The sequence below is a fragment of the Providencia sp. PROV189 genome, assembly GCF_028480065.1.
In the GTDB taxonomy this organism is placed as follows: Bacteria; Pseudomonadota; Gammaproteobacteria; order Enterobacterales; family Enterobacteriaceae; genus Providencia; species Providencia stuartii.
Genome location: NZ_JAMPOG010000019.1, coordinates 1 through 57,671, shown reverse-complemented (window position 1 = coordinate 57,671; position 57,671 = coordinate 1). Strand labels below are relative to the sequence as shown.

General features: G+C 40.2%; 46 protein-coding genes and 4 tRNA genes (1 of these 50 running past the window's edge). 26 read left to right on the top strand and 24 right to left on the bottom strand.

From position 1 onward, the window contains the following. Window positions 1-1,485, top strand: partial view of a phage tail tip fiber protein gene (locus PR833_RS12430; protein ID WP_150376641.1) — the end only. The gene continues 2,898 nt to the left of window position 1, outside the view; 1,485 of the gene's 4,383 nt are visible here — the last part of the coding sequence; the start codon falls outside the window, past its left edge; it ends in the stop codon at window positions 1,483-1,485. 69 nt (window positions 1,486-1,554) lie between these two features. Beyond that, on the top strand, window positions 1,555-2,955 hold the full coding sequence (locus tag PR833_RS12425; protein ID WP_150376643.1) for a phage tail fiber protein: 1,401 nt from the start codon (window positions 1,555-1,557) through the stop codon (window positions 2,953-2,955). A gap of 78 nt (window positions 2,956-3,033) precedes the next feature. Here the strand turns inward: PR833_RS12425 and PR833_RS12420 are convergent, their stop codons facing one another. The 8 genes from PR833_RS12420 to ttrS form a co-directional block, all read right to left on the bottom strand. Further along, window positions 3,034-3,315 carry a DinI-like family protein gene (locus tag PR833_RS12420; protein ID WP_060561364.1) on the bottom strand — a complete coding sequence of 94 codons (282 nt, stop codon included), beginning with the start codon at window positions 3,313-3,315 and terminating at the stop codon, window positions 3,034-3,036. Between the two features lie 267 nt (window positions 3,316-3,582). Then, entirely contained in the window at window positions 3,583-3,987 is a 405-nt protein-coding gene (locus tag PR833_RS12415) for an acyl-CoA thioesterase (protein WP_004918488.1), read from the bottom strand. Between the two features lie 212 nt (window positions 3,988-4,199). Beyond that, window positions 4,200-4,991, bottom strand: coding sequence for a PhzF family phenazine biosynthesis protein (locus PR833_RS12410; RefSeq protein WP_272526186.1), 792 nt, complete (start codon window positions 4,989-4,991; stop codon window positions 4,200-4,202). 142 nt (window positions 4,992-5,133) lie between these two features. Further along, entirely contained in the window at window positions 5,134-6,666 is a 1,533-nt protein-coding gene (locus PR833_RS12405; RefSeq protein WP_004918490.1) for a peptide MFS transporter, read from the bottom strand. 443 nt (window positions 6,667-7,109) lie between these two features. Continuing rightward, window positions 7,110-8,330 (bottom strand): multidrug efflux MFS transporter MdtG, encoded by a 1,221-nt coding sequence (gene mdtG, locus PR833_RS12400; protein WP_004918491.1) that lies wholly within the window; start codon window positions 8,328-8,330, stop codon window positions 7,110-7,112. 71 nt (window positions 8,331-8,401) lie between these two features. Then, a complete protein-coding gene (locus tag PR833_RS12395) occupies window positions 8,402-9,346 on the bottom strand; it encodes a Kdo(2)-lipid IV(A) acyltransferase (RefSeq protein WP_004918492.1) in 945 nt (314 codons plus the stop codon). A 268-nt stretch (window positions 9,347-9,614) separates the two neighbouring features. Continuing rightward, a complete protein-coding gene (ttrR, locus tag PR833_RS12390) occupies window positions 9,615-10,211 on the bottom strand; it encodes a tetrathionate respiration response regulator TtrR (RefSeq protein ID WP_004918493.1) in 597 nt (198 codons plus the stop codon). A gap of 128 nt (window positions 10,212-10,339) precedes the next feature. Further along, window positions 10,340-12,085, bottom strand: a complete 1,746-nt coding sequence (gene ttrS, locus PR833_RS12385) for a tetrathionate respiration histidine kinase TtrS (protein ID WP_272526185.1) — start codon at window positions 12,083-12,085, stop codon at window positions 10,340-10,342. A gap of 264 nt (window positions 12,086-12,349) precedes the next feature. Between ttrS and ttrB the strand changes: the two genes are divergently transcribed. The 3 genes from ttrB to ttrA are packed head-to-tail and all read left to right on the top strand — an operon-like array spanning window position 12,350 to window position 17,194. Further along, the gene (gene ttrB / locus PR833_RS12380; RefSeq protein ID WP_004918495.1) at window positions 12,350-13,087 is read left to right on the top strand and encodes a tetrathionate reductase subunit TtrB; all 738 of its coding nucleotides are present in this window, start codon (window positions 12,350-12,352) and stop codon (window positions 13,085-13,087) included. Then, entirely contained in the window at window positions 13,087-14,115 is a 1,029-nt protein-coding gene (ttrC, locus tag PR833_RS12375) for a tetrathionate reductase subunit TtrC (protein ID WP_014658010.1), read from the top strand. The genes ttrB and ttrC overlap by 1 nt, the downstream gene beginning before the upstream one ends. Continuing rightward, the gene (gene ttrA / locus PR833_RS12370) at window positions 14,108-17,194 is read left to right on the top strand and encodes a tetrathionate reductase subunit TtrA (RefSeq protein WP_014658011.1); all 3,087 of its coding nucleotides are present in this window, start codon (window positions 14,108-14,110) and stop codon (window positions 17,192-17,194) included. Before ttrC ends, ttrA begins: the two co-directional genes overlap by 8 nt. Window positions 17,195-17,332: 138 nt before the next feature. Here ttrA and PR833_RS12365 read toward each other — a convergent pair whose 3' ends face one another. After that, entirely contained in the window at window positions 17,333-18,358 is a 1,026-nt protein-coding gene (locus tag PR833_RS12365; RefSeq protein WP_272526184.1) for a nickel/cobalt transporter, read from the bottom strand. Then, window positions 18,349-18,981, bottom strand: coding sequence for a DUF1007 family protein (locus PR833_RS12360; RefSeq protein ID WP_040132990.1), 633 nt, complete (start codon window positions 18,979-18,981; stop codon window positions 18,349-18,351). Before PR833_RS12360 ends, PR833_RS12365 begins: the two co-directional genes overlap by 10 nt. A gap of 259 nt (window positions 18,982-19,240) precedes the next feature. On the opposite strand from PR833_RS12360, the gene trhO reads away from it, so the two are divergent. Then, complete coding sequence (trhO, locus tag PR833_RS12355) at window positions 19,241-20,287, top strand: oxygen-dependent tRNA uridine(34) hydroxylase TrhO (protein ID WP_014658015.1); 1,047 nt, start codon at window positions 19,241-19,243, stop codon at window positions 20,285-20,287. Between the two features lie 34 nt (window positions 20,288-20,321). Here the strand turns inward: trhO and PR833_RS12350 are convergent, their stop codons facing one another. The 4 genes from PR833_RS12350 to PR833_RS12335 all read right to left on the bottom strand — a co-directional run bounded on the left by PR833_RS12350 (window position 20,322) and on the right by PR833_RS12335 (window position 22,942). Continuing rightward, the gene (locus PR833_RS12350; RefSeq protein WP_272526183.1) at window positions 20,322-20,915 is read right to left on the bottom strand and encodes a LuxR C-terminal-related transcriptional regulator; all 594 of its coding nucleotides are present in this window, start codon (window positions 20,913-20,915) and stop codon (window positions 20,322-20,324) included. A 241-nt stretch (window positions 20,916-21,156) separates the two neighbouring features. Next, window positions 21,157-21,411, bottom strand: coding sequence for a biofilm formation regulator BssS (gene bssS, locus PR833_RS12345; protein WP_004918503.1), 255 nt, complete (start codon window positions 21,409-21,411; stop codon window positions 21,157-21,159). A gap of 210 nt (window positions 21,412-21,621) precedes the next feature. After that, entirely contained in the window at window positions 21,622-22,671 is a 1,050-nt protein-coding gene (pyrC, locus tag PR833_RS12340; protein WP_004918504.1) for a dihydroorotase, read from the bottom strand. Window positions 22,672-22,866: 195 nt separating this feature from the next. After that, a tRNA-Asn gene (locus PR833_RS12335) sits at window positions 22,867-22,942 on the bottom strand. 297 nt (window positions 22,943-23,239) lie between these two features. Between PR833_RS12335 and PR833_RS12330 the strand changes: the two genes are divergently transcribed. Beyond that, on the top strand, window positions 23,240-24,493 hold the full coding sequence (locus PR833_RS12330) for a hypothetical protein (RefSeq protein ID WP_230494575.1): 1,254 nt from the start codon (window positions 23,240-23,242) through the stop codon (window positions 24,491-24,493). Between the two features lie 125 nt (window positions 24,494-24,618). Here PR833_RS12330 and PR833_RS12325 read toward each other — a convergent pair. After that, window positions 24,619-24,694, bottom strand: a tRNA-Asn gene (locus PR833_RS12325). Between the two features lie 218 nt (window positions 24,695-24,912). Here PR833_RS12325 and PR833_RS12320 point away from each other — a divergent pair. Together PR833_RS12320 and PR833_RS12315 are read left to right on the top strand one after the other, a co-directional pair. Then, window positions 24,913-26,628: an arylsulfatase gene (locus tag PR833_RS12320; protein ID WP_004918507.1), complete on the top strand. Its 1,716-nt coding sequence runs from the start codon at window positions 24,913-24,915 to the stop codon at window positions 26,626-26,628. 12 nt (window positions 26,629-26,640) lie between these two features. Continuing rightward, a complete protein-coding gene (locus PR833_RS12315) occupies window positions 26,641-27,828 on the top strand; it encodes an anaerobic sulfatase maturase (RefSeq protein ID WP_004918509.1) in 1,188 nt (395 codons plus the stop codon). 37 nt (window positions 27,829-27,865) lie between these two features. Here the strand turns inward: PR833_RS12315 and PR833_RS12310 are convergent. Together PR833_RS12310 and PR833_RS12305 are read right to left on the bottom strand one after the other, a co-directional pair. Then, window positions 27,866-27,941: transfer RNA gene (locus tag PR833_RS12310), tRNA-Asn, on the bottom strand. 122 nt (window positions 27,942-28,063) lie between these two features. Next, window positions 28,064-28,582 (bottom strand): YlaC family protein, encoded by a 519-nt coding sequence (locus tag PR833_RS12305; protein ID WP_004918510.1) that lies wholly within the window; start codon window positions 28,580-28,582, stop codon window positions 28,064-28,066. A 471-nt stretch (window positions 28,583-29,053) separates the two neighbouring features. Here PR833_RS12305 and cspE point away from each other — a divergent pair, with 471 nt between their 5' ends. The 4 genes from cspE to mgtA all read left to right on the top strand — a co-directional run bounded on the left by cspE (window position 29,054) and on the right by mgtA (window position 33,650). Beyond that, entirely contained in the window at window positions 29,054-29,266 is a 213-nt protein-coding gene (gene cspE, locus PR833_RS12300; RefSeq protein WP_008911725.1) for a transcription antiterminator/RNA stability regulator CspE, read from the top strand. Between the two features lie 108 nt (window positions 29,267-29,374). Beyond that, window positions 29,375-29,566 carry a protein DsrB gene (dsrB, locus tag PR833_RS12295; protein WP_004918512.1) on the top strand — a complete coding sequence of 64 codons (192 nt, stop codon included), beginning with the start codon at window positions 29,375-29,377 and terminating at the stop codon, window positions 29,564-29,566. 520 nt (window positions 29,567-30,086) lie between these two features. Beyond that, window positions 30,087-30,785, top strand: a complete 699-nt coding sequence (locus tag PR833_RS12290; protein WP_004918513.1) for an MgtC family protein — start codon at window positions 30,087-30,089, stop codon at window positions 30,783-30,785. A 153-nt stretch (window positions 30,786-30,938) separates the two neighbouring features. Further along, a complete protein-coding gene (gene mgtA / locus PR833_RS12285; RefSeq protein WP_053110766.1) occupies window positions 30,939-33,650 on the top strand; it encodes a magnesium-translocating P-type ATPase in 2,712 nt (903 codons plus the stop codon). Between the two features lie 59 nt (window positions 33,651-33,709). Here mgtA and PR833_RS12280 read toward each other — a convergent pair whose 3' ends face one another. Both PR833_RS12280 and PR833_RS12275 read right to left on the bottom strand, forming a co-directional pair. Then, window positions 33,710-34,504, bottom strand: a complete 795-nt coding sequence (locus tag PR833_RS12280; RefSeq protein WP_272526182.1) for a hypothetical protein — start codon at window positions 34,502-34,504, stop codon at window positions 33,710-33,712. 298 nt (window positions 34,505-34,802) lie between these two features. Next, on the bottom strand, window positions 34,803-35,117 hold the full coding sequence (locus tag PR833_RS12275) for a DUF5339 domain-containing protein (protein WP_004918520.1): 315 nt from the start codon (window positions 35,115-35,117) through the stop codon (window positions 34,803-34,805). Window positions 35,118-36,305: 1,188 nt separating this feature from the next. Between PR833_RS12275 and fliZ the strand changes: the two genes are divergently transcribed. Further along, complete coding sequence (gene fliZ, locus PR833_RS12270; protein WP_004918523.1) at window positions 36,306-36,818, top strand: flagella biosynthesis regulatory protein FliZ; 513 nt, start codon at window positions 36,306-36,308, stop codon at window positions 36,816-36,818. A gap of 407 nt (window positions 36,819-37,225) precedes the next feature. On the opposite strand, the gene putA is transcribed toward fliZ, so the two are convergent. After that, window positions 37,226-41,191, bottom strand: coding sequence for a trifunctional transcriptional regulator/proline dehydrogenase/L-glutamate gamma-semialdehyde dehydrogenase (gene putA / locus PR833_RS12265; RefSeq protein ID WP_442959666.1), 3,966 nt, complete (start codon window positions 41,189-41,191; stop codon window positions 37,226-37,228). 472 nt (window positions 41,192-41,663) lie between these two features. Here putA and putP point away from each other — a divergent pair, with 472 nt between their 5' ends. Then, a complete protein-coding gene (gene putP, locus PR833_RS12260) occupies window positions 41,664-43,148 on the top strand; it encodes a sodium/proline symporter PutP (protein WP_014658023.1) in 1,485 nt (494 codons plus the stop codon). A 269-nt stretch (window positions 43,149-43,417) separates the two neighbouring features. Here putP and PR833_RS12255 read toward each other — a convergent pair whose 3' ends face one another. Continuing rightward, window positions 43,418-44,164, bottom strand: a complete 747-nt coding sequence (locus tag PR833_RS12255) for a glutathione S-transferase family protein (RefSeq protein WP_272526180.1) — start codon at window positions 44,162-44,164, stop codon at window positions 43,418-43,420. A 419-nt stretch (window positions 44,165-44,583) separates the two neighbouring features. Further along, complete coding sequence (gene cycA, locus PR833_RS12250) at window positions 44,584-45,987, bottom strand: D-serine/D-alanine/glycine transporter (protein ID WP_076914412.1); 1,404 nt, start codon at window positions 45,985-45,987, stop codon at window positions 44,584-44,586. A 250-nt stretch (window positions 45,988-46,237) separates the two neighbouring features. On the opposite strand from cycA, the gene PR833_RS12245 reads away from it, so the two are divergent. The 11 genes from PR833_RS12245 (at window position 46,238) to PR833_RS12195 (ending at window position 56,105) form a co-directional block, all read left to right on the top strand. Then, window positions 46,238-46,310: transfer RNA gene (locus PR833_RS12245), tRNA-Lys, on the top strand. Between the two features lie 395 nt (window positions 46,311-46,705). Next, on the top strand, window positions 46,706-47,080 hold the full coding sequence (locus PR833_RS12240; RefSeq protein WP_272526179.1) for a hypothetical protein: 375 nt from the start codon (window positions 46,706-46,708) through the stop codon (window positions 47,078-47,080). Window positions 47,081-48,346: 1,266 nt separating this feature from the next. Further along, the gene (locus PR833_RS12235) at window positions 48,347-49,468 is read left to right on the top strand and encodes a M42 family metallopeptidase (protein ID WP_004918530.1); all 1,122 of its coding nucleotides are present in this window, start codon (window positions 48,347-48,349) and stop codon (window positions 49,466-49,468) included. Then, the gene (gene sgcB, locus PR833_RS12230) at window positions 49,465-49,743 is read left to right on the top strand and encodes a PTS sugar transporter subunit IIB SgcB (protein WP_004918532.1); all 279 of its coding nucleotides are present in this window, start codon (window positions 49,465-49,467) and stop codon (window positions 49,741-49,743) included. The genes PR833_RS12235 and sgcB overlap by 4 nt, the downstream gene beginning before the upstream one ends. A 17-nt stretch (window positions 49,744-49,760) precedes the next feature. Then, complete coding sequence (sgcC, locus tag PR833_RS12225; RefSeq protein WP_004918533.1) at window positions 49,761-51,074, top strand: PTS sugar transporter subunit IIC SgcC; 1,314 nt, start codon at window positions 49,761-49,763, stop codon at window positions 51,072-51,074. A gap of 11 nt (window positions 51,075-51,085) precedes the next feature. Beyond that, window positions 51,086-51,892, top strand: a complete 807-nt coding sequence (locus PR833_RS12220) for a BtpA/SgcQ family protein (RefSeq protein ID WP_004918534.1) — start codon at window positions 51,086-51,088, stop codon at window positions 51,890-51,892. A 123-nt stretch (window positions 51,893-52,015) separates the two neighbouring features. Then, window positions 52,016-52,450 (top strand): PTS sugar transporter subunit IIA, encoded by a 435-nt coding sequence (locus tag PR833_RS12215; protein WP_004918535.1) that lies wholly within the window; start codon window positions 52,016-52,018, stop codon window positions 52,448-52,450. A 21-nt stretch (window positions 52,451-52,471) separates the two neighbouring features. Next, window positions 52,472-53,101: an epimerase gene (locus PR833_RS12210; protein WP_272526187.1), complete on the top strand. Its 630-nt coding sequence runs from the start codon at window positions 52,472-52,474 to the stop codon at window positions 53,099-53,101. A gap of 19 nt (window positions 53,102-53,120) precedes the next feature. Further along, window positions 53,121-53,894 (top strand): DeoR/GlpR family DNA-binding transcription regulator, encoded by a 774-nt coding sequence (locus PR833_RS12205; protein ID WP_004918537.1) that lies wholly within the window; start codon window positions 53,121-53,123, stop codon window positions 53,892-53,894. 970 nt (window positions 53,895-54,864) lie between these two features. Then, window positions 54,865-55,197, top strand: a complete 333-nt coding sequence (locus tag PR833_RS12200; RefSeq protein ID WP_004918538.1) for a helix-turn-helix domain-containing protein — start codon at window positions 54,865-54,867, stop codon at window positions 55,195-55,197. A gap of 719 nt (window positions 55,198-55,916) precedes the next feature. Continuing rightward, entirely contained in the window at window positions 55,917-56,105 is a 189-nt protein-coding gene (locus PR833_RS12195) for a SymE family type I addiction module toxin (protein WP_318558090.1), read from the top strand. A 160-nt stretch (window positions 56,106-56,265) separates the two neighbouring features. Here the strand turns inward: PR833_RS12195 and PR833_RS12190 are convergent, their stop codons facing one another. Continuing rightward, on the bottom strand, window positions 56,266-56,760 hold the full coding sequence (locus tag PR833_RS12190) for a hypothetical protein (RefSeq protein ID WP_272526178.1): 495 nt from the start codon (window positions 56,758-56,760) through the stop codon (window positions 56,266-56,268). Beyond that, window positions 56,760-57,515 (bottom strand): RHS repeat-associated core domain-containing protein, encoded by a 756-nt coding sequence (locus PR833_RS20450; RefSeq protein ID WP_318558086.1) that lies wholly within the window; start codon window positions 57,513-57,515, stop codon window positions 56,760-56,762. The genes PR833_RS12190 and PR833_RS20450 overlap by 1 nt, the downstream gene beginning before the upstream one ends. Window positions 57,516-57,671 lie beyond the last annotated feature (156 nt).

The window sequence follows — 57,671 nt, the reverse complement described above, 5'->3', positions numbered from 1 at the left end:
ACAGAGCTTGAGCAAGTGTCTTCTTCACGCTTTGATAGCAATGAAGCGACGATAGCGAACATTCAAAACACTCAAGCAAACGCTGAGTCATCGCAAGCTGAAACGACGTTACAACTCGCAGCGCAGCAAAATGAGCAAGGGTCTGAGATTTTGCGTGCTAAAGCTTCTATCCGTGAAACCAACAAAATTATTGTTGATAACGATAAAGCTTATGCGCAGAAGTTCACGCAAATTGATGCCCAGCTCGGTGAGAACGGCGCTCGTTTTACGCGAGTAGAAGAAGCGCTGGCAGATACTCAGCAGTCAGTTGCAAAAAGCCATGAACAGCTCAACGCGAAGTTTGATAGCAGGATTGACACCGTTCAAGCCCAAATTGACACGCAGAAAGAAGCGATTGCGAAGCAAGACCAGGCGATTGCTAAAGTTAACACAGATTTATCTACTCGAATCGGTCAAGCAGAGTCGTCAATCAGTGATAACAAGCAGTCAATCAGCGACAACGAGCAAGCTTTGGCGGATTTCAGTCAGTTGACGAGAGCTGAGTTTGACAATCAGCAGGCAGCGATTGAGCAACGTGGTCAAACCATTTTTGACCATAACGGCAATGGCTCGGCAATTTACACTATCAAAGCAGGGATTTGGTGGAATGGTCAGTATTATGATTCCAAGTTCATGATGGGAGCGGAGGTAAAAAACGGCCAAGTCGTCACGCAAATTGGTTTCAGTGCTGATACGTTTGGTATCTTTAACCCTGTAAGTGGCAAGCTAGAGCCTGCATTTATGGTTGTTAACGGGCAAGTATTCATCGGCTCAGGACTTATTCAAGATGGCTCGATTACTAACGCCAAAATTGGAAATGTTATTCAATCAAATAGCTACAGTGCAGGTAGCTCAGGGTGGCACATCAATAAAAATGGTTTTGCTGAATTTCAAAACATCAAAGCAAGAGGGGAAATTAATGCGACAAGTGGAACATTTAATAATGTCGTTATTGCTAAAAACTGTGATGTGCACGGAACTATTTATGCTGAGAACATAAAAGGAAACATTGTTTCAGTTACAAAAGATATCTATATAAATAAAAGTTGGTTTGGCTCACACGTTGTTGAGCTTTTTAAAGTTAAAAAGCGATCTCAAAAATGTCATGTATGGGTACAGGGAGCATTAACACCGATTGATGTGGTGCCTGGTCATACTGGCTTTAAAACACCAAACCGAGCAGCGATGACATACAGAGCTCCATCACTCGGGCAGAATATGGGGTTGTGTGATATTTATGTAGATGGCATCAAGCAGAATAGGCCAAACGCGTATTTACTTGAGAGTGATTTCTATGCACTGAATGAGTTTGTTGTCGACGTGCCCTCCGGTGATGGCGAATCATCAATCGGAATAAGCATCCCTCAATTCAGAAATGAGACGACTCGATTCATTATGCGCGCTAGAGTTATTGTCTTCCCATCAACAGATGAAGTTATTTATTAAATAAAAAATCCCCACAAAAACAAAAGCCGCCTAGTGCGGTTTTTTTGTATCTAAATTTCGGAGAATATTATGTACAACGTAGGAACAGTAACAACGACAGCAAACAGCACTAAGTTAATCGGAGTAGGTACTAAGTGGAAAGATAACAACTCGCGAGTGTCCGCAGAGCAGGTTATTTTAATTCAAAATGGCGCAACGATTTGCATTAACAGCATTGCGTCTATTCAGAGCAACACAGAGATAACACTGAGTTTTCCTGTGCCTGCATCGGTGAGCAATGCACCGTATCAAATATTGACAACGATGGTGAATTCAGTCTCTGATGCAGCAAACAAGATTGTAGCAATGAACGTTGCGAACGTGCAGTTCAGCGATATCTTAAATCGGTGGGCGACAGAAAGCGGTACAATTACAGTGACGTTACCCGATGGCACAACACAGCAGCTGAGAACGGCGAAAGAAATGGATAAGCAGCTAGATGGGAAAGCCTCTTTAGCCTCTTCTGGAAACCAAACATTTAAAAAAGAAGTCAGAAACGAAGAAGCTATCGGTGTCTGGTCTAATGATGATAAGCAAGCCATGATGCTCTCACTAGCGAGAGAAACGCCTGATATTTATTATCGAATCAATGGTGCCACTTATTATATTAAACTGCCGTCAGGTAATGGCACGCTAATGAAGGCGGGTGATTTTGGCTTCGGCGGTTCGGGTGATTCAATCTCGCTAGATGCGCAAGGAATGATTGATTACTATAAAAACAAGGACAGAGTTTCACATGTTTTTAGAAATGCAGCGCAGGAGTCACCTTATCACTTCGCGTATGGGGTAACCGCTTTTTTCAAGGCAGGTGATACCTATACAACAATTAGCGCGGATTATACTGGAAAAGGCGTTAGGGCCATTGGTGGGAATAATAATAAATTTTTCGATTACAATTTATGGACAGATAGAAACACAACAAAAGACTCCAACGGCAACTTAAAAGCGGCATCCCCGATTGTTAAAGTATTTGCTGAGCATATTGAAACCAATGACGAAGCCGAGGGGGTGACTATGCAGAAACTTGGCATCGGTCATTACCTCATTAAAGGTGTTGTAGGCTTCAATGCAGATGGTGCATGGGGTATCAATAACGGCTTTGTTATTCCTCAAGACCATAACGGTAAAAACATGGTGCTTATTGATTACAAGGTGAGACCTGATGGGGATATTGAAGTTTTTGTTTTCCATCAACAGAACGTAGATATGCCAGAACGCTTCCAGAACAAGCGCATTAAGTACATAGATAAAGACGGCAACCCTGTTTACTACGAAAACTATGAGCCGTGTGACGTTCCCGAGTCTCGCTGGATAGATATGCGTGTCGAAATGCCGGTGAATTCCATCTACAACCTCAAGCAAGCAGAAGCCGAGCGATTGGCGAAAGAGGAGGCGGATAGGCAAGCGGAGGAGGAGGCTGTAGAGCGCTAAATAAGCAAAAGCCCCTATGGTATTTAGGGGCTTATTCTCAGCGCTGACTTAGTTTGCTATCGCTACCTGTCGCGCTGGCTACTTGTCAAAATATTCTATATCTTCCGTTTGTTTTCCTTCGGGGAGCCAGCTATCATCTTCCCAAATCTCTTGCAGCACTTCTTCGATGTAGTCTTTTTTTTCATTCTTTTTTAGCCCATCAATATTTAGGCTAGTATGAGCTCCCCAGCCAATATCCACATTTAATTCAGGGTATTTATTTTTTAATCTCTTCTCAACTTGAGCTTGAAGTGCTTGAAAGGTGCCGATAGGGAGCTTCCCTTTCATGTTGAGGTCAAGTCTTATTTTGATATTAACCATAAATGCTCCTTCATAGGTGTAAGGTGATAAACATCTTGCGTACAAAACACTGTTGTTTTATACAGTAAAATGCAATGTAATTTCAATAGGAGCAGAAAAATAGAACACACGATTGAGTTGGGCTTTTAATATCTTTTATGTTAGGCAACTGATATATGTAGAATGCAGTTTATAGTGAATAAGCCCTTGTTTATAGGGATTGGTTTTGTGTCCATGAGTGTGTCCATTGGTATATTTATTGCTATTTTAACTAATTAAAACTTTATATTAATCAATGATTGGTGTTGGTTTTCCGTTATCATCAACGGCAACAAAATTAAATTGACCATGGATCACTTCTTCGCGTCCTTCACGATACATATCTTCTAAGAATATCGACACATTGACAGTCAAACTTGTTCGACCAACGCGGCTAACTTTACCGACTAATTCGACGATAGTGCCAGAAGGAATCGGGTGAGTGAAATTGATTTTTTCGGTTGAGACTGTCACTAAGCGTTTACGGCAAAAACGTGTTGCGGTAATAAAAGAGACCTCATCCATCCAAGCGAGAGCGGTACCACCAAATAAGGTGTCGTGGTGGTTAGTGGTGGTTGGAAAAATAACCTTTGAAACACTTGTGATAGAACCTTCAATTTTTTGCGTGATTATCTCATCAACGTCAGAACGCATAATATGGCCTTACAATAATTGCTGTGGAGACGATATTCGTCATACTTCAAATGGCAGCATTGCTGACGGCATTGATGCAATAATGGCATACATTTGTATGTATTTAGTGGCATATGCGTCGTCGCCTAGCTGCCTTTCATCTATCAACTCAGTGTAATATGCTTTTAAAATAAATTACACCGATGATATTTCAAGGGTAAATATATTAGTGATCATAGATGTATATGACCCGTTAAAAACAGTGTTGCCTCACCCGTTAATTTTACCCGCTGATCTTCAACCGCACATAGTACGACACCACCACGAGCCGATATTTGATGGCCGACTAACTGATTTTTATTTAAGCGAGCCGCCCATAATGGGGCAATGGCACAATGCGAGGTACCTGTGACGGGATCTTCATCCACGCCTTTAGCTGGGGCAAAATAGCGTGAAACAAAGTCGATATGTGGTTCATGACTTGCTGCTGTAATTGTTAGGCCAGGTAGAGGCAGTGCAGCTAAAGCAGACATATTTGGAGTGCAGTGTGCCACTTGGTCAGGGCTACTTAAGAAACAGACATAGCGATCTTTAGCTAGCCACAATGCTTCAATTTCAACCCCCAAAATATCGGCTAGCTGTGGGTAATCTGCAATTGAAGCGGGTTGTGTGTTGAGAATAGGGAAATCGAGAGTAAACCCACTGCCATTTTTATAAAGCGTCAGCTCTCCTGAGAGGGATTTAAAAATAAAAGGGTTAATGGGGTGTTGCCTAAACTGATTAAGGACAAATGCAGCCGCTAATGTGGCATGCCCACAGAGATTGACCTCTACCGCCGGTGTGAACCAGCGAATATGATCCCCAACTAAAAATGCGGTTTCTGATAAATTAATTTCAGCCGCAATCGCAATCAATTGGTTATCTGGTAACCATTCATCAAGTAATACGACCGCGGCAGGGTTGCCTTGAAACTGGGTATTGGTAAAAGCATCAACATAGAAAACAGGCAGTGTTGAAAGACTCATAACGGTTTCCAAAAGCAGGTTAAATAGGGGAAAAGTATAGCGTTAATTAATCACTAACATAATAGTTTTAAGGATGAAATAAAAACGCCCGATAGGCAATTCTGCATATCGGGCGTGGGGATGATTGATAACTAACGGAAAATTATTTTGCGTTTACTTCGTTATCATCTGCATTTTTTAACATTTTTCTAACTGGAATGATTAATGCAGCTAGCACGATTGCACAGATAACTAATGCGATTGAAACATGTGAGAACAACTCAGGCATTGAATTTAGTTGTTCTTTATTGATGTTTCCGCCCATGATACCAGCAGCAAGGTTACCTAATGCGCTTGCACAGAACCAGAGCCCCATCACTTGGCCACGCATCTTTTGTGGTGCCAGCAGAGTCATGGTTGCTAAGCCAATAGGGCTTAGGCATAGCTCACCGAGAGTGAGTAAAAGAATACTCGAAACTAACCAGAACGGCGAAACCCCTGTTTGTGTGGCAAGAACTTGGTTGGCTGCCATCATCATGACCGCAAAGCCTGCCGCAGCAAATAAGATACCGATGACAAATTTAGTCATGCTGCTTGGGTTGATATTGCGTTTGGCAAGAGAAGGCCAGAACCAGCTAAAGACAGGTGCCAACAGGATAATAAACAATGCGTTGATAGACTGGAACCAAATGGTTGGGATCTCAAATGAGCCCATTTGGCGATCGGTATAGTCACGCGCAAAGATATTAAATGAGGTTGGTTTTTGTTCAAACGCTGACCAGAAGAAAGCTGCTGCAATGAGCAGTATCAAACAAGCGAGGAGACGTGAACGCTCACTGCTATTAAGGCCGGCAAAGAAGAACATGAAAAAGAAGTAGATACCCACACACGTGGAGATGATGTAGGCTGAGCTTTTTGCGATTGTCGCTGCATTAAATGGGATAACGCCATTGTCGATAAGGATCACCAACACCGCGAGGATTGCCATAGCGAGCGTTACCCATTTACCGACATTTTTACGCTCGACAGTTGGGCGGTTCCACGTTGAATCTAACCCGACTTCTTTGTCGTAGCGGCGCATTTGTGGGATGGCATAGAAACGGAAAATCAAGAGTGCAATCAGCATACCGATACCGCCAAGACCAAAGCCAAGATGCCAGCCGTATTTTTCATGCAAAGGGCCGATGATCAGTGGAGCGATAAACGACCCCATGTTAATCCCCATATAGAACAAGGAGAAACCACCGTCACGACGAGTATCTTCTTTTTTATAGAGTGTTCCCACCATGACCGTGATACAGGTTTTAAACAAACCAGTTCCTAACACGATTAATAGGAGACCAACAAAGAAGAAGGTATTGCTTAAAAACGCTGACATTGCGATCGATAAGTGGCCGAATGCAATGATTAACGAGCCGTACCAAACCGCTCTGCGCTGCCCTAGCCAGTTATCTGCTAGCCAGCCACCAGGAAGTGATGTGATATAAACCCCACCAGCAAAGATCCCGACGATAGCGGAAGCTTGCTCAATAGGTAACTCCATTCCCCCTTGTAGCAGTGCGGCACTCATAAACAAGATGAGCAGTGGGCGCACGCCATAGAAAGAGAACCTTTCCCACATTTCGGTGAGGAAGAGTGAACTCAGTGGGTATGGATGCCCAAAAAAGGTTTTTGTTTTAGTCGCAGAATGACTCATCTGTGAACTCCGATAAATTATATTTTGATTAGTTGTGCTTGAAAAAACACCTGACAAAGTGGTAGGTGCCAAAATTTAGAGATATGTTAACTTCATTTTGTAAACATATTTTTAACATACATTATTATAAAAACACTGAAAAACAGAATATATTTATTGTGAAAAGTGTTTTTTTAAGGTGAAAAGTCGATATCACTCGCATTTTTCACGATAAGGTAGGCGACAATACAGGAATTTTGTTGACAAGAAAAGAGGTGATTATAAAAGAAACATAGCCTTATAAAACATAAATTTATGTTATGTTTTCTGTGTTTTTTGCATAAAATGCTGTTATACCTACAATAAATGAGGGAAATGAATAAATAACTCTACCGATTATTCACAGTGAACGTGATGGGATGTTTTGTTCTACAACGAGAGAAGGCTTAGCCCTCTCTTTTCTATTAGGCCGATGGTGATTTACAATCCTGAGATTGACGTTTAATGATGTACCATGAATAAAGTAAGTTAAATAAAACTAAGGCAGCGGTAAAGAAAAAGACGGCTCTAAAGCCATAGCTTGCGGCCACAAACGAGCCCATTAGCGGGCCAGTCACGTTCCCAACATCCCGCAAGGCTTGGTTGTAGCTGAAAATGCGCCCTGTCACTTGATGTGAGATGTTATAGATAATTAATGTTTGTACTGCGGGCAATAAAGCGGCGTTTAATGCACCGAGCAAGAAACGCAGCGCCCCCAACTCCCAGTAATTACTCACCAATCCCATAGGGAATAAAACAAAAATAGAGGCCGCTAATACTGCAAGTAGCACTTTTTCTGGCCCGATACGATCACTTAGTTTCCCCAATCTAGGCGCACTGAGTAGCGCTGCAACCCCTGGAATTGAGGCAATTACCCCGCTAATAAAGGCTAAATTCTCAGTCGTGCCTGCAAGATCACGAACATAGAGTGTAATGACAGGGTTGATGGAACCAATCGCAGCTTGAATAATCATGGTGGTAAAAAATAAGCTAATCACCAAATTCTTATTTTTGAGGGAGGCAAATACTTGTTTGTTATTCAGCGCGTCTTTACGTGAAACAGGGGTAAAACGTTCACGAACATAGAATAAGGTCACAATAAAACAAATAAAGAGGACCGTTGCAGTAATAAAGAAAACGGGGCGTAAGCCATATTGGTCAGCAAGTAACCCGCCAATCAATGGACCGATCAGGGCACCACTAACGGCACCCGTCGCTAATACGCCCATTGCCCAACCACTTTTTTTCACGGGAACTTGTGTGGCGATGAGGGCATTTGCATTGGGCACAAATCCACCGAGTAGTCCTAATAAGGCCCTTAGTATCAATAATTGCCAAATGTTTTGAGCGAAACCAATGAGCACCATCACTATTGCCATACCGAGTGCTGAGCGTAGTAGCATCAACTTTCTGCCTTTGCGGTCAGATAAACGCCCCCAAAATGGAGCGGCAATAGCGGAAAACAAAAACGTAATACTGAAAACGGCCCCTGTCCATAGGTTTAATGAGCTGTGATCGGTAACCCCTAACTCCTCAATATAAAGCGGAAGAAAAGGCATGATCAGGCTAAATGCCGCACCGGTTAAAAAACAACCGAACCAAACGACATAAAGATTACGTTTCCAATAACTGTTTCTGTTTAACATAGACTCCTTGCTCAACTGTTTATGCTTAAAACACAACGGCTGCCAGATAACTGACAGCCGTTGTGTTTTATCTAATGATGGATTTTGTCTAAATCACCGTACAAAGAAGTTTCTCCTTTGGGGCGCGTTTTAAAACGTCGGTGTAGCCACATATATTGTTCGGGGGCTAATAATATCGCTTGCTCAATAAGTTGATTCATTTTGGTTGCAACCGCGACTTCATCATCGATAGGGAAATCATCGACAGCAGGTTGAATAACCAACTCATAACCTTTTCCTGCGGGTAAGCGACGTGGAATAAAAGGAACAATAAGCGGATTCGCTAAGCGCAATAAGATCGCTGAGCCATTGGTGGTTGCTGCATTTTTTACTGCAAATAGTGGGGCAAACGAGCTATTTCGAGGACCATAATCATGGTCGGGGGCATACCACAATATTTCCCCTTGTTTGAGACTGCGTACCATCCCTTTGACGTCTTTGCGGTCCAACATATATTTGTTAGAGCGTAGGCGTCCTCGGGTCTGAAGCCAGTCCATTAATTTATTATCATTTGGGCGGTAAACGCCAATGCCGGGGTTAAGCATACCGAAAGCTCTTGCACCAAGCTCTAATGTCAGAAAATGGATCCCTAATACAATAATGCCACGACCTGTCGATTGAGCCGCAATCATATGTTCACGCCCTTCGATTTTGAACCAGCGGCGTATGCGCCATTCAGGCCAAAACCATGCCATGCCTGTTTCAAAAACCCCCATACCCACGGACTCAAAATTTTTATCAATGTAGTGTTGGCGTTTTTCTAAGCTCATTTCAGGAAAACAGAGCGCTAGGTTGCGATCGGCAATTTGGGCGCGTTTTTTTAGCAAATGTTTGGACAATAAGCCTAAACGGGTTCCCATCCAATAAATCATGGGATAGGGCAAAAGAACCAGTACGTAAAGCAGACCGATACCAAACCAAGTGAGCCAGTAACGTGGGTGTAATAAACTTTTATCAAACTTTGGAGCTTGTATCATTGGTTTCCAAAAAATTAGGTTAGTGACTGAAGGCTGTTGTGAGTTGTTTAAATTTTTATGACAACAGCGATTAACAGATTGATTTTAGCGACTAGAAGGCCATGAGATGAGCAAGCAAGCCAGTGCTAAAAGCAATCAAATTATCAATAGTATCTATTATATACTCTAAATAATTTGAGGGGCAGGTCAGTAGAGACCTAAGGCTGTAATTTGAGTAAATTCACTTAATTAACAGCGTTGCCACCTAAAGTATGGTGAGTATAACAAATTATTCATTTAATAAATTGGCCGTCTGTAGGGTACTCATCAGTTCGGCCAAATTCCGTACTGCCATTTTTTCCATCATGCGAGAACGATGCACTTCGACGGTCCGAACAGAAACACAGGCCACATCGGCGATTTCCCGGTTAATTAAGCCTTGCAAAACGTATTTGCAAATCTCTTTTTCTCTTGGTGTCAGTGTTTGGTAACGCTGCTGAATAAGATAACTTGCCGTGGCTTGTTGGGTTTTTTCTTGTGCTTGCTCAAGTGTTTTTGCTAATAGCTGGCTATCAATTGGTTTTTGTAGAAAATCGACAGCGCCTAGTTTGACTTGTTCGACGGCCATAGGAATATCGCCATGACCAGAGAGAAAGATCACCGCTAATGTGCTTTGTTGGGCTTTGAGCAGTTGGTGAACTTGGCGACCATCCAGTTTTGGCATACGCATGTCGAGGAGTACCACGCCCTCTTGGTGAAGGTCGGCTTGCTGAACAAATTGTTCACTGTCATTCCAAACAACGACGGTATAACCGAGCGTTTCAAGGAGAAATTGGCAAGCATCGGTAACTGCCGGATCGTCGTCCACCAGATGGATAACAGGCATGAATAGAACCTCACTTCATCAAATTGGGATATCAATGTTTAAATTCATGATGAATGTATTTTTACATATTAACATAGTTAATGTTATCAATAGTATGCGAAAGTCCTATTTATCGTTACTGAATAAGGCTATGTTTCGCTCGATTTTCCATGGTGGTACGGGAAAATGAGGGTTACTCTTAGCCCATTTAAGCCAGCCTCACTCACATTATTTTCAATGCGAATGTCGCCCCCTTGGCTTTGGATCAATCGCTGGCAGATCACTAAACCTAGCCCTAATCCCTCTTTTTTAGTGGTTGCAAAAGGCGTGATCCCTTGAGTCAGTTGTTCAGGCTGCATGCCGCCTGCATCATCTTGTAGTACGAGTAAAAACCGTTCTGGGGCAAAGTGAAAGCTAAAACATAATGTTGTCGCGCCGGCTTGCAAGCTATTACTAATGAGGTTTGATAGCAGTTGATCCAGCAGTGTTTCAGGTAGCTTCAATGAAACGTCACGGCTATCCGGTAACATGAGTTTGACCTGTGGATAATGTTGCGATACCCGTAGTAATTGCCAAATATGTTGTATCGTCGGTATAACATGCTGCTCACTCAGTTGCAGTGCGACCTCTTGGTGAGGTTTCCCAGCCCATAGGCGAAGATTACGAATAATATCGGCCCCGCGTTGCGCTTGATTATCAATTTTTGTTAAGGCATTAATCAGGGGATGATCATCTGACTCTTTTTTGAGACGTAAAATACAACCTTGTGCGTAGTGGCGGATCGCGGAAAGTGGCTGGTTAAGCTCATGGGCAAACCCTGAGGCCATTTCACCTAATATATTTAATCGCTGAGCTTTTTCTAAATTCGCTTCCTGTTGGCGTAAGCGATTGTGAGCCTCTTCTAATTGGCGGCTACGGCGGCGAACTAAGAAGGCTATCCAAACATGATTGACCCCAAGTAAGATAAAAAAGAGTAAGACGAGGCCTAGCGACAGTTGATGCTGGATCAACCAACTCATAATGTCTTGCCAAATTTGTCGTTGCTGTGGATGTTGGTTTACATCACGTAACAAGGTTTCGACTTGGTTCACTGATGCTGGGGCTCCCCAACGCATGCCAGATTTATCGGATGAAAGTAATGTTTTGGTCACCTTATCAACTAAATTATCGGGGATATCATTCAAGGCAGCAAATGACCAGTTAGGGTAAAGCTCAGTGCTGGTCTTACAAGGTAGAGTGCTCGCATGCTCAATTAAAGGCCGAAACTGGTTTTTATCAATTAATCCTTCACTGTCCATATTTTCCAATAAGCAAACAGGGATGATAGCAGCCGAAAGTGAGCTATCGCGTAAGGCATATAAGAGCGCATCGGCGGGGAAACCGAGAAACTGCATACGAAAATCTTTTTCTGCGTCATACCCCATATCTCTGAGTACCTTATAACCTAAAAGGTAGCCGCCGAAAGCGTCTGGAGAAATTGCCCCCACTTTTTTACCAATTAGGTTTTTTACCTCGTTAATATCACTGTCTGCCCGCACTAAAATAAGGCTTCCGATAACGTTACGAGTGGCGCTATCAGGCTCTACGGATGAACGCAATGAAAGTAACCAGCGTAAATGATAGCGACTATCGAGTTGGATAAATTGAGCAGGGTTTGTCAGCAGAAAGTCTATCTTACGCTCTGCAATTGCGTCACGCATCTCATCCAAGTTAAGTGGCTGTAACGTGAAATGTTCACCCGGTAGAGACTCATTTAATGTGTCGGCTAATATTTGCCAGTGGGATTGTGTTGAGTTTGCACCGCGTAGTGCAAGTACCCCGATTTTCCATTCAGCCGCCATAGCAGGAAAACTGCCAGCAAGAAGCAAGATGAACAGTAGGCGATACAAAGACATAGATGATTTCTTTAACATATTTGGGTTATTCGTTGCGTTAGATCAATTTAGTTACGGGTATGTGGTAAACCACAATAGGGTCGTTACGCAGCCCCTCATACAATAAAGCTAATTAAAGATAACACACCGTTTTTAAAGAGAAATAAGAATTACCGTGGTTATCAAAAATAGGTTGAGGTAACGGTAAATAAAGCCTGTAAAACCAAAAGCATACTAATATTTACCATCTGTTTTTGCATTAGCAATGTCCTACTGGAGCCAATTATGGATCTGAGTAAACGAAAATTTCTACAACAATTAGGGGCAGTCACCGCGGGGGCATCGTTAATACCGATTGCCGAAGCTGGACTCAATTTCTCCCCAACTCGCCGCGAAGGTAACCCTGAAAAACGTTATGGCATGCTGATTGACTTACGCCGTTGTATCGGCTGTCAATCCTGTACCGTTAGTTGTTCTGTTGAAAATCAGACACCGCAAGGTCAGTTTCGTACGACGGTTAACCAATATCAAGTTTCTTTAAAAGGGCAGGAGGGCGTGGCAAACGTCCTATTACCACGTTTGTGTAACCACTGTGATAACCCGCCTTGTGTGCCCGTTTGCCCAGTACAAGCCACGTTTCAACGGGAAGACGGAATTGTGGTTATTGATAATGAGCGCTGTGTTGGTTGTGCTTATTGTGTACAAGCTTGCCCATATGATGCGCGTTTTATCAACCATACGACCCAAACCGCAGATAAATGTACATTTTGTGCGCATCGTCTTGAAGTCGGCTTACTACCAGCCTGCGTTGAGTCCTGTGTTGGTGGCGCGCGAATTATTGGTGATTTAAGAGATCCAAACAGTACGATCCGGAAAATGCTCGAAGAACATAAAGCCGAAATTAAAGTGCTGAAACCGGAAAGTGGCACATTACCTCAAGTGTTTTATTTAGGCTTGGATGATGCTTTTGTTGAACCGCTAGCCGGTAAAGGGCAACCCGCATTATGGCAGGAGGTATTCTGATGAGCGAACAAGTGACCTATATTTCGGAAATTATGGCACAGCCACAAGAGTTTTTCTGGTTGCCTTGGGCCGTTCAATACTTCTTTTTTATCGGTATCGCGGCTTGCGCGACACTTTATGCTTGTTACTTGCACTGGCAAGGTAAGAGTGAAAATAGCCGATTAGAGATGATTGCCGTCTTTATCACGATAACGATGGGGATCACGGCTCCATTAGCGCTGACCGCCGACTTACACCAAACGGCGCGTGTTTGGCACTTCTATGCTCATCCAACTATTTGGTCATGGATGTGGTGGGGCTCAGTTTTACTGCCATTGTTTACCACTTTTAGCGGCCTCTACTTTGTTGCATTGTTGGTGAAATTAATTTGGAAAAAAGAATTTAAAGCAACACGTTGGGTGGCCTTACTGTCAGCGCTGTCTGCGGTAGGTTTATTGTTATATACCGGTCGTGAAGCCTCGGTGCTGATCGCACGACCTATTTGGTTTAGCTGGTGGATCCCTGTACTGCTGTTCTTTAGTGCAATGCAAGCGGTTCCTGCGTTAATTAGCTTGGGGGCTCGTCGTGAACCTCAATATCAGCAGCGCTTAGCACGTCTTCAGGCAATTAGCTTGCTTCTGTTAGCTGTCTGCTTTGCATTGTGGTTATCGGGTGACACTGTTTCGGGTATTGCTGTTCGTCATCAACTAGAGGTCGCAAGCCCTGGCTGGTGGATGCTCATGGGGATATGCGCACTGTGGGTTGTGGCATTGGCAATGTCAATCATGACATTAAAGGCTACACGCTCAATGGTTTATATCACAGTAGCGGCATTAGTGGCGATGGGGCTAACGTGGAGCTTGCGCTGGGTTTTCCTAATGGAAGTTCAAGCGGTGCCAAAATATAACGTGTTAGTTAATCCATATCACTTCCCGATGGGAACGGACGGACTGTTAGCTCTACTTGGTACGTTTGGTTTGTGGATCGCTCTGATTATTATTATTCGTGAAGGTGTTCGTTGGTTTGCTAGGAGAGTGCAACATGGCTAAATTCTCAAGACGTCAGTGGCTCAAAGGTGGTTTAGTTGTCGGTGGTTTAGCACTATTTGGTGCAGGTTACCGTGATGTGGCTAAGCGTGCAGTTGATGGCCTCGCCAATGGCACTTCCGGTAAAGTCACATTAGATCGTATTCATGGCAACTCATTGCGCCCAGAGGGGCAAGCTAACGGTGGTTGGAAAGAGGATCCTAGCCAAGTTATTGCGATGACCCAATGTTTTGGATGCTGGACTCAATGTGGGATCCGTGCTCGTGTCGATACGGCAAAAAACGAAGTGCTACGTATTGCGGGGAATCCATATCACCCTCTGTCTCACGAAAAACATTTCCCGTATGGTATGCCACTGAAAACGGCGTTTAATAAAATGGGCGGCGAAAGTGGGTTAGAACATCGCTCCACGGCGTGTGCTCGCGGTGCAACCTTAATGGAAGGGTTAACTAGCCCATTGCGTATCCTAGAGCCGATGAAACGTGTTGGTAAACGTGGTGAAGGTAAATGGGAACGTATCAGTTTTGAACAATTAATCAAAGAAGTGGTTGAAGGGGGCGATTTATTTGGTGAAGGGCATGTTGATGGCTTACGGGCGATTCGTGACCTTGAAACGCCTCTCGATCCATCACAACCTAAATTAGGCCCCAAAGCCAACCAACTGCTGGTGACTAACGCGGGGGATGATGGTCGTGATGGTTTTATACGCCGCTTTGCCCAAAATGCTTTTGGCAGTAAAAACTTTGGTGCCCATGGCTCCTATTGTGGTCTGGCATACCGTGCTGGCTCTGGTGCACTAATGGATGATCTGGATAAAAATGCGCACGTCAAACCGGATTGGGATAATGTTCGTTTTGCGCTATTTATTGGAACATCGCCAGCACAGTCGGGTAACCCATTTAAACGCCAAGGTCGCCAACTGGCATCTGCACGTTTACGTGACAATTTTAACTATGTTGTGGTTGCCCCTGCATTGCCACTTACAACGACTCTGGCGAATGATCATGGGCATTGGGTTCCTGTGCAGCCGGGAACGGATGCGGCATTAGTCATGGGAATGATCCGTTGGATCATCGAAAATGAGCGTTACAATGCCGCATATTTGCGCGTACCAAGCGAAAAATCGATGAAAGCAGTTGGCGAAAAGAGCTGGACCAACTCAACTCATTTAGTGATCACTGATGACGAGCATCCATTAGCAGGGCAATTGTTGATCGCTTCACATCTTAATGGTCAGATGGCGGAAGATGATGACAGCAAAAAAGCATATTTGGTTCAGGATGCGTCAGGTGAGCTAAAACCCGCAGATGATGTGACGCAGGCAGAGCTGTTTGTCACGCGTCAGGTGACATTGCACGATGGTAGCGAAGTCACGGTTAAATCTAGTTTCCAATGTTTGAAAGAAGCGGCTGAGCGCATGACGTTGGAAGAGTATAGTGAACGCTGCCAAGTCCCAGTTAAAACCATTGAGTCACTGGGGCGTGCATTAACCTCTTATGATCGTAAAGCTGCGGTGATCTCGCATGGCGGTATGATGGGGGGTAATGGATTCTATACCGCGTGGTCGGTCATTATGCTGAATGCGCTTATTGGTAACCTGAATTTGAAAGGTGGGGTATCAGTAGGTGGTGGTAAATTCAACGGTGAAAGCGATGGTCCTCGTTACAAGATAACGAGCTACGCTGGCAAAGTGAAACCAAAAGGTGTTGTGTTATCCCGTAGTAACGAATCCTATGAAAAATCAGATGAATTCAAGGCTCGCGTTGCTGCTGGTGAAAATCCTTATCCTGCAAAAGCACCATGGTATCCGTTTGCCAAAGGTCAGTTAACTGAACAATTAGCGTCAGCGTTGATGGGTTATCCGTATCCACTTAAGGCATGGATCACCAACATGACTAACCCTGTTTACGGTATTGCAGGCATTCGTCAGGTGATGGAAGAAAAGCTGAAAGACCCAAAACATCTTCCACTTATCATTGGTATTGACGCCTTTATGAATGAGACAACAGCGCTGGCGGATTATATTGTGCCGGATACCCATAACTTTGAAAGTTGGGGCTTTAGTGGGGCTTGGTCGGGGGTTCAAGTGAAAGCCAGTACTGCTCGCTGGCCAATTGTTGGAGCACGTACCGCGAAAACGGCCGACGGTCAGCCTATTTCAATGGAAGCATTTTGTATCGCAGTGGCGAAAGCGCTCGACCTTCCTGGGTTTGGTGACAACGTGATTGAAGATATGGATGGAAATAAATATCCACTTAATTGTGCTGAAGATTATTACCTACGTGTCGCTGCAAATATGGCATGGTTAGGTGAAAAACCAGTGCCAGAAGCAGCAAATGAAGACATCCAAATCAGTGGTGTGGAACGGATTTTGCCTGCAATGGAAAAAACACTCAAACCGGAAGAGATCCGTCGTGTTGCCTATATCTATACTCGCGGTGGTCGTTTTGCGCCTTATGAAAAAGCGTGGGATGGTGATGCAACAGGGCCTCAGTGGAAGAAAGGGTTGCAGATTTGGAACCCAACGGTGGCGGTGAACCGTCATGCGATTACGGGGGAGCGCTATAGTGGTTGTCCAACTTACTATCCGCCTCGTTTAGCGAATGGGGAAGATGTGAATAAGGTTTTCCCACCAACAGAATGGCCGTTAAAGCTTATGTCATTTAAATCCCATGTCATGAGTAGCTCAACGACAATGATTGAACGTTTACGCCATGTGAAACCTACCAATCTTGTGGCTATTCACCCTGATGATGCCCAAAAAATGGGGGTTAAGCATGGAGATTGGGTCAAGATAACTACGCCAGGTGGTCATGTTGAAGCACAAATCAGTGTGTTAGACGGTGTTATGCCAGGGGTTTTAGCCATCGAACATGGTTATGGTCATAAAGAAATGGGGGCTAAACAGCATTACCTTGATGGTGAGCCAATGCCAATGAACGCTGCGAATGGTTCAGGCATTAACCTAAATGATTTAGGTTTTGCCGACCCGACGCGTGAAGTGGCGAATACTTGGTTAGATTGGGTATCCGGTGCCTCAGTGAGACAAGGCTTACCGGCTCGAATTGAATTAATCGGTTAAAAGTAATAACAGACCAGCGCACTTTGCGCTGGTCACCATAAGTTTAGACAGTTGACATTGCGCTTTACGATGTGGCTACCTCATCGTAACTTCGGCAGATGCCTAGGAGGGGGAGCCCTCCTTTTTTTCGTCTTTTGATCAGCGTATTCGTGGCGATAGCAAAGGTGACGCTGTTTCAGTGAGCATCACACTTTGATACATCAAGACACCTAACAGAATAAAAATTAACCCTGTACACAAATAAAGGAGCGCGCGCCAGTAAGGCGAAAAAGAGATCCCCTGAGTTTTGGTCAGCCGCATTGCGTGATGACGCATAAAATAGACAAACAAAGCAATAAGGCTGATGGTGAATGCGGTTCCCATTGCCATGGCTAGTGCAGCGAAGATCCCCCACGTATACACCCCAATCACATAAGAAAAAAGCAATACCAATAATGCACCGGAGCAAGGTCGCAGCCCCATAGATAGCACCAAAATGGCTTGGGTGCGTAAAGAGGCTTGTAACTGCTGACTTGAGACAACATGTTGGTGACCACACTGGCAAAGAGGAGCCATTTTAGGCGGTGGCTTGATAGCGGATATTGAGGTTGAATTTAACGGCAAAAGGCGCTGGATATGTAAGACTGATGCTGTCCGTTTATTTCTGGCTTTTCGCCATTGATGAAATGCTTTGTAGCAACATAAGGCACCCAGCAAAACAACGAAACCATAACTGAGTTTTTCGCTGTATAAGCTAACCATATTCAAGTGGCGAGTAGAGAGCTGGAAAACCACTAATACAGCTGAAACTAACACAATCGCCACGGCACCTTGTAATAAAGAAGCGAGTAGACTAAGGATAACACTTTGTTTTAAACGTGTTGGGTGGGTGGCGATATAGGTGCTAATGATCAGCTTACCATGACCTGGGCCTAGTGCATGAAGGAGCCCATATAAAAAGCTGACAGCGACTAGCAAGCTACCTGCTTGTAATGGGTCGCGCTGAGTCGATTGTAGTAGTTCCGAGAGTAAAAGATTGAGCTGGCGCTGCCAAGCAACACTGGTTTGTAACCAAACTGACCAATTTTGGTAGAGATAAGTGCCGGCGGCGCAGAGAGCGATGAAAACTACGCCAACGATGATTAAGTTTAGGTGCTTGGGTTTATTACGTTGAATTATTGGCATGCAATCTTCACCTTTTGAGCAAATTGCAGCCCTAATGTGGTGTCATCTTCAGGTGTTTGATTGATATCGAGCGAGTAGGCATAAAAGCGTAACTCATCAGTGACATTAGGCTCGTTGAGCGTCATTTTACATTGGGAGTCTAGCGTGTTAGATAGAATAACCGCCTGTTGATTGGGATAGGTCATGCTGACAAAAAATGTCGGGTCATAAGTCATAAACTCGATATCCAATCCTTTTATCGGCACGGGTTGTTTTAATCGCGCAGTAAATGAAAAAATAAGCTGTAGCCCTTCACGTTGTAAGCGGTAATGGCTTGGTATCGCTTGAAAAGCTATTTTTTTACCTTGTGAATAAAAGTCGGTGAAATAGTCCTGAGCAAGAATATTTGCCATTAATGTTGCCGCTTGCGTTTTCCATTGAATGTCATCTTCTTGGCTATTTTTTAACTCATAAGCAATATCCGCAGAGGTCATTGGATCCATCTTCCACGTGAATGTCAGGCCGATAACTTGCTGTTGCTTGATTTCGGGTATGACCTGCATATCGATAAAGCTATGGGGGTGAGCAAAACTTTTGAAAGAAAAGACTAAACACAAACTGAGGAATAACACATTGAATTTCATAAGCGGTACATTTCAACGAGTAAGTCAAATAGGCGAAAAATGTTATAACATAACTTAATTTCAATGTGAAATAAATTTATGGTGCAACTTACTATCGAGAGGGCATTGTAATATTCAATATAAAACCTTTTAACATTCAGGGTTTTTTATTCACAAAATAACAGCGATAATAGTCATAATGGCTAGTGTGGACACTATGTGGACACTGGTACATTTTATTAAATTAATCTCAATGAGTTATAAGGGTTTAAAGAACACCATGCCAGTGTTACATAATCAAATTTCAAATAAAATTCTTAAAGAGCGTATGTTGGCGGAGACTGAGCCACGTACCACAATTTCGTTTTATAAATATTTCAACATCCACGACCCAGTAGAATTTCGCAACGAGTGGTATGTGAAGTTCAAAGCACTTAATGTGTTTGGTCGTGTGTATATCGCTAAAGAGGGTATCAACGCTCAAATCAGCGTGCCTTCATCAAATGTCGAAGCGTTGCGCGAACTGATTTATAGCACTAGCCCTGAACTGAATAATTTACGTCTTAACATCGCTATTGATGATGATGGTAAATCTTTCTGGGTCTTACGCATGAAAGTCCGTGATCGTGTGGTTGCGGATGGGATTACTGACGATTCATTTGATGCCTCAAAGACAGGGCAATATCTTAAAGCACATGAAGTGAATGAGATGATTGATGACCCGAATACCGTATTTGTAGATATGCGTAACCACTATGAATACGAGGTTGGTCATTTTGAAAATGCGATTGAAGTGCCTTCTGATACTTTCAGAGATCAGCTGCCAATGGCTGTAGATATGCTACAGGAACAAAAAGATAAAAATATAGTCATGTATTGTACAGGTGGGATCCGCTGCGAAAAAGCGAGTGCTTACATGCTGCATAATGGCTTTAAGAACGTATACCACGTTGAAGGCGGTATTATTGAATATGCGCGTAAAGCCAAAGAGCAAGGTTTACCGTTACGTTTTAAAGGGAAAAATTTTGTGTTTGATAACCGCATGGGGGAGCGCATTACTGATGAAGTATTGGCTCACTGCCATCAATGTGGTGAACCTTGTGACACGCATACGAACTGCCGTAATGATGGCTGTCATTTATTATTTATTCAGTGCCCTTCATGCGCAGAAAAATATGAAGGCTGCTGTAGTGTTGCCTGTACTGAGGAGATGAAACTGCCAGAAGAAGTGCAACGCGCACGTCGAGCAGGGCGTGAAGTCAGCAATAAAATATTTAATAAATCACGTCATCGCTTAAGTGATGGCCTATTAAATAACGATAATTAGTCACTCATAAAAAAAGCCCGATTAAGGGCTTTTTTTAATAGAGATATTTAAAAATATTATAAATAAAAAATAGCTCAATACGGTTTTTAACATAGACTTTGGTGACAATATGTCTTTTTTGTGAATAAACGGTGCTATTACTGATCCCCAGTTTTTTTGAAATAATATGATTCGGTGTTTCATTCATCCAACTATTAATAATGCATTGTTCTTTTAGTGTAAATATTGATGAGTTTGAATTATTAGTTAGCCTTATTGTTTTTTCTATTTGTTCCGCATCATTGATCACTTTATCTAACGTAGGGATAATGATTTTCTTAGACATAATAAAATAATTATCTTTAAGTAATAGTGGCTTATCAGATATTGGATAAGGGGCATTAATGTAGATATAGAATCTAATCTCATTTGATGTGCTTAATAGCTTTTTTAAAGTTAAACAGTAATTGGAATGGTGACAATAATAAGTTAAATTCACGAGTATGATATTGGGTTTACTATTGTTAATACAATGAATAGCTTCATCAATATATCCTACACTAATAAACTCAAGTTTTTTATTTGAAGATAAGTATTCAGTAATACCAATTCGAGTATAATAACATTCATCAATAATGAGTATTCTCATAAGGAACATCCTTGTTCGAAAGAGGATTACAATAAATTGGAATGGATATTAAAGTCAATAAACTAGTGATAAAAAATAATTAATTTAGTTTGTTTTTGCAATTAATATAAAAATAACTATTATTATTTTTATATTATGAATATTAATTATTAGAAGTATAAAAATTTAATATACTAAAAAGATATGAATTATTGATGGTGTTAATGGATATTTGGTTATTACCAAATATCCATTATTTTCACTAGTGCGTTTTAAAGTCAGGCTCTACATAATCACCGGACTCTATTTTATCAATACCGGCTTGTAGAATATCAATAAGTTGTCTGGCTACATCGGTTGTTAACCACATTGTTTTATCAACAATGGCGTTCTCACTGTTTTCACTTTTTTCTGGGAGATAATGCAAACGCAACATCATTGCATCATAGGCATCAACAGTACTGATGTCCCAGCCAACAACAGGGTGAGTCTGAATCACTTCATTTTTTCTATTCATAAACACCTCCTAATCATACTGCGTGATAAATATATATCGATAACTGACTAAGAGCGAAAAACTCATAACGAGTATCAATCAGTATAAGGGGATTTTGCCAATTGAAAAGAAAAATACGCTTTTTTTTGCATCCAAATGACAGATTATGCAAAAAAGTGACAAAAAAGGGAAAAGGACTAACGGGAAGTGATGAGCTTCCCGTCGATATGACTAGTCAACAACGCGTACAGACCAGCGAGCATCCTCACCTGCAAGGAAAGGGATCAGTGCATCATGGCCGCACTCAATGGATGAGGTGGTTATATTTTCTTCTTTAGTTAACTGAATAAAGCCATCATTAACAGGTAAATTATAGAACTTAGGGCCATTTAATGAACAGAAGGCTTCAAAATGAGCAAGTGCGCCGAGTTCTTCAAAAACTGTTGCATAAGCTGCAAGTGCTGTTGGAGCATTAAAAACCCCAGCGCAGCCACAGGAGGACTCTTTACGATGTTGAACATGAGGTGCTGTATCCGTTCCTAAGAAGAAACGATCACTGCCTGAAGCAACGGCTGCACGCAATGCTTCTTGGTGAACATTGCGTTTTAGAATAGGCAGGCAGTACAAATGTGGGCGCACACCGCCAACTAACATGTGATTGCGATTAAACATTAAATGTTGTGGTGTTAATGTAGCTGCTAGATAGTCATCGCCCCCTAGTACATATTGGGCAGCTTCTTTAGTGGTGATGTGCTCAAAAACCACCTTTAATTTAGGGAATGTTTTTCTAAGAGGTTCCATGACTTGCTCAATAAAACGAGCTTCGCGATCAAAGATATCAATCTGACTGGATGTGACTTCTCCATGGATCAATAATGGCATTCCTGCTTGCTCCATTGCCTCAAGTACAGAGTAGATATTTTTTATATCAGAGACTCCGTGGCTTGAATTGGTTGTTGCATTGGCAGGGTACAGTTTACAAGCAGTAAATACCCCTTCATGAAAGCCGCGTATTAGTTCATCAGCATTCGTGGTGTCAGTTAAATAACACGTCATTAATGGCGTAAAGCGATCACCTTCAGGAACTGCTTGAATAATACGTTCACGATATGCTTTAGCCATCTCTATTGTCGTGACAGGAGGAACGAGATTTGGCATGACAATGGCGCGACCGAAGAATTGACTGGTATAAGGCACAACAGTTTTTAGCATATCACCATCGCGAAAATGAACATGCCAATCATCTGGGCGGCGGATCGTTAAAGTTGTTGCAGTTGTCATGAAACCGGCTCCGTAAAGGGTAAATAGAGTAATGAGCGAAATGCTCAAGCCGGAGCAGAATGATAAAACGAAAACGATAAAATAGCTATGTTAATTCACAATTATCTTGAAAAAGAATGGTTTTATGATAGGACAGAACAAATATAAATTTAAGATAAGGTTGGGTGAATTAAGATGAATTAAATAAGAAGAGATTGGCTCCTCCAGCTGGACTCGAACCAGCGACATACGGATTAACAGTCCGCCGTTCTACCGACTGAACTATGGAGGAACGCCTTAAAGCGAGAGGAATATTAGCGTTACTGATTCTAAAAGTCAAAGAAGAAACAGCAATAAAAGTTCGATTGCTTGTTATGTGATCGAATTGCTGTAACTTTCATCGAATAAGGGATCTGACAGGTGCTAAAAATAAACTGATCGCTATAATTGTGGTATTTGCGATGAATGGTCATTGCTATTTTTGTGGCTTGGTTTGCATATTTTAGTATGGATAACTGATTTAATAATAGTAGGCACGTTATCTTAACGTACGATAAAACTAAAAATGGAATAGAACAAGGAGGAGCATGTGCCAAAGGATACTACGGTCATTGAGGTACAGTTTGACCGATATGATATTCAACAAATTTGTGGTGATGACATTATAAGGATCATAGCATCAAATAAGGTTTTATATTGTTATAGCTCTCAATTTCCCCAAATACTTCCCAAATTAGACAGTATCAAAAAAAATGAAAAATTAAAGGTTTGTGTTAGTCAACTCGATAGTGGTGATTATTGGTTATATTGGTTAATCGCTGAAAATGGATGTGAATTGACGACTGATTACGAGCGAGGAGAGGGAGATTTTGTATTTATCTTTAATTTTTTTGTGCTAATTATCATGGCGATCCTGATAATGATTATAAAAGCAGATATATTCCTATCAGGAATAGCATTTATTCTGATGGCAATTGTTTACATAGGTTTGATTTATGGGGTAAAAGGATTGTGGATAATGTTATGTTCTCCTTTTAATTCGGCGATTCTAAATTTACAAAAAGAAAAGGGACAAAGTGAAACTGGAATATTCAATAAAAAAGCCTATTTCTATATGTTTTTTCTGTTAAGAAAGATAATTAATAAATTGAGTTTCACTGAGCATTATTATATAGAAAGTAATCCTGATATAAATATTAATCGTATAAAAAAATTAGGTTTGCATGTTAGTCATTTTGAAGTTGAGGAAAAGGAAACTACTAATAAGAATGTACATATAAGTAACTATGTTGCTGATAAAAGGGTAGAAATTGATGTATCCAATAATTACCATTATATTCACAGTAAGGGCAATATTTACTATTGTGGTACTCATGAACGAAGAAAGGAAAATAGTATCTTTATGAGGAGCCAAGCGCCATTTATTGTTGCAAAAGGGGATGATGTTGAGATTATCCATGATGAGAAAAAAGCGGTGATTGGTCTCATTAATAATACGAGTCAATCAGCTTACCTATTTACTTCAATATATTTTTTTTTCTTCAAAAGATATAGCGTAATGTTTTCATTAAAATTCGCCATTCTCTTTGGTTTCACTATGACATTCTCACTAATGCCTTTTTCTTTTTCCCTTGCTCCTGAACTTATAGCTAATCTACATATGCTGCTGTTATTCTTAGGACTCAACTTGGCACTTTTTGTGCTCTATTTTTTACTAAGAATGGTTTATGTGAAATATGCTAACAATGACCGTTATGAAATCACTCAGCAATATTTACAAAATCGAGTGTTAGAAATGAATAAAAAGCACTTGACCATTATTGATTTCTTAGATCTCTCATAACGTTTTAGGCAAACCATAGAGAAGGGAAATAAAGAGTTATTAGCTAACGAACGCGATTTATTCAAATAATGTTAGAACAAGTCTGCATAACGAAAAAGCCCGCTAAAAAGCGGGCTTTCAAAATTTGGCTCCTCCAGCTGGACTTGAACCAGCGACATACGGATTAACAGTCCGCCGTTCTACCGACTGAACTATGGAGGAATTGCTGTGTTCCTGAGAACGAGGCGCATATTACCCATCCTGTTCATGCTTGTAAAGTATAAATATGAAAAAAAATGCCAAGTGATTGCTAAGTGAGCAATGCGGTGGTTATGTCGGCGAAAAACATTACCTGTAGATATCATACCTAAGAACGATAGTCATAAAGCAAAACTATATTTAACGTTAATGATACAATAAATTAACAATATGGTGATGTGATGAAAAAAACACTGCTAGCAATTGCATTAAGTTCCGTGATGTCGGGTGTGGCATTGGGGGAAGTCGATGATAGGCCTAATGTTCTGATCATCATTGCCGACGATATGGGGTATTCGGACATTAGCCCTTTTGGAGGGGAAATCCCAACACCAAATTTGCAAAAAATGGCTGAGCAAGGTGTCAGGATGAGCCAGTATTACACTTCGCCGATGTCTGCTCCTGCACGCTCAATGTTAATGACTGGAGCCACAAACCAACAAGCGGGAATGGGAGGGATGTGGTGGTATGAAAATACGGTCGGCAAGCCAGGTTATGAATTACGCTTAACGGATAGAGTGGTAACCATGGCTGAACGCTTCCAAGATGCGGGTTATAACACGTTGATGTCAGGCAAATGGCATTTAGGTTATACCAAAGGTGCGAGGCCAACAGACCGAGGTTTTAATCAAGCATTTGCTTTTATGGGAGGAGGAACCAGTCATTTTGATGATGCTAAACCGCTTGGAACGGTTGAAAGTTTCCATACGTATTATACGTTAAATGGCGAGAAAGTTTCGTTGCCGAGCGATTTTTATTCAAGTAAAAACTATGCGCAGCAATTGGAACAGTGGATTAAACAGACTCCGAGTGATCAACCAATATTTGCTTACCTCGCTTTCACCGCACCTCATGATCCTATCCAAGCGCCTGATGACTGGATCCGTAAATTTGACGGAAAATATGACGAAGGATTTGGCAAAATTTATCGGCAAAGAATAAATCGCTTGAAAGAATTAGGGATTATTAACGATAAAACACCGATGCCGAAATTAAATTTGGATAAGGAATGGGAACAATTAACCCCTGAAGAAAAGCGCTATGCAGCTAAAACGATGCAAGTATATGCTGCAATGATTGCCTATATGGACGATCAAATTGGTGGCGTTATTAATACGCTAAAAGAGACGGGGAGAGATAAAAATACGATTATTATTTTTGCGACAGATAATGGTGCAAACCCTGCATCCGGTTTTTATTATGAGTCAGACCCTGAATATTGGAAACAGTTTGATAATAGCTATGAAAATCTTGGGCGTAAGAATTCGTTTGTCTCTGTGGGGCCTCAATGGGCGAATGTCAGTAATGCACCTTATGCCAATTACCATAAAACGACCAGTGCTCAAGGGGGGATCAATACCGATTTAATTATCACTGGGCCGGGTATTGGTAAGGCGGGGAGTATAGATAAAACACCGATGGCGGTTTACGATATTGCCCCAACGCTATATGAATTTGCTGGTATTGATGCTAATAAGCAGATTAAAAATATCCATCCATTACCGATGTTAGGTACGAGCTTTAAATCCCATTTCCTTGGCAAATCGACTGTTAATCCACGGCAGCTATTTGGTGTCGAATTACATAATCAAGCGGCGTTAGTCGAAGGCGATTGGAAATTAAGGCGTTTAGTGAAAGCCTCTCCAAAAGCAGAAATGGCTCCTTGGCAACTTTTCAATTTAAAAGAAGATCCACTTGAAACCCGTGATTTAGCGGCAAAACACCCTGAAATTGTGCAAAAGCTGCAAAAGAAATACGAACAATTTGCCAAGACCGGCATGATTATTGAAGCGAAAGGAGAGGCTATCGATTACATCGGTGTCGATGAGTCTACAGGGAACTATATCGGCATAGATCCGAAGACAAATAAGCGTATTGAGCCTGCAAAGGTGAAATGATGGGAGGTTAATATGAAAATTTCTTTTTATGACCCTCCCAGATTGCAGGGGAAATCATTAAAATCAGCAATTCCTTTTCATATTTTATTAAAGCCTGTTGGTTCGGGATGTAATTTAAAGTGTGATTATTGTTATTACCCCCAGCATAATGAGCAGAAAGCGGCGCCAATGCTCAAAGCCATGTTGGAGCCATTTATTAAAAATTATATAGCTGCCCAGCCGGCTTACACCAAAGAGATCAATTTTGTCTGGCAAGGTGGAGAGCCGTTATTAGCGGGGTTAGATTTTTATAAGCGCGCGATTGCTTTACAGCAAAAATATGCGCCTCACGGAGTGCGTATTATTAACACGTTGCAAACGAATGCGACGTTATTAACGCCTTCTTGGTGCCGTTTTTTGAAACAACATGATTTTGTTATTGGCGTGAGCCTTGATGGCCCCGAATCTATCCATGATCAATACCGTCATGATAGAAGGGGAAATAGTGGTAGCTATGCCTCCGTAATAAAAGGGATCGCACTACTGCAACAGTTTGACATTGAATTCAATATATTGACGGTGGTACACGATGGTGTCGCTCATTTAGGCAAAGAGATTTACCTTCATTTTGTACAACTTGGTATTCGCTATATTCAATTTCAACCCCTTATGCTGGAGGGGGATGCTATCCATCAAGGATTCACGCTCAGTGCGAATAATTGGGGGCTATTTTTAAGCTCAGTGTATCAACAGTGGCAAGCGTCAGGGCATATCGGGCGTGTTTTTGTGATGAACATTGAACAGGTATATAGCCAATACTTTACTCAGGTGAGCAGTACTTGTGTTCATTCAGAACGCTGTGGCACGAATATGATGATGGAAACTCAAGGCGAGATTTACGCTTGCGATCATCAAGCAAATCAAAGTCACTATCTTGGTCAATTTAATGGGCAGCAAGGATTTAGTGATTTTGTTGAGGCATCTATCTCGTTGCCTTTTGGGCAAAATAAGAGTCGACGCAAAGAGTGCCAACAATGCTCGGTTAAAATGGTTTGCCAAGGCGGTTGCCCGGCTCATTTGAATCAATTTGGACGTAACCAATTGTGTGAAGGCTACTTTGCCTTTTTTAGTTTGGTGCTAGCGCCGATAAGGCAATATCAGCGAAATGCGCAGGGGGTTCAGCATTGGCGTAATGCATTCTTAAAAAATGCGGTTGCTTAAATAGCAAAAGCCCGCTATAAAGCGGGCTTTCAAAATTTGGCTCCTCCAGCTGGACTTGAACCAGCGACATACGGATTAACAGTCCGCCGTTCTACCGACTGAACTATGGAGGAATTGTTGTGTTCCTGAGAACGAGGCGAATATTAACGGTATCGCCTCAGACTGTCAACGATAAAAACACAAAAATAATCTGTTTGATTACTGACTGTGCATTATGGTTGATTTTCATACTAGCTTATTGATATTGCGCTTTATTCTGAGTCATTAAAGGGGCCTTTGCCTGTGATGGGATCTCAGGATAGGCAATATGATAAATATCATAAAATGAAAGCATCCCTTTAAGTTCTAGCAAACGGGTTATTTCTTGCTTAATTGCATGATTGACTTCATTTGAATCAAGTATCTTTTGAATTGATGCATCAGAAACTTGCTCGGTAACAAACCACTCGCCATTATAACAAACACGCAGGTCGAGCACGCCAATATCTTCAAAACGGTAAACAGGTTTAATATCAAATAATAAGACAGCCGCTAATATAACAAATAGTGCGGTAAAACCTAGCATCCAATACAGACCAAAATAAGGGGCATATAAAACCAAAATTGCTAATGGAATATAGGCCGCGACCATACCGATACACAGGTAAGGATGATTTGCGATGAATTGACTGTTGAAGTAAGGTTTGCCATCGCGTTTTTCTTTTTTATTGATGGTGTCTAAATCTTCAATAAGTATTTTTTTGATGATATCCATAATGTGATAGCTCTCTGTAAAGGCATCTATACCTTGAAGAGTATCATGCGTAAGTTGAATTGTTATATATCAGTTGTAAAAAATTTTGAGTGTAATTGTCACTGTATAAGAATAATCTCACTGACAAATGGGATATTTGTTCAATAAATCTTTTAATCTATCAACAAAATGCGAAAAAATTTGTTCGGTTAACCGCGTGAAAAGTGACGTAACTTAAAAAACAGCATTTTTTTAGGGGTAATCTATATAAAATAGTTGCTATTATCCTTAACTCATGAGTTAATGAGTCTCGGCCTGTTTAGCAGTCCTATTTGATGTACGATTACTGAGTTTGTGTTCTAAAGAAGAAAGTTATCCCAGATAGCCTTTGACCGTGACGCTTCATCTTGGTTTTTTCCTGATTAAATAGTTGACTCTGGCCCATATATGCCGAAAAGGCAAGTTTTTTTGATGTTATATAGGAAAAGTCAAATGTCCGACAAAATGAAAGGTCAAGTTAAGTGGTTCAACGAGTCTAAAGGCTTCGGTTTCATCACTCCTGCTGATGGTAGCAAAGACGTTTTCGTTCACTTCTCTGCCATTCAGGGCGCTGGTTTCAAAACTCTGGCAGAAGGCCAGCAAGTTGAATTCACCATTGAAAATGGTGCGAAAGGCCCAGCAGCTGCTAACGTAACTGCAATCTAAGCTTAATTGCTTAACTGATTTTCTAAAGCCCGTCATTTTTAATGACGGGCTTTTTCATACCCGCTAAACTAGGCTTCAGAGGATTTTTTTTACTGGAGACCGCCATCAATGAAAATTCATGATCGTGTTTATGTTAAAACAGACGGACAGAGTCGTCGTGAAGGGAAGATATTGTTAATTGAGCCTTTTAATGAAGGTACAATGTATTTAGTTTCCTTGCCAGAGTACCCGGGCGGTATTTGGTTTTTTAACGAAAAAGAGGGTGGTGAAGGCGTATTTGTCAGCCCTATTGAAAGTTAAATTTGTTAAATATTTTTTTAAAGCTTTACTTCATAAATGACGCAATCTATACTTCTTGCAAATTTTCTTAGGAGATAATTACTTGGACAGTCAGAGTTGTAATACAAACACTAAATTTATTGGCAAGTAATTAATTACCTTTCTATTTAACTGCTTGCCACCATGGCGGGCAGTATCGAGCGTAAATGCACGCGATACTCCTTAATATAAAGTGATGAGCTATCAATAGCTTATTGTTATTTTGTGAGTAAAAATCATGAAGCTCTATTTCTATTCATTATTTCCTCCGGGTATATGCCTATAACGTCTGAATAATTATTTTATTATTCACTTTAAGGCTATATGGAATTTATTTTCCATATTTTCATCTACCCAAAATAATTTGAGATGCAGTGAAGCAGCAAGAGAATACATTGCCAGAGGTATAGCTAATGATGCCTCTGCGGTGAATAAATATTGTTAAAAACACTGCGGCTTGAAATATGACTGATATATCCAAATTATTTTTGGAGGAACAATCATGTTATTTACTCCTGATATTTTCAATTTAGTTTCTGCAATGTGCCTAGGAGCATTAATCGGCGCTGAGCGTCAATGGCGTCAACGTATGGCAGGGCTACGCACTAATGCCTTAGTTGCAACTGGGGCGGCTGTATTTATTTTAAGCTCAGTGACAACTTCACCTGATAGCCCCGGACGAATTGCGGCACAAGTCGTGTCAGGGATCGGTTTTCTTGGCGCTGGTGTCATTATGCGTGAAGGAATGAATATCCGTGGTTTGAATACGGCGGCAACCCTTTGGTGCTCAGCGGGGATTGGTGTGTTATGTGGACTTGGCCAATATTCTTTAGCGACCATGGCAACCATGCTTATCTTGTGCGCCAATATCTTACTGCGAGAGGCAGCACAACGTATTAACAAACAGCCACAGCAGCAGGCGATTGATATAGCGCAGCGTTATAAGATCCGCGTGATGTGCCATCAAGAAGACGAAATCTTAGTGAGAACTTTAATTTTACAGGCCATCAATGGGTTAAATATTCGTCTACAGTCATTAAGCAGTGCCGATACATTGAAACCTGAACAGTTAGAGGTGCTCGCGGAGTTTTTAGCGACGCCAGCGGAACAGAAAGAAATTGAAGCGCTAGTGTGTCGGATCAGTCTTGAACAGAGTGTTAGCGCAATCAATTGGAAAGTCGCATCAGAGCTGCCAGCCTGAATGCCAGATCATCATTAACAAAAGGAGCCGCAATGGACGATCACCCTCCGTCATGGAGCCAATACAGGAGCTATCTAACTATGAATAAATAATTTATTTTCAGTTAGATAGCGTTTTAAGCCGCACGCAAAGTGCCTAGTAGAGATAAACGTTATGACTGAAATCAGGCATCAACACAGAACTGGCAAAAATGCCAAAGTGACTGGACGCCAAAAATTTATTGTTGGCGAACAAGCAAACAAAACAGTAGAGCAAGTACTGAATGCGTATCAAACTCATTTACTTGGTTTATCCGAGAATGAAGCACTCGACCGATTAGTCTCTGTGGGGGAAAATGAAGTCGCTCATGAAAAGGCCCCTCCAGCATGGAAACAGCTACTCTCTTCATTTAAGAACCCCTTTATTTTTGTTTTAATGACGTTGGCTGTAGTGAGTTTTTTCACCGATTACCTGATCCCAGAACGACACGGTGAAGAGACTGATTTAACGGGCGTGATTATTATTGTCACGATGGTTTTGCTAAGCGGATTATTGCGATTTTGGCAGGAGTATCGAACTAATAAGGCCGCGGAGGCGTTAAAGTCACTTGTTCGTACGACAGCAACCGTATTTCGTCGTGATAACCAAACAGGGCGCTCAGTCCGTAAAGAAATTCCAATAAAGTGTTTAGTGCCGGGAGATATTGTACTGTTATCGGCAGGGGATATGGTTCCAGCAGATCTCAAACTCGTTGAGTCTCGCGACCTCTTTATCAGTCAGGCCATATTAACAGGGGAATCAATTCCTGTAGAGAAATATGACACTTTGGGGGATGTTAGTGCTAAAAGTCTTGAAACGGTTTCACCAACGGAAAATGAATTATTGGAGATTTCCAATATTTGTTTAATGGGAACCAATGTTACCAGTGGGGCAGCAAGAGGTATTGTGGTTGCCACAGGGGCAAAAACTTACCTTGGCTCATTAGCAAAATCAATCGTAGGAACCCGTGCACAAACTGCATTTGATCGTGGAGTCAGTAGTGTGAGTTGGTTACTTATTCGCTTTATGTTGGTGATGGTTCCGATTGTTTTGTTGATTAACGGTTTTACAAAAGGCGATTGGTTTGAAGCGACACTATTCTCTCTTGCTGTTGCAGTCGGCCTCACACCTGAAATGCTGCCTATGATTGTTAGCTCTAATTTAGCCAAAGGGGCGATCGCCATGTCTAAACACAAGGTGATTGTTAAAAGGCTTAATGCGATTCAAAATTTTGGGGCAATGGATGTCCTTTGTACAGATAAAACAGGCACGTTAACGCAAGATAAGATCATATTAGAGCATTATTTAGATAGTGCAGGGCAGAAAGATAACCAAATCCTTCAGCTCGCGTGGTTAAATAGTTTTAATCAAAGCGGCACGAAAAATATGATGGATCAGGCAATTATTCGCCGAGGAAGAGGGAAACAGGAGATTGAACAGTTACGTGCTTATCAAAAAATCGATGAGTTACCGTTTGATTTTATTCGTCGTAAACTTTCTGTCACGGTAAAAACAGCGGAAGGTGAGGCTCTGTTGATATGCAAAGGTGCGGCGGAAGAGATGCTAGCGGTATGCACAAGCTATCAGCAAAATGGTCAATCGCTCTTATTAGATTCACAAGCTAGGAAGCAAATCAGTGAGTTAGTGAGTGACTATAATCGTCAAGGTTTTCGCGTTTTATTACTTGCAACTCGTCACTTAAATGAAGATGAGGCTTGTTTACCTCTTTCAGCCCAAGCTGAGCAGCAGCTTGAATTACGTGGTCTTTTGACATTCCTCGACCCTGCAAAAGAAAGTGCAATTTCAGCAATTGCCGCATTGCGAGACAATGGGGTAACCGTAAAAGTATTAACAGGTGACAATGCCATCATTACGGAAAAAATTTGCCGTGACGTTGGGATAAGTATTAGTGAAATTATGACTGGCCTTGAAGTCGAGGCAATGACCGATGAGGCGTTAAAACAAAAAGTAGAGCAGGTATCGGTATTCTGTAAATTAACACCTTTACAAAAATCCAAAATTTTAAAATTACTACAGGCGAATGGCCATACAGTAGGTTTTTTAGGTGATGGCATTAACGATGCGCCCGCACTTCGTGATGCGGATGTCGGAATTTCTGTTGATACAGGTAGCGATATTGCGAAAGAATCCGCTGATATTATTCTGCTAGAAAAGGATTTAATGGTTCTTGAGCAGGGCGTAATTAAAGGAAGGGAAACGTTCGGCAATATCATTAAATATTTGAATATGACTGCGAGTTCCAATTTTGGAAATGTCTTCTCAGTATTGATTGCAAGTGCATTTATTCCTTTTTTGCCGATGCTAGCCATCCACCTGTTAGTGCAAAATTTATTGTATGATATTTCCCAGTTGGCTTTACCTTGGGACAAAATGGATAAAGAGTTTTTAAAACGTCCCCGTAAATGGGATGCAAAAAACATTGGCCGTTTTATGGTTTGGATTGGGCCAACATCATCCATATTTGATATCACTACATTTGCACTGATGTGGTATGTATTTCAGGCCAATACGGTTGCTCATGAAGCATTATTCCAATCAGGCTGGTTTGTCGAGGGATTATTATCACAAACATTAGTCGTTCATATGTTACGGACTCAAAAGATCCCATTTATCCAAAGTACAGCAGCATTACCTGTATTATTAACCACAGGGTTTATTATGGTACTAGGGTTATATATTCCATTCTCACCATTTGGTGAAATGATTGGATTACAGCCATTACCAATTGAATATTTCCCTTGGCTGGTGTTAACTCTAGTCAGTTATTGTATTGTCGCTCAGTTAATGAAACAGTTTTATATTAAACGGTTTGGTAATTGGCTGTAATATAAGGGGCATAATAAAGCAGTAAAGTGATATAAGATTACTTTACTGCTTTTTATTTATCAAACAAAAATTAATAGTTGTTGCTTGGACTTCTCGATAACAATATTATTGATGAGGGTTGCCGTATCTTCTCTGATCTTGCTTAATGAGATATTCGGGTAATAGTGTGAGAAAATATAATCACTAATTGTGTTTAAACATAGTTCTTTAATTTGGCCTCTCACTAGGCTATTTCCGTCCGAGAACTCTTTTGCGAGAATGTGTAGCTTGCTTTCTAGCTCTTTGACAGAGATAACGGCCCCCTTAATTGAGGGTTGAGCTAGCGTATCAAAGTCGACACCAAGGTATATGCCATGAGACTGCTCTATCTGTGAAAATATTTTGGCTTTATCCGCTTTAGTAATAATATTTTCTTTTTTATCGTTAGCTTGGTTTTTTGTTAAAATTTGACTGTTTATTTTATCTATTTCTTTGTTAATAATTGAGCAAACATAGGTTTTTTGTTCTTGCAAGATAAATTCATCAACAATCTTTTCATAGATCTTCGATTTTTCTTTTTGATTAAAAAACGGAAGCTTCCCTCGTGTCAAACTCGATAGGGTATCTTGGAAAGATGCTGAGATGGAATGATTCACGCTATCATGAATATGATTAATATCAAATTCTAATGTTTTCTTTAATTCAAAAGGGGTGTTTTTAATATAGTTTATTTTAGGTGCTATTTGAGGGGTAACTTTTAATTCATTATTATCGGACTCTACAGTGACAATAAACTTATCTTTACTGTTAATTTTTCTTAAAAAGGTATCACTTTCGTAGGCTTTAGTGGGTGTGGATGTTAGATAAAATTTCATATTTTCCCCTTTTGAATAATCTCTATTTAAAAGAACCTTAAATCTAATCATTACGTGGTTATTTAGATTACGATTAAAATGAATCTTAATAGGTTAGTTTCGTATTATCTAAAATAGCGTCTAATAGCCACACAATGACTGTTTTTTCCGTATAATTTATAGTAGGTAAATAGAGATGAAATTACTTTCAAAAAACAATAATACGTTTCGTGGATGTCATCGATTGGAAGATATGAAGAGATTCGCTATGAGTGATGGAGCCAAGGATTAATGGCTCCATATTTTCAAAGATATCTGATTATTGCAGACCTAATACAGATTTCATTTGTTTCAGTGCATCAATACCTTGTTGGCAAGCTTTATCTTGCTGATCTTTAGGTAATGCTGCAATTTGCTTTTTACCTTCTTCCAGCTGGCCTTTCATTGAGTCCAGTTGAGTTTTTGCTTGTGGATCTTCAGAAGCTTTAGCGATTAAACCATCCACTTCAGCAAAATATGCGTTACAAGTCTCAGTTGCACCTGCAACTACTTCTGCTTTTTTCTCTTCTTCAGAGCAAGCAGTGATAGTCAATGCCATTAAACCCATACCGCAAGCTAAAATTAACTTTTTCATAATCAACCTTAAAATTATTTGTTATTGAAGTAGCAAAATCGAGTATATAAGAGATTGCTGCAATATCAAACGTGACAAATCCTAAAAAATAACTCGACAAATCGTTTATAAGTTAATCAAAAATAAATATTTTTATCGTTATAAATTTACTATTTGGTTTTTTAGTCTAAACAATACGAGTTATTCATTAAATAAGGCTTGGAATAAGAACAATGAAAATGTGTTATTGAAAGTACGATATGTGTACCTGCTCCACTTGTTGGATATTGAGAGCCGTTAGAACAGTTGCCGCGAGTCGCTTGTTTTTCATTCAGATAATGCAAAGTGCCATTTCATCACTTACCAAGAAAGTTATCCACAGATTGAAGGGGGTTTTACCCACAGAAAATGTGGATGGCGTGACATTTTCTATGATGCTTTTTTCATCGTTCGATGAACTCACTATCCTTTTCTATGAGTAAGTACGTAGAGGAATATACTTGCTGTATATCATTAAGTTACTGGTTTTCTGGAAGAACATTAAGTAAGTTCTATAAACCTAATAGACTTTTTTGCTATAAACTATAACTATTTTGCATATAATCAGAAAATAAATTCATATGTGTAATTGTCATATAAATGTAAAAAATAATTTACATCTTAGTGTTTATAGTAGCTTATGGACTATTTAAAAAATAAACAACTACGGCATAAATAGTTAAATTTTAGTTATGCTAAGTGATTTGCGTCACACTTTTGCTATTTTAGCGTCAATTTATCTATAGAACTGATTTTTAAATTAAATTTCCATTGAATGCACTGGTGAATATCAGTAAAGTTTCTGTCCTAGTGGTTGGTATGGTGAGCGTCTTATAAAATTTCATCGTGCTTTGATTTTATGCAAAGACAATAAAAGACTGGTTTAATAGGTTGACGCTAAATCAAATTCGTACCAAACTCTAGTCTTCGCAGAAATTCGCCAAAGAGCGATAGACGCGATAGAATGCATTTCACAGAGGGAAGTAGTGCATACGGTGTTTTTTTAGTATGAATGCTTACCTTAAGTGAAAGTAAATAGCTTGATATAGGTATATCTGTATCACTATGCAACATAGCGGATAATAATAATGCTATGGGCATAATCAGAATGTAACGTGACATGTCACGCTACAATTTTAATTTTAGACTTACACACAGGGCTTTATCATCATGTCTGCTTCTATTGTTAAGAAACGGCCTCTGAGTCGTTATATTAAAGACTTTAAACACAGCCAAACACATTGTGCACATTGTCATAAAACATTGGATCGTATCTCTCTCGTTTTTAACGATAGTATCTTGAATAAAGAAGCTATTGCTGAGATGACTGAGTTGGTCGATGAAAATACTTGGCTTGAGTTACAGGATAAATTTACTGCACTTTGTCGTTTCTGCAGCGAAATTTATTGCAATAGTAATACTGACTTCTTTGATATTATGTCATTTAAGCAGTATTTATTTTTACAGACTGAAATGAGCCATAGTACCGTTCGTGAATATGTTGTTCGTTTGCGCCGCCTAGATGAACTACTCTCATCATCAAACTTCTCAATGAAAGAGTTCACTACAAGCAAAATCCAAGAGCAATTAAGCGATAAAATGACTGAATCGGCTTTCAGTAATTATAATATTGCGCTCCGTAAATATGAGCAATATTTATACTGGGAATCAGAGAAAAATTAATCAATAGCATCAGAGCAAGTCAAGTGCTTGCTTAAAATGTTATAGTTAAAATATGTCAGGTGTCCATTTTGGGCACCTTTTTGCTTTTCCCTTTAAATAAGCCCACTTTTATTATTCAATTACCAATTACACTGCCAAATATTTATTAGTTTAATACTCCTGAATCAGAATATAGATATTATTTTGATCAATTAAGTCATATAAAGAATAAGCAATAATGACTATTGTTTATTGAGCATAATTCGCTCTTAATTAACCAATATCATAAAGCGCCAGTAATAATGGTAAGTGATTAAAGCGTGAATAGGGGCGTGTTATTGAGGGTAGGGAGTCTGATCAATTGAGGTATTCTGAAAACCAAAAAAACAGCCTGACCCCAATATTTTTTAGGCTCAGGCTGTGGTTAATTAGCCAATTGTCATTAAGCTTGCATTACCACCAGCAGCAGCGGTGTTGACGCTTAGTGAGCGCTCATGAACTAATCTTTCTAGCAGTAAGTTAGTTTCACCTCGTTCAAAGCCTTGAACAGAGATAATCGGGCCTTTACGTTTGGCAACCGTTTCACAGACGATTTTGAGTTGATCGCTGTCACCATGGTAAATAACCGCTTCAATATGTCCGTTATACTCTTGCCAATCTTTGGTGATTGAAACTGCGTTACGCACTTTTTCAGGTAGCGACTTATACAGTTTTTGGTGTATTTCGCTTTCTGGCCATAATGCTTGGCAGCCACTCGCAAGAACTCCCGCCAATTGCACTAAGCAGTCTTTCTCGTTATCACTGAGACATAAAATAGTGCCTCGAGGCGTTAAAGTATAAGTGTTTCTTTCCCCTGTAGGCCCAGGTAATAAACGCGAAGTCCCCGCCTGTGCATGACGTGCAAACTGCTCAAAGATAGCTGGTTCGATGCGATTTTCTTGCTTCTCCAACCATGACGAGAAGGCATCAAAAGGTTCGAGGAGTTGTGGTCTTGCGCTGGCATCCATTGCTAACTCATTGTCTTGTCTTTCGAGTGTACGTGATACCGCATTATCAGGGCGTTCACTTAACAACCGATAGAGATAAAGTGGGCCACCGGCTTTAGGTCCGGTACCAGAGAGGCCTTCACCACCAAATGGTTGAACGCCAACTACAGCACCTACCATATTGCGGTTGACATATAAGTTACCGACTTTTGCTTTCATAACGACTTGATTGATAGTCTCATCAATACGGGTATGAACACCAAGTGTTAACCCATATCCTGCCGCATTAATTTGTTCAATAAGATCGGTGAGTTGTTCGCGCTTGTAGCGCACCACATGTAATACAGGACCAAAAATTTCCTTTTTCAATTCGCCAACGTTGTCTAACTCAATCAGTGTTGGTTTAACATAAGTACCTTCGGACTGCTCACGTAGGTCATCAATATTGTCAAATACAGCTTGGAAGACCTCTTTACCTTTGCTACGCATTTGCTGGATATGCTGTTCAATATTCTCTTTAGCTTCATTATCGATAACCGGCCCGATATCCGTAGAAAGGTGCTCTGGATTGCCCATACGGCACTCTTCCATCGCACCTTTTAACATACGAATTGTGCGATCAGCGACATCTTCTTGGATACATAAAATACGTAGGGCGGAGCAGCGTTGACCTGCACTATCAAAAGCAGAAGCGACAACATCTGTCACGACTTGCTCTGTTAAGGCCGACGAATCGACGATCATCGCATTTAATCCGCCAGTTTCTGCGATGAGTGGGGTTGGACGTCCTTGAGCATCCAGCCTTCCCGCAATATTACGTTGCAGCAATCCAGCAACTTCCGTAGAGCCTGTAAACATTACACCACGAACTCTTGCATCACCCACTAATTTCGCACCAATCGTTTCCCCTTTACCCGGTAAAAATTGCAATACTTCACGTGGAATACCGGCTTGATGGAGCATTGATACTGCAATTGAGCCGATCAGTGGTGTTTGCTCTGCGGGTTTCGCTAATACCGTGTTACCTGCTGCGAGAGCTGCCGCAATCTGTCCGGTGAAAATTGCTAGAGGGAAGTTCCATGGACTAATGCAAACCACAGGGCCTAACGGTCGATGGGTATTGTTATCAAAGTCATCGCGGACTTGAGTTGCATAATAATTCAAGAAATCAACGGCTTCACGAACCTCTGTAATCGCGTTAGCATAGGTTTTCCCCGCTTCACGAACCAGTACATCAAGTAGAGGCTGTAATTGTTGCTCCATGATGTCTGCGGCACGTAAGAGGATAGCTGCACGCTCTGACGGTGGAGTCGCAAACCAAATAGCTCCTGCATCATTGGCGATGTTTAATGCATGTTCCGCTTCTTCCAACGTTGCTTCACGAACATGACCGACAATGTCAGAATGGCATGCTGGGTTAATCACTGGAAGCGCATTTTCGGCTGATTTAGCCAGTTGATATTCCCCACCAAGTAGTGGTTGAGCTAATTTTTCTTGCATCGCTGCGGTTAAAAGTGCGCTAGAAAGCGATGCTAAGCGATGTTCATTGGAGAGGTCTAGCCCCATTGAGTTGACACGATTCTTTCCATACAAGTCACGAGGAAGGGCTATTTTAGGGTGAGGTAACCCAATTTGTCCTTCTGCTTTCGATAACTCTAATACGTCTTTGACAGGATCAGATACTAGTTCATCAAGTGGAATGGTCGCATCAGCAATGCGGTTCACAAATGAGGTATTCGCCCCATTTTCGAGTAAGCGACGGACTAAATAAGCCAATAAGGTTTCGTGTGTTCCGACAGGTGCATAGATACGACAAGGGCGGTTGAGTTTACCATCAGCAACTTTCCCGACAACTTGTTCATATAATGGCTCACCCATTCCATGTAGGCATTGGAATTCATATTGACCTGGATAGTAGTTTTTACCTGCAATTTGGTAAATTGCAGCCAGCGTATGGGCGTTATGAGTTGCAAATTGTGGGTAAATCAGATTTGGTACTGACAACAATTTGCGAGCGCATGCGAGGTATGAAACATCGGTATACACTTTACGCGTATAAACAGGGTAGCCTTCTAAACCATCAATTTGAGCGCGCTTAATTTCACTGTCCCAATAAGCCCCTTTAACTAGGCGGATCATCAAGCGGCGTTTGCTTCGTTCAGCAAGATCAATAATTGCATCAATCACGAATGGGCAACGTTTTTGGTACGCCTGAATAACAAAACCAATACCGTTCCAACCTGCAAGTTGCGGCTCAAAGCAAAGTTTTTCGAGTAGGTCGAGGGAGATTTCTAAACGGTCTGCCTCTTCAGCATCAATATTAATTCCAATATCATATTGATGGGCTTGTAATACGAGTGATAGCAAACGAGGGTATAGCTCTTCCATTACGCGAGAGTATTGCGCTCTGCTGTAACGAGGGTGTAAGGCTGATAACTTGATAGAGATCCCCGGTCCTTCATAGATACCGCGGCCATTCGATGCTTTACCGATAGCATGGATCGCCTGTTGGTAGGATACCATATAATCTTGAGCATCTTTTTCTGTTAACGCCGCTTCGCCCAACATATCATAAGAGTAGCGGAAACCTTTTTCTTCCAGCTTCCTTGCATTCGCTAATGCTTGTGCAATTGTTTCGCCAGTAACAAATTGCTCTCCCATTAAGCGCATTGCCATGTCAACGCCTTTGCGAATTAATGGTTCGCCACTTTTACTAATAATACGGTTCAATGAGCTAGATAGCTTGGCTTCATTGTGAGTCGAAACCAGTTTGCCTGTAAATAGTAATCCCCAAGTTGCTGCATTAACAAACATGGAGCTACTTTGGCCCAAATGAGATTGCCAATTACCTGTACTGATTTTATCGCGGATGAGAGCATCTCGTGTTGCTTTATCAGGAATACGTAATAAAGCTTCAGCCAAACACATGAGTGCAACACCTTCTTGTGAAGAGAGTGAAAACTCTTGCAATAAGCCTTGAACTAAACCAGAGCGGCCAATCCCATTTTTTTGATTACGTAATTTTTCTGCGATGGAATAAGCCAACTTATGGGCGGCATCTGCTTGCTCTGCGGGGAGTTGTGCTTGTTGTAGCAACATCGGCAGTGCTTGTGTTTCAGGAATACGATAAGCAGATGTAATCGCTGAGCGTTTAACCGATTGAGGTAAAATATGTTCAGCGAAATCCAAAAAAGGCTGATAATTCGATTCAGTAACGGATTCTTCTTCTGATATTTGGCCATCTTTGTTATCTTGTCCCGAGGAAATCTCAGGGATGAACTGTTGATTATCAAGCTGTTCAAGATAATTAAATATGGCTTGTTTAATTAGCCAATGCGGCGTGCGGTCAAGACGTTGAGCAGCAGTTTTAATGCGTTCACGAGTCGCTTCATCAAGTCTCACACCCATAGTTGTCGTACTACTCATCCCATTTCCTCTAAATAATTAGCTACTAGAAACAAAAAAGTTACACATCAATAGCACGATGTTGCAACTTTGTGCAACGTTGTTAAAGCCTATTCTAAAGGAATTGTGAAATATATCGTATTTTTATTTGTAAAATGAGATGGTTAGAAATGGATTTTGCTGATTTTGATTAAAAATCAATATGTTATTAATTCGCTTTGCTAGATGAGTTGTGAGTGAATTGATTAATTCTCGCATCAAAAATTTAACATTTGTGATACGGATATCGTTTATTGAACAAAATAACGTTAATTTCTTGTTAATCGGAAATGAGATTGTCTAGCATGCTAAGGTAGCATTTTTAATCAAGTGCAACTAAATACAAACACAACACACACTATATTTATTATTTAATTTGCTTGCGTGCAATTTAGTGCAACAACCAAAGAAGATAACTATTCTATGGAGAAGACGGATGACTGTAAGCACTCCGATGATCATTATGTTCATCGTATATATTACTGGCATGTTACTTATTGGTTATTTAGCTTATCGTTCAACGAAGAATTTCGATGATTACATTCTCGGTGGACGAAGTTTAGGTAGTGTAGTCACAGCACTTTCAGCAGGGGCCTCTGATATGAGTGGTTGGTTGTTGATGGGGCTACCTGGTGCTATTTTCCTCGCTGGGATTTCAGAAAGTTGGATTGCTATCGGGCTGAGCTTGGGGGCATATCTTAACTGGTTATTTGTTGCTGGGCGTTTGCGGGTTCAAACGGAAAAAAATAATAATGCATTGACGCTACCTGACTACTTTACCAGTCGCTTTGAGGATAATAGTAAAATTTTACGCATTATCTCTGCTGTTGTAATTCTTGTTTTCTTTACTATCTATTGTGCCTCTGGTGTTGTTGCTGGGGGATTACTGTTTGAAAGTACTTTTAATATTAGCTATGAAAAAGCTATGTGGCTTGGTGCGTTAGCAACTATCGCTTATACCTTCCTTGGTGGCTTCTTAGCTGTCAGTTGGACTGATACAGTGCAAGCCTCATTGATGATATTTGCACTTATTTTAACGCCTATTGTGATCATTTTCTCATTAGGTGGACTAGATACTGCAATCGATGTTATTCAAACGAAAAACCCTGAATACTTAGATATGTTTAAGGGTTTGAATTTTGTTGCGATTATTTCATTATTAGGGTGGGGGCTAGGTTACTTTGGTCAGCCTCATATCTTAGCGCGTTTTATGGCTGCTGATTCACATCGCACGATTCGCTCTGCGCGTCGTATTAGTATGACATGGATGATCCTTTGCCTTGGAGGAACAACTGCGGTTGGTTTCTTTGGTATTGCTTACTTCGAAATTAACCCTGCGTTAGCCTCATCGGTGATGGGAAATAACGAACGTATTTTTATGGAGCTTGCAGGAATACTGTTTAACCCATGGGTTGCAGGTATCTTACTCTCCGCTATTTTAGCGGCGGTTATGAGTACATTAAGCTGTCAATTACTTGTGTGCGCAAGTGCGTTAACCGAGGACTTATACAAGCCGTTCCTGCGTAAAAATGCGAGCCAAAAAGAGCTGGTTTGGGTAGGGCGGATCATGGTTCTGGTAGTGGCTGCGATTGCTATCTATATTGCACGTGACCCGAATAACAAGGTGTTAGCATTAGTGAGTAACGCATGGGCTGGCTTTGGTGCCGCATTTGGGCCAGTCGTCTTGATTTCTGTGTTATGGAAACGAATGACTCGTACAGGTGCACTTGCGGGGATGGTTGTTGGTGCCGTTACCGTATTAGTCTGGATGAAATATAAATGGTTTGATCTGTATGAAATCATCCCTGGTTTTATCCTTGCAACAATTGCAATTATTGTGGTCAGTATGATAACTAAAGCGCCAAGTGCCGCTGCTCAAGCCCGCTTTGATGAGGCTGAAGCGGAATATAAAATGAAATAATTGATAAAATAAAGTAACCCCCAATAGTTGGGTAACCAACTATTGGGGGGTTATGAGCAAATATAAAATGACTAATGGATCTTTTTCATTGATTTTATTTTTTAAATAGTCTCATTTTATGAGCATTCAAATTTGAGTTCTTTTGGTTGTTTTTTCACGGTAAATGACAGTAAAAATAATCGGAACAAATAAGCCAATTGAGTATTTTCTTTGAGTAAGGCGTTCAGCTTGCTTCCTCTAGGCTTGTCTAAATCGCTTATCTGCTTTTGTTACCCGATGACTTTCTCACAAGTATTCGCAATCCACTCTGGAGACCCCTTAGACCCACCGTTTAGTGCCAATATTTGCGGAACAATATGATCCCATGCTTTATGTGAAAGCTCATAACTTGGCCTTGATTCAAGTTTTGTTAACCAGCCACGGATATTGGGGTATTTTTCTATCATTTGCTTAAAATTGGGGTCAATCCTTAAAGCAAAAATATCGCAAGCGTAGAGTAAATCTGCGGCGGAAATATCACTTCCTGCTAAGAAATTTTTGCCTTCAAGCAGAAAATCTAAATTTGCAAACATATCATGAAGTGCATTTAATTTGGCTTCAATCTCATTGACCGATGGTTTTGCCACCCCAAGATATGCAGGCATTAACAGTACGGGAAGAAAATATTCCAATGTTGATATTTTACGAAGATTCGTATGATACCAAGACAAATGTTTATTGATGACAGCCTTAGCTCGATGGGTTGCTCCAAACCATTTATCACTGCAACCGTGAATATCTGTAAGATAGTTCATGATTGCCGTTGCTTCGGAAAGGCAAAAATCGTCGTGCTGCATTGCGGGTATCTGATGCAACGGATTGACGGCTAAAAATTCATTAGAAAGATGTTCTCCCCGCGTCAACCATGTGTATTTGATATTGATGGGAATATTAGTTTCAATACAAAGCCAGTGAACGGCTCTGCTTGGTTCTGAAGTAGGATCATGAAAAAGAGTTAATGTGGATAAATCTGCCATTTTTTTACCTTTAATTTAACGTTGCCCATTAGAGATAAAGTGAACTTTACTGGCAAGTTCGTGACTTACCTCTTTCAAAGTAATATCAAAATAAATTAATAAATAACAGCTCAAATTCTTAATAGTCCGTAGATATAAATTCTCTATGCTAATTTAAGTCAATGGCGTCATTAACAGAAGGTGCTTGCATGGCTAGGCAAAAGTGCATTGAAAATGTACTCGCACAAATGAAGAAGTTTGAGCTGAGCATATTTGGCACAGAAATATGCCATATCGGTAGGCTATGGATATGAATGGATAAGCCATTACGACACAGATAAACGTTAAAAGGCCTGAGTTCAGAAGTGTATTGAAATCAGGCCTGATAAGTTATTTGAACAAAGTATCTAATTTTATGGGAACACTTTGCTATCTGGTCTTTAATGGGTCTGCTTACGACGTTTAACTACTTGATAACCAATAAATAGAATAATAAACCAGACAGGCGTTGCGATAAGAGCTTGCCTTGTATCGTGCTGGAAGGCGAGCAGGATCACCATAAAGACAAAGAAAGCCAAGCAAATCCACGACATCACAATACCTGCTGGCATTTTATAATGCGAGGCCTGATGAAGTTGTGGGCGGTTTTTTCTGAATTTGAGATAGCTATATAAGATCATGCTCCAGATAAACATAAATAGGATTGCTGACACGGTAGTGACCAACGTGAAAGCGTGCATGATATCTGGGATAAAGTAGATCAAAATAATACCGAAACTTAGGCAAATGCAGGTAAATATTAACCCCGTTGCAGGCACGGCTTTTTTCGATAAGCGACTAAACTGTTTTGGTGCATCGCCTTCTTTTGATAGGCCAAATAGCATGCGGCTCGTAGAAAAAACGCCACTATTGGCAGAGGATGCCGCAGAGGTAAGTACGACAAAGTTGACAATACTTGCTGCGGCAGGAAGGCTGATCAGGACAAACATCTCTACAAATGGGCTTTTATCCGCCAAGATGGTGCGCCAAGGTGTTACCGCCATAATAACTATCAGCGATAGCACATAGAAAGCAATAATTCTAAAAGGGATGGCGTTAATTGCTTTTGGTAATGATTTTTCGGGATCGCGGGTTTCCGCAGCAGCAGTTCCCACTAATTCAATACCAACAAAAGCGAAAATAGCTATCTGGAAACCAGCAAAGAAGCCACTAATCCCCATAGGAAACATTCCGCCGTCATTCCAGATATTGCTTAGTGATGCCGTATGACCAGCCGGTGATTGGAAGTTCATTGCGATTAAAGTGCCGCCAACGATAATTAACGCGATAATGGCGACAATTTTGATCATGGCAAACCAAAACTCTAGTTCACCAAATAATCTGACTGAGACTAAATTGAGTGTTAACAGCGTCACAACACAGATGAAAGAGGTCACCCATTCAGGGAAATCAGGCACCCAAAAGCTGACATAGGATGTGATAGCCACAATATCAGCAATACCAGTAATGACCCAACAAAACCAATAGGTCCAACCAACAAAGAAGCCAGCCCATGGGCCAATCAGGTCGGCAGAAAAGTCGCTGAATGATTTGTAATTAAGATCGGAGAGTAATAATTCACCCATCGCTCGCATAACAAAGAACAAGATGAACCCAATAATCATATAAACGAAGATGATAGAAGGGCCAGCTAGCGAAATAGTTTTACCTGAGCCCATAAATAGGCCCGTTCCGATCGCGCCACCGATAGCGATAAGTTGGATATGTCGGTTGCTGAGGCTACGTTTTAGCTGATTCCTCTCTGTGGGAGGATTTGTTGATGTTGAGGGTTGATTTTCTTCCATAGTATCTATCCAAAGAAGTGGTTATGTGCAGTCACAGTGTATTTTTAATTGTGTGACAGTGTTTGCATAAAATATTGTGACACAAATCTCAGTCAGTGTAAGAAAAACTTAACTGACTGTAATCAGAGTGGTGATATCTTAATCTGAATATAACACCAAGTTAACATTAGCAACCAAAATTTAATTGGTTAAGTAAAATTAGCAGAATAATGTTGACTGTGCTAAATGAGAGGCGTTAAATAAGTGCATCGGGTTGTTAGCTCAGTTGGCAGAGCAGTTGACTCTTAATCAATTGGTCGGGGGTTCGAACCCCCCACGACCCACTAATTAAATCAGTGCGTTATGTGTGAGTGAGTATTTTTAAATTATCTTGCGTGTCATATTCGTGCCATTCGAATTTAAAATATCATCAATGTTTTCCCAGTCGCCCATTTCTTGAAGCGCGGATAGAACCTCCCCAAATTGCCCAAGTGTGATGTAAGTCTTCGTTGAAAGTGTGTTGGTGCGGTAGGCTACTGCTGATATATTTCTTGGATATCTAGCGCTTAGCTCGAATGATAGCCCATAAATATATATGCGCTGCGTAAACTTCCTCATTTTCTACGGTTATTTTCTTTTCCTAATACTCCTCACTATGCTATTTACAAATGATTCTAATCATACCCTCTCTATGATTAACTGATATAATCCATGTAACTTAAAAAATGAGTTTATGATTATGAAATTACTAGCTGTTGCTGCTTTATTATTCTCTACATCGACAATAGCGGCTAACCAATGCAAACCTGATAATGAGTGCTTGTCTTTTAAAACCAGTGAGAGTGAAATCTCTATAGCTTGTAAAAATATAGAATCAGCGAAACTCAATACATATATAGATACAAACGACTCATTAGCTATTATGCTAAAAAGCGGTACTGGGCTGAGTGATTTTTCTGTTAAAAACACTGGAAAAACAATAGATATTTACATTAGTGGCGTAAAGTATCATCGAGCTGTTATTACTGCACGAATGGACACTTCGATTCGAATTCCAATTACAGTACGCCCTAATTTTAAATTAATAGATGATTTGATAAGGTGTGTGAATTAATATTAATCCAACATGCTTTTAGATTAGGTGATCTTCCTTATTTTCTTCTATCGTATATATCTTGTGGATGAGTATCTTTTTCACAATTTCCACGGTGGTATCGAAATCGAGGCAGAGGACATTAATCGAAGTATGGCACATTCTAACTCATTATTTAGATTTTGCAGGTTCTATTGCGATTTGAATGCTCTCGATAGCTTCAATGCTAGGTGGCGACGAAGCAATAGAAATCGTGCTTGCTTGCCTGCTAGTTTACGGCTGCAATATATGGTCAGCGTTAAATATTAATTTTATGAGAAAGTATCGAGCCACCACCAAGGGTGTTCAATGCCTTAATTTATTGTGATAACCATAACGAACCCCAATGTTAGAGGGATGACAAAATAGAATGTGCGAATGTAAAAAATAAATATCCATTAAAAATAATATGCAGAATGATAAAAATAGTAGTCAGCAAGTAAATAATTGAGAATTCTCTTCTTAAAAAGGATATGAGCCCAGATAGAACACAAACGGAGAGAACAACTTTTAAGCCGTATGACGCAATTATTGAATATAAAAGGGATTCTTCAGGGTGTTTAATCAACCACAACGGGATCGTTTTCAATAACGCCCCAATTAAAAATTGAGAAATAAACCAAAATATAGCAACAGATATAAGAGGGTATTATCCAGTGATCAATTTTTTAAATGGGTTCATAAATAATCATCAGTATTGGATGGGTTTACAGAAAATACTACAGGTAAATGACTAACACAAATATTAAAAGGCGGTTTAGTATGAATTAACTAAAAAACCCCTGTTTTGTAATTACATTTTCATCGCAACTTATGAATATGAAGATAGGCAAATTTACTACAAAGTGATATGCAATCCCCTATAAATCTGCCGATTTGCCTTTCATTAAATATCACTGCTTAAACGCTCACTTAGCTCAATAGTTAAACGTTATCAGCTTTCAGTGTGGAATGACGTGTAAACTAACATAGTCCATTAAGGCAATATACGCGCTTTATGTCCATGATAAATCGACATTTATGCTTCTAAGATCTATTCACTATCACCATTGTTAAGTATTTAAAAGCCATCAATACCTAAAAATTTAGTGCAATCAGCATGAGCGAAATTGTTATATATTTGTCACAAAATTGTTTCTATTTGTTATTTTTAATAGTTTGTTGTGATTTTAATCACAATAATCCCGTCTTTTTTTACATATAAATCGCTCATCTTTATGTCGTTTTAGTCAATGAAGGATCATCATTATGGTATTTTCCATTCGAGATACACTTTTTTCCTTACTGACCTTGGACGGTATTTCAGGTCATGAAGCCCCTATTGCCAATGTTATGCAAAAACATTTTACAGAGAGCGCTAAGGAAGTTTGGCAGGATCGCCTCGGTAATATAGTTGCTCGTTATGGAAGTGACGACGCAAAAGCGCTGCGTTTAATGGTATTTGCGCATATGGATGAAGTGGGATTTATGGTGCGAAAAATTGAACCGTCGGGGTTTATTCGTTTTGAACGAGTCGGAGGGCCTGCACAGGTGACGATGTCAGGATCTGTTGTCCGTCTTGCGGGAGAGCACGGCTCAATACCGGGATGTATCGGTATTAAATCCTATCACTTTGCTAAAGGTGATGAACGTACGCAATCACCCTCGATTGATCAATTGTGGATTGATGTCGGAGCGAAAGATAAGGCTGACGCTGAAAGAATGGGCATAAAAGTCGGTACGCCAATCACACTGTATAACCCGCCTCAAGAATTAGGCAATGACATGGTGTGTAGTAAAGCATTAGATGATCGACTTGGATGCACTGCTTTACTTGGTTTAGCTGATGCGATTAAAGATAAAAAGCTAGAAATCGCACTATTTATTGTCGCGTCAGTGCAAGAGGAATTTAATATTCGTGGGATTTTACCAGTATTACGCCGTGTAAAACCCGACCTTGCTATTGGGATCGATATTACGCCTTCTTGTGATACGCCCGACCTTCAAGACTATTCGGATTTAGTGATTAACAAAGGTGTCGGCATTACTTGCTTAAACTATCACGGTAGAGGCACGCTTGCGGGATTAGTAACTCCTGTTCGCTTAATCAATATGTTAGAAAAAACAGCTTCCAAAAATCATATTCCGGTACAAAGAGAAGTTGCACCAGGTGTCATAACAGAAACGGGATATATTCAGGTTGAACAAGATGGCATTCCTTGCGCAAGCCTATCTATTCCTTGCCGCTACACACATTCACCGGCTGAAGTTGCTAGCTTACGAGATCTCAGTGACTGCATCCGGTTATTGGCTGCATTAGCGACACTTCCCGCTAATCAGTTTCCTATCGAGTCTGACTCAGACAATAACCAAGAGGTTACATTAAAATGAAAAAAGTCCTCGTTGCATGTGGAACGGGTATGTCTACGTCCACAATGATTGCTCAAAAACTCCAAGATTACTTAGCTAGTGAAGGCATCTTAGTGGCGACTTCACAATGTTGTTTAAACGAAATCCCACTAAACAGCCACGGTGTTGATTTGATCATCACCGCAATGAAAACGGATACAGATTATGGCGTACCGACTTTGAATGGAGCCGCTTTACTAACAGGAGTTAATGACGATGCATTAAAACAAAAAATTAAAACGTTGTTATCACAATAAACCTCATAGGTGACGTTATGTTTGACTATATACTTTCTCTAGGCGGTACAGTATTTGTCCCAATCGTCATGATAATTATTGGCTTAATCTTTCGCATTCCATGGCTACAGGCCATTAAAGCTGGGGTTACCGTCGGTATTGGTTTTGTCGGAATGGGGCTAGTGATCGTGATGGCTATTGATAGCCTAAGCCCCCCCATCAAAATTATGATTGAACGTTTTGGCTTATCGCTACATGTACTTGATGTAGGGGCAGGGCCAGCATCCGGTGTTGGCTATGCAACGGCGATTGGTGCAGTCATTATTCCCGTTATTTTCTTACTTAATATCACGTTATTGTTTACTCGCCTAACGAAAACAATGAACGTTGATATTTATAATTATTGGCACTATGCAATTACCGGAACAGTTGTTCAAATTGCGACGGGGAGTTTAGTTTATGGTATCGCTGGTGCTATGTGTCATGCCATCTTATCGCTAAAAATGGCAGATTGGACGGCAAAACGCGTACAGACGATTGTTGGTTTGGAGGGGATTTCAATTCCTCAAGGGTATGGCTCTAGCTCAGTTCCTCTATTTGTACTTCTTGATGCTATCTATGAAAAGATCCCTTTCCTAAAAGGAAAGAATATCGATGCACAAGCTATTCAAAAACGCTATGGCATGGTGGGTGATCCGGTTATTATCGGTGTTGTACTGGGATTATTATTTGGGCTTGCAGCAGGAGAAGACTTTAAAGGTTGTGCGACTTTAATGATTACGGTTGCCGCGATCATGGTGTTATTCCCTCGCATGATCCGCTTAATTGTTGAAGGATTACTTCCTATCTCTGAAGGCGCTCGTAAATTTTTCCAGAAACATTTTAATGATCGAGAAGTGTTTATTGGCCTAGATACCGCCGTAACGCTGGGTCATCCAACCACAATTGCAGTGGGTTTGCTTCTTATCCCTATCATGTTGATTTTGGCAAGTATCCTGCCATTGAACAATGTATTACCACTCGCTGACTTGCCAGTTGCTCCTTTCTTTATCTGTATGGCCACGGTGATCCACCGCGGTGACTTATTACGCACATTACTGAGTGGTGTGATTGTTATGAGCACCGTTTTGCTCATCGCAACGCAGTTTGCCCCTTTCTTTACCGAAATGGCACGTAATGGCGGATTTAACTTTGCCGAAAATGGCGCGCAGATTAGCGCACTGTCAGTTGGCAATATGTTTGGTTGGTCTATTTACGAATTAATGTCATTTGGTCTTATCGGTGTCGTGTTAACTGTTGGCATTGTTGCCTGTGTCGTTATTTTCTTACGTAATCGTGAATTACCTGAATAAGGAGTATAGAAATGAGTTGGTTGAAGGATGTTATTGGAACAGAAAAAGCAGTCATTGCTATGTGCCATTTACGTGCATTACCTGGTGATCCTGATTTTAATGCGCAGCATAGTATGCAATGGGTAATTGATAGGGCATATGAGGATTTAATGGCATTACAAAATGGCGGTGTTGATGCAGTTATGTTTTCAAATGAATTTAGCCTGCCTTATCTCACTAAAGTGAAGCCGGAGACAACTGCGGCAATGGCACGGATCATTGGTCAATTAATGAGTGAGATCCGTATACCATTTGGTGTAAATGTTCTTTGGGATCCGATCGCTTCGTTCGATTTAGCGATGGCGACAGGAGCGAAATTTATCCGAGAAATATTTACGGGTGCCTATGCAAGTGATTTTGGCGTATGGAATACCAATGTTGGTGAAACTATTCGCCATCAACATCGTATTGGGGCAGGGGATGTAAAAACGCTTTTTAATATTGTACCTGAAGCCGCGGTATATCTAGGTGGACGAGATATCTGCTCAATAGCAAAGTCTACCGTTTTTAATAATAAACCAGATGCACTATGTGTTTCGGGATTAACTGCTGGAGCAAAAACAGATAGTGCAATTTTGAAACAAGTGAAAGATACGGTGCCGAATACTGTGGTCTTTGCCAACACTGGGGTTTGCCTCGAAAACGTTGAAGAGCAGCTGAGTATTGCTGATGGCTGTGTCACCGCGACGACTTTTAAAAAAGATGGCATTTTTGCCAACTTTGTTGATCAAACTCGAGTGGAAAGATTTATGGAGAAAGTGCATAGCATAAGGCAATAAGAAAGGAGATAAGCAAAATACTTATCTCCCTCGTGATACTAAGAGTCCTCGCAAGCTTCGCCAAAAGTTAGGCGAGGACTCAATAATCAAGCATATACCGAACCTTAAAGGAGTCAATATACAATGATTGATGATGCTAAATGGATCCAAATAAATCAAGTTGCAGCCGATTGGAAAGAAGCGCTTAGCATAGCTTGTACGCCTTTAATTATTCATGGTGCTGCTGAGCCTAACTATTTACAAGGCATCATTAAAAACACCCAAAGTTGGGGGCCTTATTATTTAATTGCTCCGGGCATTGCTATGCCACATGCACGTCCGGAACAAGGGGCTATCTATAACCAAATTACTCTCACAACCTTAAAACAGCCCGTTGTATTCGGTCATGAAGATTGTGACCCTGTATGGTTATTAATGACTGTTTGCGCAACTCAAAGTGATGATCATATTCGACTCATACAGTACATCGCTGAACTTATTGATAATCCATTATTACTTGATGAAATTCGTTGTGCTAAAACCCATGATGATGTTTTGCGGTTGCTAAATTCATATTGATTTATCCATGAAGGAGTGATGATGATATTACACCCGTCTTTGGCTTCTGCTGACCCACTTTGGCTGGGTTCAATTATTAATAAACTGGCTAATCAGAATATTGGGTCATTACATCTGGACATTGAGGATGGCAATTTTATCAACAATATTACTTTTGGTATTAAGTTGGTAAAAGCAGCTGCACAAGCTACAGAACATGCATTATCTATTCATTTAATGGTGTCTCAACCGTTATTTTGGATAAGGGAGCTTGCTCCTTTTAGCCCCAAATGGATCTTCTTTCATCCTGAGGCGGTGCAAAACCCTTCAGAAATTATTGCTGAAATAAAAAAGATAAAGGCAAAAGCAGGCATAGCATTAAATCCAAGTACACCAGTTGCTCCTTATCAATACCTCATTAATAAATTAGATGCTTTGATGTTGATGACTAGCGAGCCGGATGGTGAAAATCAGCAATTTATACCATCAATAGTGGATAAAATTCAGCAAATACCACCACTCTTTAGCCAACTGGAGTATTGGGCTGATGGTGGGATCAGTGCAGATAAAATTCAGTCATTAAAAAAGGTTGGTATTAATAATCTTGTCATAGGAAGAGCACTGTTTTCGACAGACGATTATGAAAATACGATAAAACAACTTAGCAATTAAATTCGGAGAGAAGTCGCTTATGAGTCTGTATAAATCTGATCGGATCCAACAGATGCTGCACTATCTTTGGAAATGTCGAGAGCTTTCAACACAACAAGCGGTGGAGTTGTTTGGTTGTGCAGAAGCGACAATTCGTCGCGATTTTCAATATATCGCTGAACATTATCCTGGTATGACGCGAACTCATGGGCACTTAAATTTCGACGACAGTACGACAGATAAAGAGTCTCAATTTGATGTCAGACGCTCTTTAAATTGTGCATCTAAACGTGAAATCGCACTCATTGCTCGCAAATTAATTCATGAAGGCGACTGTTTTTTTCTTGACTCAGGCTCTACTTGTTTAGAATTAGCGAAGTGTCTGGGGGATATTAGCGTTAAAGTCATTTGTAATGACATCAAAATAGCTAACCAACTTGGAATGTTTCCAAATGTAGAAAGTTATATCATTGGGGGGTTAATCAGGCCTGGTTATTTTACGGTAGGTGAAAGCCTAGCATTAGAGACGTTAAATGCTTTTGCCGTTGATCGTGTCTTTATGTCTTGTGATGCATTATCGATTGAGATGGGAATAACGAATGCTACTATGTTTGAGGTGGGAGTTAAACGCAAACTAATAGCGCGTTCACCAGAGGTTATTTTGCTAGCGGATCACACAAAGTTTGATATGTTCGAACCTCATGCTGTTGCAACCCTATCTTGTATTAAAACAATTATTAGCGATAGTGGGCTATCGAGTGAAACTCAGCAACGGTATCGCCAAGCAGGCTGTGAATTAAAATGTGGTTATTAGGGAATAATAGGCGTATTTATTACGGCTATATGTTTCCGTAAAATTGCTGTTCATATGATCACTTAAAAGGATAGGGTGAATCTAGTTGTCGCTGTCTTATTTTAGGATAAGTAGTAAGTGAATAATTTCAGATTTATAGTATTATTTTAGATGATTATTAATTTTCAGCTATCATCATGATGCGCTCAGTTAGCATTGAGATATAGCATGATTTAATTTTTTCGATGATCAATATCTATTTTATTGTTTTCGAGTTTACTTGGTTTTTATTTTATTATATATCTTCTCATTGAATTTAAGTGTCTTCATTTTTTATTATGAGGTAAAAAAATCCAGTTTATATATATTGATTTTGAAGTAAGCTCTGCTCTAACTGAGTTGCTGAAATTTTATTTGATGAAGAGATGAAATACTCTTTTCAAGAGAAAAGTGTATCTAATAAAATGAGTAAAGTAATATAAATGAGAATGTCTAAATCAGATTTTTGAATAAGCCGTAGAGGGGAGTAAACTACCTGTATTATGTCAGTTTGATGCTGAGTGTTTCGTAATATTTCGTTTTTTAATATAAGTATTACACCGTAGACTGTTTTTTAACCTAATTTATAAGATATTGAATAAATCTTAATGATTTTTACCTTTTTTTGTAATATATACTTTATCAATTAAATTTAAATGCTTTTTTTTGTAAAAATCGAATATTTAATCTGAATATATTCCCTCCTGAGTTTTCTTTTGGTTTTTATTACTATTCAATAATGATGGTCTTTTTTGGATTAATGGCTATTAAGGCTTATAAGTTCAAGAGAATCCATTAGTTTTTACACTTATTTGTTGTTTTTGGGGTTTCTATAATCAATGGATATTGTTTTAGGATAATTTGATTTAATCAGGATAATTGATTAGATTACCGAAGAAATATTGAATGATTCAGACTTTATGTTTCGTTCTGTACTCGGGGTTAAATAAAAATGAAAATTAGTAATTTAGAATTTGAACAAATTGAATTAGATTTGAGCCATAGGGAAGTGTTTATTAAAGCTGTAGGAATAGAATTAAGAAAATTGAGGAAAAGTTATTCTTTAAGTGGTAGGGAATTAGCTGGGATTATGAATGTATCTCAGCAGCAAATATCTAGATATGAGTGCGGTGTTTGTGCGATCCCTACTGATGTTTTGATTATAATTTTAGGTTTTTTTAAAATTACACTGTTTGAGTTTTTTAAAGGGGTTTATCTAAATGCTTTTGATATAGATATGAATATGGTTCAAGATAAATACTATAATGTTTTTATTTCTCATTGAATAATCATAAGTGCTCCTGAAATAAAACTCATCTAATGATTTTTTAGTCTTATTAGCATGTTTAAGTATTTTATATTTTTACTTTAAGTTATAAAGTAGAGTTTAATTGTTATTTTTAAATTTCCCCATCATGTTAAGTGATCATGATGGGGAGGTATTCGTGGTATTTATATGGGGGATACCAGATAAGTGATTTTGTACATAAAGAGCATATAAATAGTAGTAATATATTAAATATACTTCAATTTCACTAAGCACTCAGACCTCAGACCTCCATTTTTATTTAGAGTGTGAGTTTTATTTGAGCGATAAAAATAATAACCTATTATGATAATTTATTGGTATATCTGTAACTAAATAGTGTCCCCAAGAGCCATTCTAAACTCATCTTTTTCTCTTTTAGTAAAAATTAAGCTAGTGATTATTACTTCTATTCAGTATTTTTATATTCTCTAAATCTGCTTTTATCGCTGTAGTAAAACTGATATCAACATTCATGCATACTCATTTAATTTTTATATAAAACCGGTGTTAAATGGTAAGTTTTCAGTCATTATTAATACCTAAACGTTAGTAAACTCCTCCTATACAGCGGGGAAGGGGGAGAGAAACAGACCATCAATTGGTGTTAGGTATTCCAGTGATATCGCCACTCTTTAGGGCGATAACTGTGTTGATGCACCAAAACTGGGGCTGATGTAGCCCTTAAATCTCAAAAAATAGAGCGTTATTACACGGTAGGGTATGCCCTGAGTGGCAGCAAAACCAACCCACTGCCGGCAATCCACTTAACAGGGTATTGGTTGAAGGGCGCGGGTTTTGAGACCGGTTTCACGTTCACGGTGAAGATTTTAAACGGTTGTTTGGTGTTGATACCCGACAGCGAAGACATTCGAGTCATTAAGTAACAAAATCAACAACAGCAAGGGTAGTTGAATGCAGTACGCCACATCATGCATGAGCGGATGGTGGAGTATATTAGCCGCTAAAGGGTAAACTGAGCATCTCTTAAAAACAAAGAAGCCAGAAGATTTGAAGATCTTCTGGTTATTAAAATTAACCTAAAACTTAATTTCTTTCTTCATAAGCTTTTCTAATATATGATTCAAATAGATTTTGGGTGAGTTTTTTACCTAAAATTAAATTTGGCATAATATATTGTGTAAAGATAATCATATATTCAGAAGCTATTTTGGCTGCATCAAATCGATTTGTTGCACCATTTTCATTAGTGAATGAAAACTCCTTATCATCTAAGATCAATGATAACTCTATATCATAAATACAATAAATATGATTCTTATCATTAAAATTTTCTTGCAATCTAGCAAATATGGATCCTATTGATATTGCTCTTTTTTTTGTTGATATTGGTAGGTTTGATCTTGATATAAAAATATCATTTTCAAAGAAAGTATCTTTTATTAAAAATAATTCATCTTCAGTATGAGGTAAGTTTAATATCTCAGGTGCAACATCATACATATTATTTTTAACAACTAACCAGTCACTCGGAACATATAATCCAAGTAAAGGTGAATATTTTTTATATAAGTTATCCATTACTCAACCTTTCTCATGTAGTCATTGTAAGTTTGGTTACTGATTGGATGCACATGAAACTCATTAGTAGATTTTTTAACTTCAACTCTCATGTATTGTGTAGGTTGACCATTATTAAAGCCAATTGTTCTACCTGCATCATATATATAATAATCGGAGCCACCTTTTTGAGGAGAATATACTCCATTTCGTAAGGCTTCTTTCTCTGTTTTATTTCTAAAACTGGTCATTGAACTACCGGTTACTTTGCCATTGGGGGCGTCTATATCCCAATATTGAGCAGGTTTTCCTCCACTAGAAAACATCATTGCTTCTTCCTGAGTTTTAGCTTTGGTGTGTTTAAGATATATAGCTGAACTTGAATGATGTCTTCTAAATCTATCTTCTTTTAGTAACTCATTACAGCAATAACCAGCCAACCCAAACGGGTCTATAAACCCTGTCGGACAGTGCACATACCCATACGGATTCAACCCGCCCAGTAGCCCTATCGGGTCTGGTGAAATAGACTGGCCGCTGTCCTTATCATAGTACCGAAAGCGGTTATAATACAAGCCCGTTTCGCGGTCTTCATATTGCCCGGCAAAACGAAAATGGCATTCGGTATAATTTGGGTCATTGTCGGCTCGACTGTCGTGAGACTGCCAAAACGCCATTTTCTCCCACGTATTGAGGCGTCCTGCCCAACTGGCTATCCCTTTTTCAGTAAAAATCTCTCGGGGTGTACCTTGATGGTCTGTGACTATAGAGTGCAATTACCCCTTTTGATAGCGAGCGGTAGGGGTGATGCCCACCGGCTGATAAAGCCATTGAATTTCCGCATCATATGCCACAGTACCGTCGGCATAGACGGGAGCCTCTTCCACCATTTGGTCACCGGACCACAAGTAGTGCCACGCGGTCACACGGGG

Bases quoted from the DNA above. Each gene is read 5' to 3' on its own strand.
- PR833_RS12410 (WP_272526186.1), bottom strand. From the start codon at position 4,991: ATGAGTCTTTCAACACTGCCTGTTTTCTATGTTGATGCTTTTACCAAT.
- cspE (WP_008911725.1), top strand. From the start codon at position 29,054: ATGTCCGACAAAATGAAAGGTCAAGTTAAGTGGTTCAACGAGTCTAAA.
- bssS (WP_004918503.1), bottom strand. From the start codon at position 21,411: ATGAATAGAAAAAATGAAGTGATTCAGACTCACCCTGTTGTTGGCTGG.
- PR833_RS12405 (WP_004918490.1), bottom strand. From the start codon at position 6,666: ATGAGTCATTCTGCGACTAAAACAAAAACCTTTTTTGGGCATCCATAC.
- PR833_RS12395 (WP_004918492.1), bottom strand. From the start codon at position 9,346: ATGATACAAGCTCCAAAGTTTGATAAAAGTTTATTACACCCACGTTAC.
- PR833_RS12210 (WP_272526187.1), top strand. From the start codon at position 52,472: ATGATATTACACCCGTCTTTGGCTTCTGCTGACCCACTTTGGCTGGGT.
- dsrB (WP_004918512.1), top strand. From the start codon at position 29,375: ATGAAAATTCATGATCGTGTTTATGTTAAAACAGACGGACAGAGTCGT.
- PR833_RS12420 (WP_060561364.1), bottom strand. From the start codon at position 3,315: ATGGTTAATATCAAAATAAGACTTGACCTCAACATGAAAGGGAAGCTC.
- mdtG (WP_004918491.1), bottom strand. From the start codon at position 8,330: ATGTTAAACAGAAACAGTTATTGGAAACGTAATCTTTATGTCGTTTGG.
- PR833_RS12275 (WP_004918520.1), bottom strand. From the start codon at position 35,117: ATGAAAAAGTTAATTTTAGCTTGCGGTATGGGTTTAATGGCATTGACT.
- PR833_RS12235 (WP_004918530.1), top strand. From the start codon at position 48,347: ATGGTATTTTCCATTCGAGATACACTTTTTTCCTTACTGACCTTGGAC.
- PR833_RS12360 (WP_040132990.1), bottom strand. From the start codon at position 18,981: ATGAAATTCAATGTGTTATTCCTCAGTTTGTGTTTAGTCTTTTCTTTC.
- PR833_RS12215 (WP_004918535.1), top strand. From the start codon at position 52,016: ATGATTGATGATGCTAAATGGATCCAAATAAATCAAGTTGCAGCCGAT.
- ttrC (WP_014658010.1), top strand. From the start codon at position 13,087: ATGAGCGAACAAGTGACCTATATTTCGGAAATTATGGCACAGCCACAA.
- PR833_RS12365 (WP_272526184.1), bottom strand. From the start codon at position 18,358: ATGCCAATAATTCAACGTAATAAACCCAAGCACCTAAACTTAATCATC.
- PR833_RS12190 (WP_272526178.1), bottom strand. From the start codon at position 56,760: ATGGATAACTTATATAAAAAATATTCACCTTTACTTGGATTATATGTT.
- putA (WP_442959666.1), bottom strand. From the start codon at position 41,191: ATGGGTGTGAGACTTGATGAAGCGACTCGTGAACGCATTAAAACTGCT.
- cycA (WP_076914412.1), bottom strand. From the start codon at position 45,987: ATGGAAGAAAATCAACCCTCAACATCAACAAATCCTCCCACAGAGAGG.
- sgcC (WP_004918533.1), top strand. From the start codon at position 49,761: ATGTTTGACTATATACTTTCTCTAGGCGGTACAGTATTTGTCCCAATC.
- PR833_RS12220 (WP_004918534.1), top strand. From the start codon at position 51,086: ATGAGTTGGTTGAAGGATGTTATTGGAACAGAAAAAGCAGTCATTGCT.
- ttrR (WP_004918493.1), bottom strand. From the start codon at position 10,211: ATGCCTGTTATCCATCTGGTGGACGACGATCCGGCAGTTACCGATGCT.
- PR833_RS12255 (WP_272526180.1), bottom strand. From the start codon at position 44,164: ATGGCAGATTTATCCACATTAACTCTTTTTCATGATCCTACTTCAGAA.
- PR833_RS12205 (WP_004918537.1), top strand. From the start codon at position 53,121: ATGAGTCTGTATAAATCTGATCGGATCCAACAGATGCTGCACTATCTT.
- sgcB (WP_004918532.1), top strand. From the start codon at position 49,465: ATGAAAAAAGTCCTCGTTGCATGTGGAACGGGTATGTCTACGTCCACA.
- PR833_RS12415 (WP_004918488.1), bottom strand. From the start codon at position 3,987: ATGCGTTCTGACGTTGATGAGATAATCACGCAAAAAATTGAAGGTTCT.
- ttrA (WP_014658011.1), top strand. From the start codon at position 14,108: ATGGCTAAATTCTCAAGACGTCAGTGGCTCAAAGGTGGTTTAGTTGTC.
- fliZ (WP_004918523.1), top strand. From the start codon at position 36,306: ATGTCTGCTTCTATTGTTAAGAAACGGCCTCTGAGTCGTTATATTAAA.
- PR833_RS12320 (WP_004918507.1), top strand. From the start codon at position 24,913: ATGAAAAAAACACTGCTAGCAATTGCATTAAGTTCCGTGATGTCGGGT.
- PR833_RS12290 (WP_004918513.1), top strand. From the start codon at position 30,087: ATGTTATTTACTCCTGATATTTTCAATTTAGTTTCTGCAATGTGCCTA.
- PR833_RS12280 (WP_272526182.1), bottom strand. From the start codon at position 34,504: ATGAAATTTTATCTAACATCCACACCCACTAAAGCCTACGAAAGTGAT.
- putP (WP_014658023.1), top strand. From the start codon at position 41,664: ATGACTGTAAGCACTCCGATGATCATTATGTTCATCGTATATATTACT.
- PR833_RS12425 (WP_150376643.1), top strand. From the start codon at position 1,555: ATGTACAACGTAGGAACAGTAACAACGACAGCAAACAGCACTAAGTTA.
- PR833_RS12240 (WP_272526179.1), top strand. From the start codon at position 46,706: ATGAAATTACTAGCTGTTGCTGCTTTATTATTCTCTACATCGACAATA.
- trhO (WP_014658015.1), top strand. From the start codon at position 19,241: ATGCCAGTGTTACATAATCAAATTTCAAATAAAATTCTTAAAGAGCGT.
- PR833_RS12350 (WP_272526183.1), bottom strand. From the start codon at position 20,915: ATGAGAATACTCATTATTGATGAATGTTATTATACTCGAATTGGTATT.
- pyrC (WP_004918504.1), bottom strand. From the start codon at position 22,671: ATGACAACTGCAACAACTTTAACGATCCGCCGCCCAGATGATTGGCAT.
- ttrB (WP_004918495.1), top strand. From the start codon at position 12,350: ATGGATCTGAGTAAACGAAAATTTCTACAACAATTAGGGGCAGTCACC.
- PR833_RS12315 (WP_004918509.1), top strand. From the start codon at position 26,641: ATGAAAATTTCTTTTTATGACCCTCCCAGATTGCAGGGGAAATCATTA.
- PR833_RS12305 (WP_004918510.1), bottom strand. From the start codon at position 28,582: ATGGATATCATCAAAAAAATACTTATTGAAGATTTAGACACCATCAAT.
- mgtA (WP_053110766.1), top strand. From the start codon at position 30,939: ATGACTGAAATCAGGCATCAACACAGAACTGGCAAAAATGCCAAAGTG.
- ttrS (WP_272526185.1), bottom strand. From the start codon at position 12,085: ATGTCTTTGTATCGCCTACTGTTCATCTTGCTTCTTGCTGGCAGTTTT.
- PR833_RS12200 (WP_004918538.1), top strand. From the start codon at position 54,865: ATGAAAATTAGTAATTTAGAATTTGAACAAATTGAATTAGATTTGAGC.